This window comes from Paenibacillus sp. FSL H8-0034, assembly GCF_038000305.1.
In the GTDB taxonomy this organism is placed as follows: Bacteria; Bacillota; Bacilli; order Paenibacillales; family NBRC-103111; genus Paenibacillus_S.
In genome coordinates, this window is record NZ_JBBOBS010000001.1 from 555,857 (window position 1) to 613,527 (window position 57,671).

The window sequence follows — 57,671 nt, forward strand, 5'->3', positions numbered from 1 at the left end:
ATCAAGGAGCGATTACTGTAGAGAGCAAGCTGGGGACAGGAACGACCCTTACTGTTAGATTGCCGGAGACTGCAGAACAACCACAATCCCCGGAATAAGGGAGGTCAAGAACAGGCCTTAAGTGAAGCTTCTGACCTGATTCCGCCCCTCCTGCTTAGCCTGATACAGAGCCTTATCCGCCTTGCTGATCAACGCTTCCTTGTCCATCTGCGGATAAGGAATCATCGTGGCTACTCCAACACTAATCGTCACGACGCTCTTTACCGACGAGCCTTTATGCTGAATGGCTTCCGCTTCAACCGCTTCTCTAATTCTCTCTGCGATCAGAAAGGCATCCTGTCCATTCGTATGAGGTAAAATAATTCCGAATTCTTCACCGCCATAACGCGCGACCAAATCAGGCTTCCGGTAAAGTGATTGTTGGGCTATGGAAGCTACCCGTTTCAAGCATAAGTCACCGCCCAGATGTCCATAGGTATCGTTATACAGCTTGAAACAATCAATATCAAACATAATTAAGGATAACGCCTCCGAGCTGCGCTCCGCTCTTTTCCACTCACGTTCCAAGTTTTCCTCAAAGGATCTTCGATTGGCTATTTCCGTTAACCCGTCAATCATGGAAAGCTGGTGCAAAATACGGTTGGCCTCCAGCAGTTTTTCCTCCGCCTGCTTCTTCTCCGTAATATCCGTACCTATGCCCAGATAACCGGTAATTTGCTGATCCTGATCTTTAATGGAGCTGACAATCATATTGACATGCAGGTGGCTCCCGTCTTTCCGTACGTAGGTCCATTCTTTTTGTTGAGAGTCCGAATGCTTGGAGAAGTCGACCAGGACCTCAAATCCTTCAATGGGACGCTTGTGCAGACGGCTTAATTGTTCACTGTACTCCTGTATTTCGGAAGGCAGGTGCAGCACATATGGTGTATGCTTGCCAATCAACTCCTCCGCCGGATATCCGAAAAGTCGTTGTGCTCCTGTGTTGTAGAGATGAATAATACCTTTGGTATCCGTTGCAATAATGGCGACATCTTGTGCAGCATGAAGGATGGTGTCATATAACGTGAACAGGCTGCGGTAGCGTTGTTCGTTCTGTTCAACCGTAACGAGCAATTGATCGGACTTTTCAAGAAAGCGGATCAAATAAGCCGCCAGCAGGCCGCTGGCTAACACCATTGGCAAATAATAGGGTAATATTTCAGCACTTTGTGCGGGCAACAGGATAGTGACAGATGATATCGCAAGCAGCATATTTAAGGAAATGGTGCCCAGCCATGCTTTCCAATAATGGGTTACTTTTTGAAAAATAAAGACAGCTACAAAGGAAACCACCAAGGCGTTGAATGTTCCCATTAGGGAGGAAGGGTTGACGCCCCCAAACAGCAGTAAGCGTCCAATCGATATGATCAGCGTCGTTATCAGGGAAGAATAAATGCCGCCAAAATAGGCAGAAACGACGATCGTATTATTCCTGAAATCAAAAAATGTCTGGGGCGAAACGCTCACACTAAAAAACATAAGTACAATACCGAACAGTCCATGAAGAATACCCACCTTAATTTTATTGGACAACGAGGAGGATCGGGCTGTTGGTTGGAGTTTGAATAAGCGGCTGGAGAAAAAAAGAAATGTTGTCAGGAGCGCCAAATTGGATAACAATGTCTGGATCATAGCTGCAGCCACCTATCGTTGATGTAAGTAAATTTCACAGATATTGGAACTTATTCGACATATTTCGCTCATATCCTCTGTTATTTTTCTGTTTTCACAAATAAATTAATAACGGCAGAAAGTGCTGCAAAGCGGTTGATTATGTAATATAAAAAAGAGACGATGCCGGATACGGCATCGTCTCGGATGAAAGTGAAAGCCAGCTTTCTGTGACTTGTGTTTAAATGGTATTGACGGCCGAGCTGTGTGGTTGAGTAGGACGTTCAGGTGAAAGCAGAGCAAGCATAGGGTGATCCAGCCCTAAGACGAGGTTGCGCAGCATCTCTGCAGCGATCATGCTGTAGACCGTGCTGTTGCCTCCGCTGGACAAGGCATGAAATATTCCGGGCTGCTCGGAATTTTCTCCGAGAAAGGGAAGATCATCCGGCGATTCGCCAAAGGTTCCACACCAAGCGTATTCCGCCTCCCATTGTTTATCAGGGAATAGTCTCCTAAGCTCTTCAAGCAGCAGCCTGGTGCGATTAAGCAAATAGTCTGCATCGGCTGCCGGATCGGCTTGATCCTCATCCATACCCCCTGCAATAATTCTCCGATCGGGTGTGGTCCGGAAGTAAAAGTAGGGCCGTGCTGTTTCCCACATCATACAATCGTAAGGCCACGAAGCGGGTAATGAATTTGCAGGGGTGACCAGAGCATAGGAGCGTTTGAGGATCGGCTTGATGCGTGAGGAGCTTTCAACTCCCGGAATATCGCTGACGGCGCGTACAACCCGATTGGCGACAATTTCGCCAAAATCTGTCGTAATCACGAACTTGTCACCCATTCGTTGAACGCCCTCCACTACGGTGTTTTCATAGATATGTGCGCCTTTATGTGCAGCCTCGGCAATTAAACCGTGAGCAAATCGGATCGGATTGATTTCTGCATCCCCGTGTGTCACGAGTGCGGCAGGCTTGCGGATCGGCAGATGGTGGCCTGTATTGTGCGGAGAGCCCCACTCGACAGGAAAGCCGTGCTTTCGCAGCATCGAATATTCCTTGAACAATCGCGGAACATCGCTGGGTGTACTCGCACAGTACAAGCTGCTGCGTACATGAAATCCTGTATCGTAGGGGATTTCATCCGTGAGCTTGTACAGACGGGTTAAAGCTTTGCGGCATTCTCCATAAAACTGGACAGCGTCCGTTTCGCCAATTTTATCGGCAAGCTCACTTAACATTTTATCATTCGAAAACTGCAGCAGTCCTGTATTCACGACTGTACTTCCTGAAGCTATACGCTGACTCTCAACCAATACGGCCGGAATGCCGGCTCTCGCCAGAACGGCTGCACATAAGGCACCTGTGATGCCACCCCCAATAATAGCTACCTCGGTTGTGATATGTCCTTGTAAAGCCGGATAGTTGGGTACATGCGACAAAGTTGTCGGCCAGTACAGGCTGCCGCTGTGTAATTTGTGGGAATTGTTGATTTGCATCGTAAGTCCCCCCTCTTCATTAATGGTAATCATCTATAATAGCTGCCAAGTGGTAGGAAATGTAATGGTTACATACAACTTTTAACCATTTCTCTTACTTACTGAAACTATTTCCGTAAAAAATACTTGACAAAATCGACTTTCATATGCTTACGCCCTCATGAGGGTTGTACAAGAAGTCATGGCAACCGAAATGCGAATATCGTAATATAGAGGAAGGGAAATTGGAAATAGCGGGTGAACAGCCCTTCCCGCAGGTGAGGAGAGATAACGTAGATGAAGCTTGAGAGAAAAGCCGTACACAAGCGTGCCGCCGGGAAGCCTTCGATCCGATATCGGATAGGTTTAGGGGTATTGAGTGTATTGGTATGTGCGGCTGTCATAGTATGGTTTCGGTCTCCGGTAATGGCACCAGATGCGAGCGGCTCCGTTACGGCGGTCAACCCCAAAGTCGAGGTGAAGAAACGGGAATTGCTCGATTTTCACATGGATAACTTGACTCAGGGCTGGGCCCGTTATACCGATGGAATGATGACTACCAAGGATGGTGGTGTCCAATGGCTGGCGGCTGCGTCCGATTCCACTAATGCTGTGCTGTCTTCAGAGTCCGTTGGTGTCAGTGATGATACGGTAAGCTGGATGAGCGGCAAGGGGCAGAATCCGTCTGTCATACATGTACAGGACACAGATTATAAGGTGTACAAATCGCAGTTCCTGACCCGAAATGTAGGCTGGGTGCAGCTGGAGAATGGGTCGAATGCAGAGGCGCCTCTGTGGGTAACGATTGATGGAGGTGTGACCTGGCATCCCAAAGTGACTGCGGATATAGCCAAGGAAATGGATGCGGAGCGTGTGCGCATACAAGCAGCCGTGAAAGAGGCGGCATTCTATAATGAGCAGGAAACCGCACAAAAGGCCATGGAGGCCGAGTGGGCAGTGCTGCCGGAAACCGCCTCTCCAGGGGATGTGGTACTCGTACGGCATGGACAGCCGGGAGAAATCACATGGGAAGGGAAGACCTATAAGCTGGAGCCCTTCGGGGCGGGCTATTTCACTTATTTGCCGATGTCGCTTGCGATCAAGCCGGGCAGCTATCCGATTGGTGACAGCCTGCTAACCATCAAGGCCAAAAAATTCCAAACCCAATACCTGCAGGTCACCAAGCAAATGGAAACCATGAAGCAGGAAACCAAACGTATTGATGAGGATCAGAAGAAAATCGATAAAGCACGGAGTGAGTCTCAGAGCGAGTTCTTGTTCAGCACGAACTTTATTAAGCCGATTGAGGGGATTTTAACAACGCCCTACGGTTATACCCGCTATGTGAATGGGAAATTCGATAGCAGTCATCGCGCGCTTGATCTCGCAGCCAAGGAGGGTACACCGATCAAGGCGACGAATGATGGTATAGTGGCCTTGTCGGAGCTGCTCTATTTGACAGGAAACTCGATTTATATCGATCATGGCATGGGCTTGTTTTCGCAATATGCGCATTTGTCCGAGCTCCGCGTGAAGGCTGGGGATCATGTGAAGCAAGGGGATATCATCGGACTTGTGGGTACGACGGGGTTCTCCACCGGACCGCATCTGCATTTTACATTTTGGGCTCATAATGTGCCGGTCAATCCGGATCTATTTTTCGATACAACTCCATTTCACTGGCTGCCAGCACCGGGTGCTAACTTCCCGCAGTGAAACGGATAGAGGATGAATTGTAGCTGCTATTGCGTTAAACTTTGCTTGGTTGTGGCCGACTTTGGAACCAATCTGGCCGAACCGATCAGAATGCTGGCGATGAGGCTGACAACGATCAGAATGGCACCAACAAGAAATACGAGGTTCAAGGCATCACTAAATATTTGTTGAAGTATGTGCAGGATTTCAGCAGGTAAGGCAGTTCGTGAGTTGGAGTCAAGAAGCACCTGCGGATCAGTAAAATGCTGAAGCTGTTCCGCAGTAAGGCCAGTCATGGATGGGCTTAATGTGCTCAATCCTCCAGCCATTTGCTGAGTAAGCAGCGCTCCGAGCACGCTGACACCGATGGTTCCTCCAATAGATCTGAAAAATTGCGAGGATGATGTTGCTACCCCGCGCAGTGCGGGTACAACGGCATTTTGTGCAGCTGTTCCAAGCACCGGATATATAGCTCCCATACCAAGCCCTGTGACAATCATATACAGGATGATTTCCAATCGGGTCGTTTCCAGATGCATATGACTTAGCAGAAGGAACCCGATGGCCATCAGGATCAGACTGGGAACGAGAATCGCTCGATAAGAAGCCTTGCTCATTAACCGTCCGCTTAACGTGGAGGTGACGGCTGCTGACAGCATAAGCGGTGTTAAAATATAACCGGCTATGGATGGGCTTACGCCTATGACTCCTTGTACAAATAATGGAATATAGGCAATCGCTCCGAACATCCCCGCACTCATGCAAAATCCGGCAATATGACTAAAGCTGATGGCGCGAATTTGGAATAAATGGAGTGGAATGATAGGCTCTTTTACCCGGCTTTCGATCCATATGAATAGCGCGAGGAGAACAGTGCCGACTCCGAATAAACCGATCATGGTGGAGGACAATCCTGTAGAAATAGAACCTTGGCTCTGGTGATCGCCACTAAGCACGGGGATTAGTAATAAGGATATGACCGCACCACTTAGCGTAAGCGCCCCCAGCCAGTCAATAGACCGTTTCTCTGTACTTATCGTCTCCTTCATGGAAAATAGCATAATAAGCATAGCAGCGGCGCCGAATGGCAGATTCAGATAAAAGATCCAGCCCCAGTGGAAGAAGTCCACGATCAATCCACCAACAATAGGACCGACAATACTGGATATAGCGAATACGGTGCCAAACAATCCCATAAATTTTCCGCGTCGTTCAGGCGGATATATATCTGCGATAATGGTAAAGGCGATAGGCATCAATGCGCCTGCCCCGAGTCCCTGAATGCCTCTGAATAGGATCAATTCGGTCATCGTGCCTGCAAGTCCGCATAAGGCTGAACCGATGAGGAAGAGCGTCAGGCCGCTTAAGTATATCTTTTTACGTCCCAATAAATCAGCCAGCTTTCCGTATATGGGCATCGTTGTGGTAGAAGCTAGCATGTAGACAGCAAACACCCAGCTGTATAAGGAAAGACCTCCTAATTGCTGGACAATCGTGGGCATCGCCGTGGATACAATCGTCTGGTCCAGAGAGGATAAAATCAATCCTATTAATAAGCTGGTCGTGATTAGAGCCGTAGTACGCTTGTCGGTTTGCATAATGAATTCACTCCTTGTTCGGTGGTGTTCAGACTTCAAAAATATACGTGAAAATGGGAGAAAAGAATAGACTTATTCTTTCCTTTGAGTTATTGTATAGGTATAGTACGCCCCTAAACATATTTTACAAATATTCCCATATTGAACTTACTTTCAGCTATATTTTTATAATTGCTGATTTGAAAAAATCCTCTGCTATCCACCCGCCGTTATACTACGCCTTTCCAATACCCCTCACACCCGATATGTAATTGCCCAAGTGCATGATGTAGTCAATTCATAGTTACCCATGCGTAACTTGCAATATTATCCATACCAACTGATCATTATTTCAGCTCTTCCTTCCATCGGTTATATTAGGTATGATTCGAGGTAATAGATCATAGCTTTACCGAAAGGAGACCGCATGACTTCGGCAGCTGCCCCACGTTCTTACCGTATTCCCTTGTTTTGTGCCGTGACGTTATTATTCTGGTTTTCGATGTACACCTGTGTGCCGATATTGACAGCCTATGTGGAGGAGCTAGGTGCTTCGCATAAAATGGCCGGCCTGATTGTTGGTATGTATGGCTTCAGCCAAATGCTGCTGCGTATCCCAGTAGGGATCATGTCCGACCGATTTCACAAAAGAAAGCTGTTTATTACATTTGGGCTCTTGTTCTCAGTGCTCGCAGGGGCAGGCATACTGGTGACTAACAGTGTGACCTGGATTTTGATTCTGCGTGCATTGGCGGGCGCAGCGGCTGCGACCTGGGTCGATTTTACGATCCTGTTTACCAGCTATTACAAAAAGGATGAAACGACCAAGGCAATTGGTACGATCAGCGTCTACAACACATTGGGGCAGATGCTCGGCATCTTGTGCGGTGGCTGGTTTGCCGATATGTACGGCTGGGAATCGTCATTCCTGATCGGTGCTGTGGTCGGAATGATCGGGATGGCCGGATCCTTCTTCCTCATTGAGAAGTTTGATGATAACGCGCAGAAGATTACCGCCCGCGGCGTCATGGAGGTCGCCAGTGACCGCACACTGCTGGTCGTTTCGTCGCTCGCCATTTTATTTCAAATCCTGACCTTTGCAACCGTTTTCGGCTTTACACCGGTGTACGCCCAGTCGCTTCATGCAACGAAGCTTGATATGGGGCTGCTGACGTTCTTTTCTACGTTTCCAACGGCTGTTGCTGCATGGGTAGGAGGACGGCATCTGGCGCAAAAGTTTGGGGATCGATCGATTATTATTTTTGGCTTCGTGCTTAACGGGGTATTCAGCATGATGATTCCGTTTACGTCGGATTTGGGATGGCTGATTTTCACACAAGCCATTGCCGGGTTTGGCAGAGGCTTGGCAACACCCATTTTGATGTCACTCAGCATCAAGCATATGCATCCGGACAAGCGCGCGACAGCTATGGGATTTTATCAGGCGATTTATGGATTCGGGATGTTCGTCGGGCCGTTTTTTATGGGGGCTGCAGGTGATTGGCTGACGTTAAAGGAAGGCTTCGTTATCATAGGAGCGCTTGGTTGTGCATCTGCGGTGTTGACTCATTATTTATTAAGGCAAAAGCCAGTACCAAAAAGCACCGACAGCAAATCAATATCTAACTAATCTGGAATGGGAGAGATGACTTCTATGGAAAAAAGAAGATTCGGCAAAACAGATATGTTTGTCAGTGTGTTGGGCTTTGGCGGTGCAGAAATCGGCTATCAGCAGGCGTCCTTATCCACGGTGGAGCGGCTGCTCGGCAGCGCGTTGGACGCCGGATTGAACGTAATCGACACCGCAGAATGCTATAAATCCAGTGAGGAGCTTATCGGCCAAGCGGTCAAGCATCGCAGAAATGACTACTATTTGTTCACCAAATGCGGGCATGCCTCAGGCCTCGACGCCAAGGATTGGGACCCCAGGATGCTGGCAGACAGCATCGACCGCAGCTTACAGCGGCTGCAAACGGATTATGTGGATCTGATTCATTTGCACAGCTGCTCCGAGGCGATATTGCGCGATGGTGAAGTCATCGCCGTCTTGCAGCGTGCACAGGAAGCAGGTAAAACCCGTTATATCGGCTACAGTGGTGATGGACAGGCGGCATTGTATGCGCTCCAGTGCGGGGCCTTCGACAGTCTGCAAACCTCAGTCAATATCGCGGACCAGCAGGCTATTGAGCTAACGCTGTCAGAAGCAGTGGTCAGACAGGTTGGTGTTGTAGCCAAGCGGCCGATAGCGAATGCGGCATGGATGTCCGGCAGCGAGAAGCCTAAGGAAGCCTATCACCATACGTATTGGGAGCGGCTGCAGCAGCTGAATTACGATTTCTTGAAGCAGGACGCAGCAGAGGGGATCGAGCAAGCACTGCGGTTCACATTAAGCCAGCCAGCAGTCGCTACTGCGATTGTTGGGACGACCAAGCCTGACCGTTGGCTGCAAAATGCCGCTCTCGCTGATAAAGGAGTTCTCACGAATGCACAATTGCTAGCGATACGAGCGCGTTGGAACGAGGTAGCGGCTGGTAAAGAATGGGTAGGCCAGGGTTAATAAAGCTTAAAGCAATGAAATCGTGCGCTGGACATAGATACACCTAAAGACCATCCTTCTACATTGTAGAAAACATGGTCTTTTTTGCGCTCCTACGCTCCCAGGCTATTGAATGGAGGCCTTCATTCAGCTCGTCGTCTACAAAGTAATGAGAACCACAGTCCCGAGGTTCTCCTCGGATTGTAAAGTCAAGGTACCGCCATGCTTTTCCACAATATTTAGACAAACCACCAACCCAAGTCCCGTGCCCTTCTCCTTAGTCGTATAAAAGGGTTCAAATAACTGGGCCATCTTGGCTTCCGGAATGCCACAGCCCGTATCCGAGATTTGTAAAGCAACCTTGCCCTCATTCTCCCTGGTGACGATGGTGAGGGTTCCACTTGCATCCATCGCTTCCATTCCATTACGTATGATATTCAGAAGCAGCTGCTTAATCTCCTTATCGTCCAGAAGCAGGTCGCTTATCGATTCGTCCAGGTCGAGCACCATTGTATGTCCTTGCAGGTTGGCCTCTGCCGATAGGATCGGATAGAGTGTATGGATAATATCGTTAAGATTGCACATTTTTTTCTCAATCGTGCGGTTTTTGGACAGGGCCAGGAAGTCGCTGATGATCTCATTAGCCCTATCCAGCTCATCCAGAATGATAGGGTAATAGCCTTGCGGATCGGATGTGTGTTTTTCACCGAGCAGCTGAATAAATCCGCGAATGGTCGTTAGCGGATTTCTGATTTCATGGGCAATACTTGCTGCGAATTGACCAATGGTGGACAACTTGTCCGTTCTGTCCAGCAATTCACTCTGCTGCTCTTTGAGTTGTTCTAATTTCTTTTTGTCCATAATGTCTTCAATTTGCGCAATAAAATATAACGGATTTCCCGCATCATCACTTACCAGAGATACGCCAAGTAATGCCCAGATGAGCGATCCGTGCTTATGTATGTATTTTTTTTCCAAAAAATAATGACTGGTGGATCGTTTCAAAAGCCTATCTAAATCTTGCATATGCTTGTCCAGATCGTCCGGACTTGTAATATCCTTGTAACCTAATTGCAGCAGCTCCTGCTCGGAATAACCAATGAGGCTGCACAGGGCTCGATTGACTTTAATAAACTGTCCATTTAAATTGACCAGTGCCATCCCTATAAGTGCATGATCGAAGGCCCCTCGAAAGCGCTGCTCGCTTTGTCGGAGGCATTCTTCAGCCTGCTTACGATCTGTAATATCCCTCGCGATGCTTAGGATATACTGCAGCTCGCCTTCCTCATTTTTAATATGTTTAAAAGTAGCTTCAAACCACACATAATGGCCGCGCTTATGACGAAACCTGAAGTTTACGACGCCACTTTCTTTATTCGCATCATAGGCTTGCAGCACTTTCCTGTCCTCAGGGTGAATATAATCAAATGATGTTGTTCCTATCATCTCCGAATTCTCATAGCCAAGCAACGTCTGAACCATAGGGGACACATATCGGCATAATCCATCCGGTGTGCTATAGGAGATGATATCCAAGGTATTCTCGGTGATCAGTCTAAATAATTCTTCAATTTCTTGCTGTCTTGATTCAGTGCTCGTATGCCTAATGCCGTCTATAGGATTTGGTTCCATGTCTACTATTCCTCCACGTCTGGTTGAAAGCCAATTCGATATTGATGGTGGTTGCGAATACGCTTACAGGATTATTTGGTATATACGAACAAAGCCATACTGGAGAGTCTACCTCTCTTAATATTTGCTTGATCATTCAACGATATTAGCGGCTATTCCTAAGATTTATGTTTTAAACTCGCGTTTATTATTCGTTATGCTCCTCGTTTTAGGACTATTTTACCATTTAAAAAACATCTTGTCATGGTTAGTAAACAAATAGCTGATCCTGTGATGCAGGGAAGTGCGAGAAAAATGATGTGTACAAGTTGTGGATAATTTTGTGGATAACTGTGTAAAAAGTCTGACAATTAACGGTTTTATGTGTGCATAATATTCGATTTACATAATTAGGAAGGTTTATCGATGACGAATTGGGGTAACTGTAGTCTAGTAAGTCTGATTTTTATGATTTACTATTTTCTTTGCCTAAGGAGGAACCTTTCATATGTATCAAAGGCATATAAAATCGTTGTATGTTCTCATATTTTTTTTCATACTGGGATGGAAATCAGATTTCCATTCACAAGCAAGCGGCATATGGGAGTTCAACGCTGCCTCTATGGCGGAGGCTGATTCCAAAAGTAATCAAGTGGTTCAAGGTCCCGTTTGGGAACCAAGCCCAGATTACGAGTCGAACGGGGGTATGCAGCCCATAGCACCGAAACGAATCATGTATCAGGTCAATAAGGGAGATACCCTTGAGCATATTGCGCAGCAGTTTGACAACTCGGTGGAAACGCTGGCAATGGAAAATCAGCTGGAACCCTCACAGCTTCTTATTGTGGGTCAACAACTGCATATCCCATCCGCTGAAGCTGTAATTCCATTGCCGGATGATCAGCCCAAGGTGATTAGTCAGGTGATGAATTCAACCTTAACGGCTTATACGGCAGGTGTGGAGTCTACAGGCAAATCCGAGGGCCATCCTGAATACGGGATTACCTTTAGCGGAAGTAAAGCGGAGGAAGGGCGAACTATCGCTGTAGACCCGGCTGTGATCCCGATTGGCACGGAGGTGTTCATTGATGGAGTTGGTATTCGAACGGCTGAAGACACGGGATCTGCGGTGCGCGGCGCCCGAATTGATGTGTATATGAATGATTTAGGTGAAGCCGTTGATTTTGGCGTGAAACGGAATGTGAAGGTGTATGTGCTGTCCACAAGCCATTAAGCATAAGCTGAAGCGGAGGAGAAGTGGCGAAATCACCCATCTGATTTAAACAGCAGCTTGATTTGTGCAGTGTCTATTGGCTTTCCTGACAATAGGGGTATAATGTAATTTAGTGTTCCAAAAACAATTATATTCTTAAACGAATCAGGTGGAGAGATGAGAATAGCTTTTTTTGATTCGGGATTAGGCGGTATCACGGTTCTGCATGAAGGCATGAGACGCTTTCCCCAAGAGAATTTTTACTATTACGCAGATACGCTTCATGTTCCATACGGAACGAAGCCGAAGCATGAGGTTAAACAGTATATTTTTGAAGCGGTCGACAGGATGATGCAGCTGGACATTAAAGCGCTGGTGATCGCCTGTAACACAGCGACCAGTATTGCGATAACAGAGCTTAGAAGCGCCTACACCTCGATACCCATTATTGGTATGGAGCCAGCCGTAAAGCCAGCTGTGCAGCTGAGCCGCGTAAACGGCCGGCGTGTGCTGGTGCTGGCGACGCCGCTGACGCTGCGGGAGTCCAAATATATCGAGCTGGTGAACCGTATAGACGACCTCAGCGTTGTGGATTCATTGCCGCTGCCTGAACTGGTCCAATATTGTGAGTCGCTGCAGTTTGATGAAGCCTTGATGACTGACTATTTCTCTGCCAAGTTTGCACCCTACGATCTGAATAACTATGGAACGCTAGTATTGGGCTGTACGCATTATCCCTTTTATAGACAGATATTGCGGAAGCTGCTTCCCAAGCATATTCAAATTATCGACGGAAGCAGTGGAACAGTGAACCACCTGGCTGAGCTGTTAGTCAGCCATTCCCTGCTTGAGAACACGGGCTGTGCCGATGTGCAATTTATTTGTTCCGATGATAGCCCTTCCTACTTGCTAAGAATGGAGCAGGCGCTCAACATTTATAAGACCCATCATGACTGAAATAAAGCCGAGGCCACCCAGACGTAAAGTACGGGTGGCTTTTTCAATGGTGGTACCCAAGCTTGCATCCGTCCGTTCATTAAGTCCATTGGTCAGTTTATGAGTATCAGTTATTCAATTCAGGCAGGCCGAGTCTTAACTCTTCACCTGCTTAAATTCCGATGGGGATACGCCAGTATATTTCTTAAAGCAGACGCTAAAATATTGCGGGTTGCGGTAACCAACCTTTTCGGCGACCTCATACGACTTGAGATCGGTTATCCGCAGCAGCTCCATAGCTTTATTCATCCGCAGCTGGTACAGGAAATCGCTGAAATTAATGTTCTTTTCCTTTTTGAAAATGATGCTTAAATAGGTAGGGCTGATGTGTACCACACTGGATACATCCTGCAGAGACAGCCCCTCTTGATCATAATGAAGCTCCATATAGGCAACGGCCCGATGGATAACCTTTTTCATCTGGTGGTCGCGTTGATCGTTGACGATGGTGATGAGCTGAATAACAAGCTGGCGTATAGAGGCAAAGATTTCAGAGACTGTTTGCATCTGCTGCTGCTTGGTGTAGACAGCATAGAAATCATCCAATTGCTTGGCCTGTTCCTCTAATTCTTTATACAGCAGAACAGTAATCTCGACACCAATCAGCCGCATGCGGGATAAGGAAACTGTGTGGCTTTCAATAATGGCCTGCTCCATGCTGCGCAATAAGTCAAGCGCATCTCTCTCCAAGCCAAGCTTAACCTTCACGGCCAATTCCTTTTCCAGAACGTTCAATTCCACGGATTCCTTACGAGGAGCATCACCGGTGTCGGCTACGGTCAGGACGCGGTTGGTTCCTACTATATGGCGAAATTCCAATGCAGAGCGTGCGCCTTGATAAGAAAACGCTATTTCTGCAGCCTGCTCATAAGCGGACCCTATACCTGCGGTTACGGTAGTCTTCAAAAACTTCTCGACATTGCCGCGAATGGTCTCGGCAATCTCATAGGCATGCTGCTCGGCCTCTTCCAGTCCACCTTCGGCGCAAACAATGAGTACGACTTCATCCTCAAAGGAATTAAACACAAGCCCCCTGCCCAAGCTGGTCAGCGTTTCCTCGGATACATTGAGTACACAATATTTAAGTACCTCTTTGCCGAACCGGTTCTGGTATTCAGGATAGCTGTAGTCATCAGCCTTCAGCAGAATCACTGCGTAGTATGAGGCTGCAAGCTGAAGATCGAGAAAATCGCTTCCAGAACCGATTTCCGTGGGCGTGAGCTTACCGTCGATCAGCTTTTCGAGAAAGCGCTGCTTCAGAAGCGGCATGCCCTCGACAACCTTTTTCTTCATGGTGCACTCATATTCACGCTCCTTCATGGCCCGCTTGGCGGTCTCCAGCAATTTATCACTGTCAACGGGCTTCAACAAATAGTCGAATACCTTCAGCTGCAGCGCGCGCTTGGCAAATTCAAAATCGTCATAGCTTGTCAGCATAATAATTTTGGTATCGGGATAAGTCTTGACTACCTGCTCGGTCAGCTCGAAGCCGTCAACGAAGGGCATGCGGATATCGGTAATAATGAGCTGAGGACGCTGCTCTGCGATCAGCTTCAAGCCTTCCTCACCATCGGAAGCGGAACCGACTAGCTCGAAGCCGTTCCCCTGCCAATCGATATTTTTGCTTAACCCGCGAATAATGATGACTTCATCATCGATGATGGCTACTTTGTACATGTGGGGTTCACCTCTTAAAAGTTTTCGTTAGAAAACTGCTTCGTAAGCGTTACCGGGCTTTCCGTAGGAAAGCTGGCATCGTAAGCATAAACCGGAAGTTCGGTGAATCATGAACGGAGTGGCCAAATAATCCTGTAGAAGCGTCAGCGTTCGCCTTTGTTTCCGTACTTTTACCGCTAAATATCTTATAAAATCAAAAAATACGGAAACAACAGTGATCGTAAGGATATTTGGCCGCGCAGTGGGACTTATTCACCGGACTTCCAGGATTAGGTGTTCGCGAGCTTTTCGTAGAAAAGCTACTGCTTTCTAAATGTGACGATAGCTACGGTCCCCGTCTCGGGGCTGCTCTCGTAGCTGAGCCCACAGGACGCGCCGTAATTCAGCTGCAGCCGCTTATGCACGTTGCACACGCCAAAGCCGACCGCTTCTTCGCCCTTCATCATGACCTCCTGCAGCGCACGCTTGATGTGTGCCAGCTGCTCAGCCGACATTCCCGGTCCGTTGTCCTCTACTCGAATGACACCATTTTCACCAAGGATCGTACCGACAATACGAATGTGGCCTTTCTTGCGGATCTGCTTCATACCGTGATAGATCGCGTTTTCAACGAGCGGCTGCAGGGTCAGCTTGACCATTTTAAAATCCAGCAGCTCGGGGTCGATCTCAATGCTGTACGTAAAGCTGTCGCCATAACGCATTTGCTGTATTGTGAAATAATGATTGATATGCTCGATTTCCTGAGAAACGGGAATAATTTCACTGCCTTTACTGATCGAGATACGGAAAAAATCAGCGAGTGCAGACACCATTTGACTGGCTTCCTTTTTTTCGTCCATTTCGACCAGATGCTTGATGGAATAAAGCGTATTGTATAAAAAATGCGGCCGAATCTGAAATTGCAGCGCCGCCAGCTCAGCTGAGCGTTTCTTTTCCTGCTCTTCCTCAACCTGGACAAGCAGCTGCTGGATCCGCTTCAGCATATCGCGCATGCCACGGTTGAGCACGCCAATTTCATTGTTCGGATATTCCTTGAACTCGATATCGAGGTGACCTTCTTCGATTGTATTGATTTTGCGGGTCAATTGAATGATCGGCTTCGTTATATAGTTGGCCATGACGTTGGAAAAGAGGACCACGATCACGAACAAAATGGACATGACCGCCAAACTGAGGTATTTGATATAGCTGACCTTGTCCAGCAGCTCTTCCTTTGGAATGACGGCGGCTATTTTCCATCTGTTGATTCGGAGGGTATCATAGACGACCAGCATTTCTTTGCCGTATTCGTTGGTTATGGTCATTTGTCCAGACGGCTGCTTCGTTTGCAGGATTTGAGGCTGCAGATCGGCATCCTTGATATCGTATTTGTCGGCAATTTTTTTGTACGAGATCAAACCGTCCTCGCTCACGAGACAGAGATAGCCATTATTACTGATAGTTGGCGTAGTCAGGATCGTTTTGAAAAAGGAGTCCTTGATATTAAAAAGAATAATGCCTTTGCTGTGATCTACGTCTTTACCGAGCAGCTTATACAGGCTGACGACCTTGCCGTTGTAATTTTTATTTAACGATGCCGCAACCGGATCGGTATGCAGGGTCAGCCAATGGATCACGGAGGTGGGATCGGTTGCCTGCCGAAGCTTGTAAGGCTCAAGAGAAATTCCGACCTGTACGGTCAGATCATCCTTTCGGTAAAACGCAGGGCGGTCATAATTGTAATAAAGCAAAGTCGAGTCGATCAAGGCCCGGTCGGGAAAAGCCCGGTTCAGTGCTTTGTTCAACAATAAATAATCATCAGAGTGCAGCTGGTATTCGGGGTTCTGCGTACGTATCGTAATATCGGACAAATCGGAATCGCTGTCAAGAATAGTCAGACTGGTGACCACATCCGTTAATTTATCGTTCAAAAAGCTTTGGGTTTGCGATACGGTATCGGAAATACTCGTGAATGCATTTTGCTGCAGCTGGTCGGAAGCGAGCAGGTACGAGAACAAGCCGGTAATAAAAACAAATAATGTCATAATCGGGATAAATAATCGCAAAATGGATGATTTCAGTGAACGGTTGCGAATGAACGACAAGGCTATTCCCCCCATGGTTTCATGATAGCATAAGGCCTGATTAAATAGAGGGTTTAAAATGGAAAAACAACCAAGCCATGGAACAACATCGACATCTACCCGGGAGAAGGGAGTTGCAGCGCTGTTCCAAAAGGCTGGCTTGGCAGCATTCAGCAGATTTTTTTGACACGTATCCCATTAACCACGGAGCATGGCATGGCTGGAAAAGAAGCAGGCTATTTTTTAATACTCTTATCGTACTCCGCTTTGGCCTTCTCCATCGCGCTGGCCCATCCATCAAGGAAGGCTTCCGCCGTCATGGATCCGGACATCACCTTCTGGAAGTTAGGCTCCAGTGTTTGAGCCAGAATGCTGCTGTAATCCGGTAAATAGATCGGTACGTCCAGCACGACTGTATCTTTATCGGCCATGACCTTGGCACCGTCCTGGATATGCTGTGATTTCTTCACATAATCACTTTGCAGCGCATCTGAGTTGATCGGCATTTGTCCGATTTTTTCATTCCAATACGCTTGCGATTCACTGGAAAGGATGAATTTGAAGAACTCCCACGTTTCTTCCGGATGCTTGCTGTTTTTGAAAATTCCGTAGCCGTTAGCGCTTGGGGCCACAATAGTTTTGCCGGTGCTGGATTTGGGCAGGATCGTCGCTGCGAATTTGCCTTCACCGATCGATTGCACATGGTTGTTATAGGAACCAAAATTGTGCTGAACAATGGCAGCTGTTCCGGTATCGAACGTAGCGACCATCTCCTTGTAGGCGTTTGTAATATCGCTCGTTGGCGTATATTTCTTATACATGCCCACATATTTTTTGAGGAACTCCAGGTTCTTCGGATCGTTGACGGTTGCTTTACCCTTGTCGTTAAAATAACGCTCCACACCGGAATAGGCGTACATCGCGGTTGTCAGCTGGTTAATACTGCCCACACCGCCGCGAATCGTATAACCGAACCGGTTCTTGCTGGCATCGGTCAGCTTCTCGACATCCTTGAAATAGTCATCCCAGGTCGTAGGCGGATTCAGTCCGGCTTCTTTAATCCAGTCACTTCGGTACCAGAACACATCCATATACATCGTGCCGGGAATTTGATACAGCTTTTTATCGGGCACCAGTGTACGGTTGTATTCGATCAAGCTCTTGGTGATTTTGTCCTTGTCGCTCCATTTATCGAAGTAAGGGTCGAGGGCAAGCAGTACGCCCTTGGCGGCAAAGTCAGAAATCCAGATATTATTGACGCCAGCGATATCCGGTGTATCGTTGGAGGCGATAGCGACATCATATTTCTGTTTGGCTGAAGTACTGGGAATCCCGACGTATTCGACCGTGATATTCGGATTTTTAGCTTGAAAGCGCTTAATTATTTCCTGCAAATAAGGCGTTCGGTCCGGCCCGGCGTTCTCATCCCAGAAGGTGATCTTCACATTTTCCGCGGGCTTGGCCGGATCGGCTGGTTTGGCGGTGTCCGCAGGCTTGCTGCTGGCTGGAGTGTTGGCAGTACCACTATTCGCCGCAGTATCGCCACTCCCGCAGCCTGTCAAAACGGAGAAACCAATTGCCCCTAAAGTAAGCATCGAAGTCATTTTTTTTAACATGCGATCCACATCTCCCTTTCAATCTCCTACATGTATGCTAATCCCCGAGGGAAATTAGTTCAAGCTTAACCTTTGACGGCACCAGAGCCCATGCCCTGAACGAGATATTTTTGTACAAAAGCGAACAAAATGACGGCAGGCAGTAAAGAAATCAAGCTTCCGGCTGCAAGTGCGCCGTAGTGGATATCGAATTCGCCCTGCATATACCGTAAACCAACAGGCAATGTGAACAAGGCAGGCTTGCTGATAAACATCAGAGCGAACAGAAACTCGTTCCAGGCACTGATGAAGGTGAACACGGTTGTGGCCACAATACCCGGCAGCAGGATGGGGAAGATCACGAGGAAGATCGCTTTCAACCGGCTGCAGCCATCGACCATTGCCGCTTCCTCCAACGCTTCTGGAATATTACTGATAAACCCGCTCATGAGCAGCGAATTGAACGGAAGCTGGAACGTGCTGTACGTAATAATGAGAGCGAACAGGCTGCTTGTCAGCCCCAGCTGTTTGAAAATCATGAATAATGGAATGAGCAGCATTGCGCCAGGCACAAATTGTGTACAGAGCAGCATGATCATAAAGGCACCCTTGCCCTTGAACGTAAACCGGCTGATCGCGTAGCCTACCAGTACTGAGCAGATCAGCACGATGATGACGGTCATGGCTGAGACGAACACGCTGTTTTTGAAAAAAACCGAGAAGCCGACGTTGTTCCAGGCGACGAAATAATTTTCAAAGGTAACATGCTCTGGCCAATAACGGATCGGCAAACGGGTGATTTCGCCTTCCTGCTTCAGGGAGGTGACTACAGCCCAATAGAGGGGGAATAGGGTGAATGCCATCGCTGCGAGCAGTGGCAGTCTTAATACGAATAAACGGTCCAAGCTTTTTAGCATCTGTCTAGCCCTCCTTGCCAAAACGACTTAATTTCAGATAACCCATCGCAAACACAAGCAGAATAAGAAAGCTGATGACGGTCAGTGCAGAGCCGTATCCGAAGTTTTGCGCAACAATCGCCTGATTGGCCACGTACATGGTCAGTGTTGTTGTTGCATTAGCCGGACCGCCGCCGGTCATCGTGAAGATCAAATCGACATTGTTAAATTCCCAGACCGCACGCAGAAGCGTGGAGAGGATAATTGAATTTTTGAGAAAAGGAATCGTAATGTGGATGAACGACTTCCATCTCCCTGCACCATCGACAGTTGCCGACTCGTACAAATCCTGAGGAATTGTCTGCAGTGCGGCCAGCATCGTGATCGTGAAGAAGGGGATTCCCCGCCACAGCTCGGTAATAATAATCGCCGGGAACACGGTATTGATATCGGCCAGCCAGGCAAAGTTCTTATCAATGAACCCAAGCTTGATAAACAGGCTGTTAATCAGTCCCATATGCTCGTTGAACAGCAGCGACCACATGGTGGAGGTAATGACACCGGAGACTGCCCAAGGCATGATTGCGATGGAACGGAACAGTCCGCGCATGGCAAAGGTTTGTGTCAGCAGCAGGGCAATCAGCAATCCGAACAGGAGTTGAAATACGACCTCGATGGTCACCCATTTAAAAGATATGAGCAGGCTCGAAGCGAACAGCTCATCGGTGGTGAAGATGGCCTTGAAATTGTCCAAGCCGATAAAGCCATTATAGTAAGGCTTGGCTGGGTTGAAATTCTGAAAGCTGTAATAGAATACATTCGCCATCGGATAAAACAGAAAGCCCATAATGAGCAGTACAGCGGGGGCAATCAGCAGATAGGGCATCCAATAGGTGCGAGGCCGTTTCTTTCGATGCCGCAAGCGCTGGTTTGCCGCGGTGGTCGGCAGCTTGTCAGTGTAGGTGGAATCGGTACTCATCAGGTTCCTCTCTTTCAGTAAGCTTTGATGTGTGATGAACAGTTTGGGTATGTAGTAACTATAGAGGTAATTCCCTTTATCTGGAATCCAAAATCTTTTTCGCTTTGTTAAATATCTTTTCATCTTTATAATAAATAGTAATCAAAAGCACTTATTTCAGCTGAGGTTGAGTACGAGAGGAGACCCCCTTATGAATACGACGATTTATTGGGTGCGGCACGCCAAGTCACCCTTTTCCCTCGAGAATGAGCGGCTGCGTGAATTGTCACCCGATGGCAAGGCGGCTGCGGAGTGTGTAACTGAAATTTTGGTGCAGGAGCAGCTGGAGGCTGTAGTGTCCAGTCCGTACACACGCGCCGTTCAAACAGTGGAGGGTGCCGCGGCGAAGCTTGGCTTACCCATTGAGCTGGAAGAAAATTTGCGTGAACGACCACTGGCGAGTCTGGATCACGTTATTGAGGATCACGATTTTATGGCTGTCATAGAGCGTGCCTTTACCGATCCTGATTATGCGCTGCCTGGCGGGGAATCGAATCATGAGGCACAGCGGCGGGGAATGGAAGCCTTACAGCGCGTGCTTGATCGTCATCAAGGGAAGCGAATTGCCATCGGTACCCACGGGAACATTATGACGATCCTGATGAGTCATTGGGATAAAGAAGCTTATGGCTTGGCGTTTTGGAAGCAGACCTCGATGCCTGATATTTATAAAATGACCTTGGATGAACAGCAGCAGCTGGTGGCCGTAAGTCGCTTATGGCCTGTCAATCAACAGATTTCCCCAATAAATTCATAGATTCATAGATTCAAGCATTATATTTCTCAGCGTTTTTGTGTATGATAGGGTATAAAACTAAACTACTGCATGAGAAAGGTTGATTGTATTGGAGAATCCGTCTGTTTCATCCCATTTTATTAAAAACATTGTCATTGACGACTTACAATCCGGTAAAGTCAACCATGTCGTGACACGTTTTCCGCCGGAGCCGAACGGTTATTTGCACATTGGACATGCCAAATCGATCTGCCTTAATTTTGAGCTGGCTGACGATTTCAAGGGTCGCACGAACCTTCGTTTTGACGATACGAATCCTCTTAAAGAGGATACTGAATATGTGGAAGCGATCAAGGAGGATGTCCGCTGGCTCGGCTTTGAGTGGGACGGGTTGTTTTTTGCTTCCGATTATTTTGAAGAGATGTATGAGCGGGCCGTGCTGCTGATCCGTAAAGGAAAGGCATATATCGACGACCAATCGGCGGAGGAAATCCGTTTAACCCGCGGAAGCTTGACACAGCCGGGCCAAAACAGTCCGCATCGTGACCGCAGCGTGGATGAGAACCTTGATCTGTTTGCCCGTATGCGGAGCGGTGAGTTCAAGGACGGCGATAAAATTTTGCGTGCCAAAATCGACATGAGCTCGCCTAACATCAATTTGCGGGATCCTGCGCTGTACCGGATTTCCCACACAACCCATCACAATACGGGGGATGCCTGGTGCATTTACCCGATGTATGCTTTTGCTCATCCACTCGAGGATGCGATTGAGGGTGTGACCCATTCGATCTGTACGCTGGAATTTGAGGATCAACGTCCGTTCTACGATTGGGTCATTGCGGAATGCGAAATGGAGCATCAACCGAAGCAGTATGAATTCGCGCGGCTTAATATTACAAATACCGTTATGAGCAAAAGATTCCTGAAGCAACTGGTCGATGAAAAGATTGTGGACGGCTGGGACGATCCGCGGATGCCTACCATTAGCGGTCTGCGCCGCAAGGGCTATACACCGGAGGCGATTCGCAGCTTTGTGCGCGAGGCGGGCGTAGCCAAAAGCAACAGTACGGTAGATGAGCGGATGCTGGAGCATTTTATACGTGAGGATTTGAAGCTCAAATCACCAAGAACGATGGCTGTGCTGCGTCCTCTGAAGGTGATCATCACGAACTACCCGGAAGGCCAGGTCGAGATGCTGGAGGCGGAAAACAACTCGGAGAATCCGGAGATGGGCAATCGCGAGATACCGTTCTCACGGGAAATCTATATCGAGCAGGACGACTTTATGGAGACACCGCCCAACAAATATTTCCGGCTGTTTCCCGGCAATGAAGTGCGCCTGAAAAACGCTTATTTTATCAAATGCCACGATTTTGTTAAGGATGAGCAGGGCAATGTGACGGAAATTCACTGCACCTATGATGTTGAGACGAAGAGCGGCAGCGGGTTTACCGGACGCAAGGTCAAGGGGACGATTCATTGGGTCGAAGCCAGTCAGGCGTTGCCTGCTGAATTCCGTCTGTATGAGCCGCTTATTTTGGATGAGGAAAAAGGCGACAGTGACTCGTTCATGGAGCATATTAATCCGAATTCTCTGGAAGTGCTCCAAGGTTTTGTAGAGTCCAATATGAGCTCAGCGCAGCCGCAGGACAAATTCCAATTTTTCCGCCATGGCTACTTTAACGTCGATACGAAACGCTCGGAACCGGGCAAGCCTGTGTTTAACAGGATTGTATCGCTTAAAAGCTCGTTTGTCGTGTAGGATGAGTGAAGCCAGAATAGCTGGCGCATAGGTATGAATATGAACCGACGGTCCCTTTAACGGGTGATCGTCGGTTTTTGTTGTAGTGGTCAGCCGCGGATTAACAAAGGTTGTATGGCGCTCTGCGTCGTAATGGAACACAATGATTGTCGTTCATACAAACAAGTCATTCCATTATTTTCTTTGTATCATAGATCCATATCGCCATCTGGAGCGCCGTGGCGTCCTGAAAGTTCTGTGGGTCGTATCCGGTCAGCTCTTTGATTCGTTTGAGCCGATAGATCAAGGTGTTTCGGTGCACGAATAAGGCCTGTGCGGCTTCCTGGATGTTCAGATTGCAATCAAAAAAAACCTGGAGCGTTCGTACCGATTGCTCGGATATATCGGGGAAAATCCGGTTCACGAACCTTTGTTTTACGTCAGCATCAGAAGTGTGAACAATGGTTTGCGGCTCCATTCCCGCATAGTGATTCCATGGAGCCGCAGGACTGCCATGCCGCAGCGCAGCCTCTGCTTCCTGATAAGCGATGTGAACAGCCGCGAGCTCAGATACTTGCAAAGAACAGCCAATTTGAATCTGCTGTCTGGACGGCTTCAATTCGGTAGAGAGCCTTTCCAGCATGGCATTCATACGGGTTTCATTCATCGTAGAGAGCAGAACAAACAGCCGATGCGTGTCCAATACGCCAACCAGTGTTTGTGTGCCACCAAGCCGATCCTCGATGGCTGCGGCAAGGGGGTCATTATAGGACAAGGTAAGCTCCGTTCGCACAATAATCACAGTAAACGGTGGTTGCAGCTGCAGGCGCAGCAGCTGTAAGCGCTCGTCCACTTTATGGGCATCAAAATCCGCCTGGATTAACGCCTCAATGACAATTTCCTTCGTGCGGTTGCGCCATTCCTTCTCGGACAGCAGGAAGGCTTGATTCAGCATCAGCTCTGTCGTCATCTTGACCAATGCACCAAGCTCGGAAACCTCATCCGCTTGTCCTGTAATGCCGATAACTCCAACGATATGCTGGTGAAACCAAACCGGTATATTAATCCCGCATTGGCTGCCCTTCCATAGCGCTTTATTCGCTTCATTAATCAATAACGGTTTGCCGGAACGAATGGCCTCAATAGCTCCCATATGCCGTTCTCCCAGCCTTGACAGGTCGCCAGAGGCGATAATTCGTCCATCCGTATCCATAATATTGATGTTACGATGCAGCCGCTCCATTGTCTCCCGGACAATATGCTCAGCCATTTCACGAGTTAGCAACGTCCAACCTCCTATGCACAAAAAAAAGCCTGGATATGAAACTTTTTTTATCGTTTGTAACTGAATATTTCTAGTTTCCCATCCTTTATAATGAGAAAGAAAGCAGGCAGCTGAAATCAGAATTGTTGTACTCCATATATGTATTATAGACGAATAAACCTGTAGGAAGGTGGATCATCCGATGAAAATTATTATTGCCCCAGATTCGTTCAAAGGCAGCATTAGTGCGAGGAACGCGGCCCAGGCGATAGAACGTGGCATCAAACGATATATGCCGCATGCACAAACCATCCTCGTACCTGTAGCTGATGGTGGGGAGGGTACGCTGGATTGCCTTATTGCCGCAGCCGGAGGAATCAAAATGTCGGCCACGGTAACAGGACCGCTCGGAGCTCCTGTGACTGCCGAGTATGGATTATTGGAGCCGGATCAAACGGCCGTCATCGAAATGGCGACAGCCTCCGGGCTTTATCTGATCCCATCAGAGGAGCGCAACCCGCTTCTGGCGACAACTTATGGTACCGGTGAGCTGATTCGCCATGCCCTAGATGCCGGATGCCGCAGCTTTCTGCTGGCGCTTGGAGGCAGCGCTACAAATGATGGTGGTGCCGGAATGCTGCAGGCTCTTGGCATGCGGCTGTTGGACTCAGACGGCAATTCTGTAGGCTATGGTGGCGGTACTCTGGACCGGGTTGCCTCGATCGATGATAGCAATTGGGACCCCAGAATTGCTGAGTCTCGTTTTCTGATCGCATCGGATGTGCAAAATCCGTTTATCGGGCCGGACGGTGCCTCGCGTGTATTCGGACCACAAAAAGGCGCCAGCCCTGAAATGGTTGAGCAGCTGGAGCTGAATCTGACGGCATGGGCGGATATCATCGCAATCAAAACGGGCAAGCGTGTGCATCAGCTGCCTGGAGCCGGAGCGGCTGGCGGCATTAGCGGCGCATTCCTTGCGTTTTTTCCTGCCTCGATCAAACGGGGCATCGATATTGTCATCGAATACTCGCATCTGCGAGACCATTTACAAGCCGCTGATTTGGTTATTACCGGCGAGGGACAAATTGATTTTCAGACAGCTTCCGGTAAAACACCCATGGGTATCGCGCAGGAAGCGCACAAATTAGGTGTTCCGACTATTTGCCTGGCGGGCTCGGTAGGCCGGGGGATCGAGGCTTTGTATGAGGTCGGTATTACGAGCGTTCACAGTATCGTGACCGGACCGATGACCCTGCAGGAAGCCATGAGCCGTGCCTCTGAGTTGCTGGAGCTAACTGCAGAGCAGGTGGTTCGTACTTTCCATGCATCGACACAAAGGGAATAGAGGCCCTATGTATCATACCTCATCTATACAAAGAGGTCAGGGTTTTCATAATAAGTAAAAATAACCTCCAAAACCACTATGATAGTGGGATTTGGAGGTTATTTTGTATCTCAATATTACGATGTGCATAGTGGGGACTTAATTACTGACTATTTGCCAGTTAAATCAAGCAGACGCTTGATAACAACTGCGGCTTCGGCACGACTGGCTGTGTCTGAAGGTTTAAACGTGCCATCTGGAAATCCACTCAAAAGGCCGATCCCACTAGCAAGTTGAACACTGCTCCGCGCCCAGCTGCCAGTTTGGTTGTCGTCGGTGAACTTGATCTCCTGTGTAGCAGTGATCTCGCTCACTGGTTTACCCGTCCCCCTGCTGTAGGCTCTGATGATCATTACCGCCATCTGCTCGCGGGAAATGAGCTGGTTAGGTGCAAAGGTCGTGGCATCCAAGCCTTCAATGATTCCGGCGTCATAAGCCTGATAAACCATATCGTTGAACCAGTCCCCAGACTTCACATCCTGAAACGTCCCCGTGCTCTTTGACGTTTGGAGGCCAAGCGTTCTGACGAGCAGTGCTGCGAATTCGGCACGGGTCAGCTTTTGTTCCGGGCCAAATGTTTGGTCGGTAATTCCCGTTACAATAGTTTTGGAAGCTAGCAGCTCAACCTCGCTTTTTGCCCAATGTGTGGTCATGTCCGTAAATGTTTTATTGTTTTCCAATATCACATATTGTGAAAAGTGATTCGTAGAGAAAGTAAAGCTGCCATCAGCTGCAGCCTTCCCGCCTACATAATCCCAGCTTTGCTTGGCTTCATTAAAAGTGAACACCCCAAGCTTGGGCAGCTGTGCGTCCTGAGGAAGATCAACCTTCCATTGGATGGAAAGTGGTTTGACAAAGACATGGACCGGCAGAGCACCGAGGGTCAGGTTGAAATCATAGACCGAAGAAATGTCTCTCGCCTGATTCGGTTTCTTACTTAATGCAGTCGTCCCCGTGGTTGGGAGTACACTGAATGTAACGACAGCACTGCCGTCAGTCGCGGGAACAGCTCCTGGCGGGAGTTGGAATAACTGACGTCCAGTATCGATAACGACCGATTTATTTTTTTCGGCGGCGAGCATCAGGATAGAGGCATCGAATTCAATTTGCAGCCCAGTACCCGTATTGGCCGTTTTGCCATCGATTGTGACTTGAGTTGACGCTGAAGACTCCAGCTCCATTTTTAATTGCTCATTGGGAGCCTTCACTACAACGACAGTAGATGCACTCGTGTCGGTAGTAGTAGTTCCACCCATTGTGGGGATTATGCCAAATCCACCACCACCTCCTCCACCACCACCAGTGACACCTGTGCTTGTTGATACAGGACGAATCAAGGAGAACGTATAGGTTTTGGTTTCGCCAGTCACCGCAGATACGGTAGCCGTGAATGACGTATCGCCGGAATTCAATTGGACAACCCCTGAATTACCCGCAGCTATTACCGTATCATTCAATTTCACCGCAGCTGTGGAGACCATCGGCTCCAGTTTGACGGTAATTTGGGTTGCGATTGAACTGACTGCAGCTCGGTAGCTGGTCTGCTCTGGATTAAACGAAGGACTGATCGAAATCCCGCCGTCTAGCACGACACTTTTCAGCGTACTGCCTAAAGATCCACTCAATCGGATAATATTAAATGTATAGACACGTATCGTACTGTCAGGAGCTATCACTTTAACTTGACGTGAATTGCTTCCTACCTGGAACGGTACGGTATTCCTCACTATAAGGCCACTGGCAACAGGTGTGCTGTCGATGAGCATGGTAGAAGCTTTATTTTCCAATAGCGCTCCAAATCCGATGCTTGTAATCGAGTTATCGACATAAAGCGTGTAATTAAGGGTATCTCTGCTGAACTGCGGAGTGATAGACCCGGAATCATAATAGATGGAGCTGATATAGTTATTTGAAGGCAAGTATTTCCGGTAAATGGACACCGTGTAGATTTGGGTGGTGAGATTTTCCGCTGTCACCGTAATCGTAATCGAGTTGTAGCCCTCCTTAAGAGTTACGGTGCTTGAACCTTCTGCTGCACCTAATGCTTGACCGTTGATGCTGATTTTGGCGGCAGTTGAGTTTGCGGCTGCACTGATCTGTACGGACGTTACTGCATTTTCCTGATCCGGTATTTCATAATAGCCGCGTTCTGCCTGAAATGCAGGGGATAAAGCCATTTGCCCCTGATTCAAGCTGAGCGCTTTAAGGCTGCTATCGCCGGAAGGCAGCATGGCTTTAGAATAAAGCGGACTTGACGGTACATACAACTGATTGTCTGCTGCTGATTGCTGCACGGCGCTCACGCTGTACAATTGATTATTCAATGGTAGCTCCAGCCCGACGAAGGCGGTGCCTCCGGATAGCGAAACCTCGCGGTCAAGCGAAGGTATAGCTGGAGTCCATTGCCCGGTACTTGAGTCATACTGGTTTACTTTCAATACTACGTTGCCTGCCGAGGCAGATTGAATCGTGGCATTCACTTGACCATTGTAATCATTTGCATGGATGGTAACAGGCATATACATATACGTATTGGTAGCCACAGTAGGCTGTGATGGCTGCAGGTAATTCAGTTCAAGTCGTGGTGTGGTGAACGCACGCCCACCATCAATCAATCCATTTCCATAAATATCATCCCTGCCGGGCACACCCAAATCGGTTGCGGTGTTTGTAATAATGGTTTGAATTTGATCTGCATTCAGCTTTGGATTGGCCGCCTTCAGCATAGCTGCTAAGCCGGTGACATAGGGAGTTGCCATGGAGGTGCCGCTTTTGATAGCGTAGGCTCCACCGGGCACTGTGCTGTATATGTTTACGCCTGGTGCGACAACCTTAAGCTCGGGGCCTGTATTGGTGAAGTATGCATACCTATAGGCTCCTGTGTTGTTATTCGTAATATCGTCAGGGTCAGGTTCATCAATCGCACCGACACTGATTACACCGGGATAAGCAGCCGGATAAGCGACTGGAGCATGAACACCAGTTGCATGATTGCTTTCATTACCGGAGGCTGCTACGACAATCGCACCTTTTTTCTGTGCGTACTGAACGGCATCCTGCAAATAAGGATCGATGCTGTCGCCGCCCAGACTTAAATTAATAACACTGGCTCCGCGATCAGCAGCTTCAATAATGCCGAGCCCAATCGATCGGGAGTTGCCTGTACCTTTGGCGTTGGTTACTTTAATCGGAAGGATGCGGACACCACCTGCAACGCCTGCAATTCCAAGGCCGTTGTTCGTAATGGCAGCAGCAATTCCTGCTACATGAGTGCCATGTCCATTATCATCATTCGCGTTCGCTGTCGGGAGAGATGGGTTAACGAAGTTAGCTCCCGGCTCAAGGCTGTTTTTAAGATCGGGGTGGTTCAGATCAACCCCGGAATCGACAATGGCAATTACGATGTCCTTGCGCTTATCTGCGGATACCTTTTCCCAGAGCGGGTCTAGATGGGCAGCCTGGATGCCCCACTGCTGGGGTTGCAGGTCATTGGCATATACAACGGCAGAAACGCTGGGTGCTGATAAGCTGTACACATATACGGGCTGCGCATATTCCACATCAGGATTGCCATGCAGCTCTTTGATCGTCTGCCATACATCAGAGCCCACAGGCAATTCCAGTCTGACCGCACCGATACTGGCATCGGTTTCCATGGATTGAGTCGAAATCTGCGATGATGCCTGGGAAGGAGCATGGGCAGATGGGCTTCCTTTTTTATACTTCACGAGTACTTGGTCGGGCAGCATTGCTGCTTTATCGGTGACGGCAGTATACATGGAGTTGGCATTCAAATCGCTTGATGATCTTAGTGATGATTGTGCTGTCGTGCTGTCTGCGGCCCATGCCAAGCTCGGAGTCGTCTCTGTATCATACGATTGAGCATGAACAGGTGGGATACTCCAAATACCCAACAACAGTAGTGCCGATAACGCGACATTTACGATCTTCTTCAAAATAACGCCTCCTAGGCTAAACTGTAAGGTTTACCTTACAAATAAAGGTATATATAGGTAATTTCTATAGATGACAATGGAATCCTGCATCAGTGCCCAAATAAGCTGAAAATAGTCGAATCGTGGCAGCTCATTGCAGTTCGAAGGAGGTTGCTATACATGCTTAAAATTATTGTGCGTCGCACCAGATCGTCAGCTTTCGTTTTCCCACATCAGGTATGGTATCTTTAGAAGTATATAGTTAGATAAGAAGACCAATGTTGGGGGTGCGGTGGTTGCCATTTATAGACGATTGGGTCGTTCCTGTATGGAAATTTATTAATAACTGGATTCCTGTCATTAACCTGTTATTTGCTGCGGTCATTATTTTTCTGGAAAGACGCAACGTGGGCGTTACCTGGGCGTGGCTCATGCTGCTGCTGCTGCTGCCGTTGATTGGCTGTATTATTTATATTTTTATTGGACAAAACCTTGCGCGACAAAAGGTGTACAGGTTGAAACCGAGGATGGAGCGCTGGGTTCGGGAGGAATTGGAGGACCAGAGGGTAGCCATTGAAAATGAAACGTATGTGTACCATGATCCTGTGGTGTCGAATTTCCGTCATTTAATTTATATGAATCTGCTCAGTAGTGTTTCGCCATTGACCCAGAACAATGAGGTCACGCTGCTGACCGATGGCAAACGCAAGTTTGAGATGCTGCTGGACAAAATTGATCAGGCACAGCAGCATATCCATCTGCTCTATTATAAAGTGGGCAATGACGATACCGGACGACGGTTGATTGAAGCATTAACACGCAAGGCGAAGGAAGGTGTGGAGGTACGGCTGCTGTATGACGATATCGGATCGCTTGACATCAGTCGCAAGCTGCTGTTGCCGCTGAGGGAAGCAGGCGGGAGTGTATATTCCTTTTTTCCTTCCAAAATTCCGTACCTGAACTTTCGATTCAACTACCGAAACCATCGTAAAATTGCGATTATGGATGGGAAGATCGGTTTTATCGGCGGTTTTAATATCGGAGATGAATATTTGGGCTTGAACAAAAAGATAGGTTACTGGCGGGACACCCATTTGATGATATACGGGGATGCGGTGCATCGTTTGCAAATTCAATTCATGCGTGACTGGGATGTCGCTTCCAATCAGACGCTCTCCTTTGAGCCGGTGCTGTTCCCGGAGATGAGGGACGTGGCACGTACTGCGGTTCAGGTTGTGTCCAGCGGTCCCAACTCCGATAAGCAGCAGATCAAGAACGGCTATATCAAGATGATCTTTCAGGCGAAAAAACGAATCTATGTGCAAACACCTTATTTTGTTCCTGATGAGGGTGTGCTGAATGCACTGCGAATTGCGGCCTTATCGGGTATTGATGTGCGGATTATGATTCCCAAAAAAGGAGACCATCGATTGGTCCAGTGGGCATCCTATGCGCATATTGGTGACTTGCTGAGAGCGGGCGCCAAATGCTATATGTATGAAAAGGGTTTTTTGCATGCCAAAACGATCGTTGTGGATGGAGAAGCGGCCGCAGTAGGCACAGCCAATATGGATAACCGCAGCTTTGAGCTCAATTTCGAAATAACGGCTTTCCTGTACGGAACGGATGTGGCCTCAAAGCTTGAGGTAACGTTTGAACGGGATATGCAGGACTGTAGCTTGATGACCTGTGAAAGCTATGATTGTCGCAATAAGCTGCTGCGTGCTGCAGAATCGGTTGCCAGATTGCTGTCGCCGATATTATGAAATTTTGATATGCTAATGAAAAGGAATAATAAGGGAATGGATGAAACGTTGTTGGTCAGGATCACAAAGAGGGAGGAATCGCCGCCCATGTTGGAGGAATTGATTGAGCAGGTAGAGCGGGGATTAGTGCCGCACATACGTATTGAAAGTGTGGATCCGTTAAATCCTATCGTTGTCCGTCAGGTTCCGCCTCCGTGGGTGCTGCTGGGTGCGGGCAATTATGCAGCCGTTGTGAGACATCCTGATTTTGAAGAATGGGTAGTCAAGGTATATGCACCTGGTCGTCCGGGGATTGAGGAAGAGGCAGAGGTATACCGCAGGCTCGGATCGCATCCTGCATACTCGGAGTGCCTTCACGTGGGGGAGCGTTATTTGGTATTGAAGCGTCTGAGAGGCTTCACCTTTTATAACTGTCTGCTGCGCGGTATCCATATTCCGAAGCAGGCGATCAGGGATATCGATTCAGCGCTGGATTATGCCCGCGAACGTGGCTTACATCCACATGATGTTCATGGTAAAAACGTGATGCTGGACCACGGTCGCGGTAAAGTCGTCGATGTATCGGATTTTCTGAAGGAGGACCCCTGCACGATGTGGGATGATGTCAAGACCGCCTATAACCGGTTTTATTTCCCCGTCTTTCATAAGCTTCCTATCCCTGAGCATCTTCTCAATATGATCAGAAAAAGCTATCGTTGGCTGGGCAAGGGCAGCCGCTTTCGAACGGGATCGGGAAAAGGCACATAGCGACGGGAAAATAGGAGATACTAGCATAAGCGTTTCAGATGTGATATTAAAGGTTATATAAGAAGAGAGAGTTCAGTTCAGAAAAGTACATAAATTATTTGAGGAGAGTGGCAATTATGGCTAATGCAGTAAAAGCTCCAGCAAGTCAATTGGAAAAAGTATTGAATCATCAGGTGGCGAACTTTGGTGTGCTGTATATCAAATTGCACAATTTCCATTGGTACGTTAAAGGACCTAACTTTTTCACTCTGCATATTAAACTGGAAGAGCTATATAATGAAACGACGCTGCATTTTGATGCGATTGCAGAGCGTTTGCTAACCTTACACGGTCAGCCGCTGGCCACAATGGCGGGATTCTTGAAGGAATCCGATATCAAAGAGGCACAGGGCAACGAGAAGGCTGAAGATATGGTCCGCGCAGTTGTAGCTGACTTCAATTTGATCAACGATCAGTTGAAGGAAGGGATGGAAATCGCAGAGAAGGCCGGTGACGAAACGACCGGAGATTTACTGCTCTCGATTCATGCCAGTCTGGAGAAACATACGTGGATGCTGGAGGCTTTTCTGGGCAATTCCTAACAACAACACGATTAACGGTAAAATAATAGAAGGAGCACTGCTGCGGCAGTGCTCTTTTTTGCTTGTTCTTGCGCTAACTAACGATAAGTAAGTGAACTGTTTGCGATTGATCGGAGCAGCGTTTACAATGGAACTAAATCATAGATAAAACAGGGAGTGGAAGCAAGATGACAGCATCGGAGCACCAGCAGCCGGATTGGGTAAAGGAAGCTTGGAACCAAACAGTTAATAAGGTGAAGCGAACGAGCAGCCGGATTGGAGACGGATTCCCGCATGCAAGTGTGGATGGTGTGTATAAGCTGGAGCCTGCTTCCTGGTGGACGGCTGGATTCTGGCCGGGGCTGCTGTGGCTTGTTTACCGCGATACGAAGGATGAGGCTTTAAAACAGCTGGCCGAGTCCTGCGAGCGGCAGTTGGATCAAGTGGTGACTGATTATTACAAGCTTGATCATGATATTGGCTTCATGTGGACACTTACAAGTCTGGCCCGCTACAAGCTGCTTGGTGCAGAGGATTCCAAGCGCCGTGCCCTGCTTGCAGCCAATCTGCTCGCAGCCCGTTTTAACGTACAAGGCAATTATATACGTGCCTGGAATCCATGGCGTGAAGGTGAGCAGAATGCCGGATGGGCGATCATCGACTGCATGATGAACCTGCCGCTGCTGCATTGGGCAGCAGCGGTTACAGGTGACCCCCGCTACAAGCATGTGGCGGTGCGTCACGCCAATATGGCGCTCGAGCATTTCATTCGCCCGGATGGATCGGTGAATCATATCGTCATATTTGATCCGGAAACCGGAGAGAAGCTGGAAGTAAAAGGTGGCCAAGGCTATGCACCTGATTCAGGGTGGTCGCGCGGTACGGCTTGGGCGATCTACGGCATGAGCTTGAGCTATCAGCATACGGCTGACGAAAATTACTTGAATGCGGCCAAACGCGCGGCGCATTTCTTCCTGGCCAACTTGCCGGAAGATCATGTACCTCATTGGGATTTCCGCTTGCCGGAGGGTGTGCCTGCTTACCGCGATACGTCTGCCGGTGCTTGCGCAGCCTGCGGTCTGCTGCTGCTTAGCGATCAGGTAAGCGGTCAGGAATCGGCACTTTACCGTAAGGCTGGGGAGCGCATCCTTCACTCCTTGTATGTGAATTACGGAGCATGGGATTCGGAAACGGAGGAAGGACTTATTGTTCAAGGGACCTCACATTTCCCGGAAGGGAAAAATGTCAACGTGCCACTTATTTATGGCGACTATTATTTTGCCGAGGGCGTAGCGCGGCTGGCTGGGCACCGTGACTTGTTCTGGTAAATGGAGACGGAGGTCGGTATGGACATTGCTGCCTCCAACGTTTTTATTCCTGACATATAGGAGGAATGACGAATCATGAGTGGACTCAATAGCTTGAACGAATGGATGATCACCGCTGCGATGTCTATGGTGATTGCGTTAATAACGGGCTGCAGTGGAGCCTCCATCGATACGCAATCCCAACCGCCTGCCGTGACGGCTCCACCGACGTCGGTGCCTGCAGCAGGAACGGGTGGTAGTACAGGTTCCACTACTTCGCAGCCCAAAGATGGGTCGCAACCGCAAGCTGGGGCTGTGAATACGGCAATTCCCTATACACAGGAGGTATTCGCTTCGAAGCTGAATGTGCCTTGGGATATGGATATCGCACCGGATGGGCGGATTTTCTTTACGGAACGCGGAGGCGTTATCCGAGTCATCGATAAGGGCAAACTCGTGGGACAGCCTGTTTATCGGTTCGAGAAGCCTTTTCTTCAGGAAGGCGAGTCGGGACTACTCGGACTGGTGCTGGACAAGGACTTCGCGACTAATCATGCTATGTATGTCTATCACACCTACGAAGAAGGCGGAGAAACCCGCAATCAGGTGCTGCGCATGATCGAAAGCAACAATCAATTGCAGCTCGATAAAGTCATTATCGACAAGCTGCCTGGTGCCAGAACGCACGATGGTGGGCGAGTCAAAATAGGCCCGGACGGCATGCTATACATCACCAGCGGAGACGCCGGTCAATCCTCGATTGCTCAGGATCAGAGTCAACTGGGCGGGAAAATATTGCGCATCCACCCAGACGGCACTATCCCCCGGGATAATCCGTTTCCCGCTTCTCCCGTGTATTCATTGGGACACAGGAACCCGCAAGGCTTGGCCTGGCATCCGGTGACAGGCAAGCTGTTCAGCACAGAGCATGGGCAGTCAGCTCATGACGAGTTTAACTTGATTGAGCCCGGAGCGAATTACGGCTGGCCGCTTATCGAGGGTGACGAGTCTGAGATTGCGGCCAAGGACAAGAGCAATCTCGGTCCGGGAACACTTAAGCAGCCGCTTGTGCATAGCGGGAATGAAACCTGGGCTCCATCGGGTATTACTTTTGTTACCCAAGGACCCTGGAAAGGGAATCTGCTCGCAGCCAACCTGCGAGGGGCTCAACTACTGCGGGTCGTACTGGGCAGTGACCAGCAATCGATTCAACAGCTGGAGCCACTGCTCAAGAATGAGCTGGGCCGTATTCGCAATGTGATGGAGGGGCCTGATGGCTCGATCTATATTATGACGAACAATCGTGACGGTCGCGGTAGCCCAGGTGCTGAGGATGACCAAATTATCCGGTTGAAGCCCAACTTCCAGTAGGATTCAATAACGGTTAAGTCTGAATAGACGCTCGGATACAGCGAGTGAATTTTGAAGCACCGAAAGTATGAAAGAACAGAATGAACGGAGAAATGATCTATATGTTATCCATGGAAACACTTGTTGACGAGGTCATAACCAAGCAATCGCTGATTCAAGGTACCTTTAGTCAGCCTCGTCCGAATAATCTCTCCGATTGCAGCAAGGTGATGGTGAAGCCGCTCATCTTAAAAGGAGAGCTGCATTATCAGTTCAGCTCCTATTGTGGTAATAAAGTGCTGCATGACAACATGCGGCCCGATGCTGCCGCCGCTCAGATTCAACGGTTGCTGTCAGAAGCATTTCGGCAGGGGCTGCTTCAGACTAAGGATGCCGATTATCAGGTGCTGATCAGCAAGAAGGGCAAGCTGGGTATCTTGACCAAGCCGCCCACGAAGAAGCAAGCTGCCGAGCTTACCCACAATCGCAAGAAAAATTATTTACTGGAGGAAGGCACGCCTGTACCATTTCTAGTTGAGCTTGGGATCATGAATGCCTCAGGCAAGGTGCTTGCACCCAAGTACGATAAATTTCGGCAAATTAATCGATTTGTCGAGCTGATCGCTGATATTGTACCGCATCTGCCAACAGACCGAACATTGAACATCATTGATTTTGGCTGCGGAAAATCCTATTTGACCTTTGCGCTGTACCACTACTTGAAGGAGATACAGGGCTTCGATCTTCGCGTTATCGGATTGGATCTCAAAGAGGATGTAATCCGTCATTGCAGCGATTTAGCTGAACGCTTTGGCTATGAAGGCCTCCAGTTTCTCGTTGGAGATATCGCTCAGTATGACGGGTTGGAGCAAGTGGATATGGTCGTCACCCTGCATGCCTGCGATACGGCTACTGATGCTGCGCTGGAGAAAGCCATCCGCTGGCAGGCTGGTGTTATTATGTCGGTGCCTTGCTGTCAGCATGAATTGTTTCGACAGGTGGAGGCTCCAGTATTAGCTCCGCTTCTGCAGCATGGCATCCTGAAGGAACGATTCTCAGCGCTCGCAACCGACGCGATACGTGCCAGCCTGCTTGATCTATTGGGTTATAAAACACAACTGCTTGAGTTTATCGATATGGAGCATACGCCCAAAAATATATTGATCCGCGCAGTCAAGGCAGCCGCACCGAAGGCTGATGAACTGGCTGCAGCAGCTCGAAGCTATATGGAATTCCGCAGCCTGCTAAGCGCGGAACCTTATCTGGAAAAAGCGATGAGCAAGGAACTGCAGCCATTGTTAGCCGTTGCAGGTAAAATGGCGGAGTAACTTGTAACCAATCATTAGGAATGCGCATGTGAAAATTTACGACAAAGAGGCTCTGGTTATGTAAGGAGTCTCTTTTTGCAATGTTTGAAGTTAGACTATGTTCACAAAAAAATATATTTTGTCGAATGTTCATCTAAAAAACACATAGTTATCCCTTGTATTAGGTCTTTTAGCTTATATCATTGTATAATATTAAATATTATAGCATATTGTGGAGGTGTTACTGTGCTCAAGTGGACTCATTCATTAACTGCACGATTTATGTTATTTACAGGTGTGATTTTGCTAATATTGATCGGGGCTATTTATGCTTACGAGTGGAACAAGATTCGTGTCGATTCAGAAGCACAGCTTTTTGAAAAAGGGAGCGCCATGGTCATTTCTCTCTCCAAAACATTGCAAAGTATTGCTGAGGATGATATCAGGGACGGGACGATTTTGAAGAGTGGAAAGAAGCTCACTGGCGAGGAATTGAAGAGGAACTTGTTCAATGACAAGCTGCAGGTCGTACCGGAAAGCCAAAAGGAAGCCGAGAAGCGCTCCAAAGATCCCGCCTACGGCGACGTAAAGCAAGAGCTTTTTGACGGACGGATGATTCCGCTCGCACAATATGAGCTTAAGTATACAAGTGCATACGATGAGTATACGGATGATCACTGGAAGCGGGTTATCGATGGCTTTTTGGTCGATGAAAATGTGGTTTTTGTGGTGCCGATTGCGTATTCAGCAAATCCCGACTTTAATGGTTATGTAGCGACACATAATACGAAGCTGAGTCTTACAGGTGAGGATTCTAAGGATGCTTGGGGAGCGACAGGACTCGCAAGTCAAAAATATCGGGGCAATCGTGTATTCAACGATATTGTCGGTTACTCGGCGGCTTCCTATCAAGACACAACCAAGCCGCTGCTGCAAAAATATTCGCAGGTCGTCGAGCAGAAGGTGTATGAACGGTGGGACCTGGCTTATCCGTTGACCATTGACGGCAAGCACTGGGGAGCGGTTCGTGTTGATTTATCCAAAGAAGGCTCTGATGCGTTTATTAACAAGCAGCGTTTAAAATCGGGGCTCGAGCTGGCAGCATTATACATAGGTGTATTGATCCTATTATTCATATTATCGGGAGCCATCGTATCCCGGAAGTTAAAGTTTATGCTGAAGGCTGCGATTAATCTGAACTCTCAGGAAGCAGATTTGACCTACCGCATCCCGGTTCGTGGCAAAGACGAAATGGACAGGCTGGCTGAGGAAATTAACCGCTTTATTTTTCATTTACAGATGATGATGAGAACGATAGGCAGGATGTCTAACCAAGTCGGCACGATCTCCAGTGATTTGACGAGCAGTGCCGAACGTTCGAACACGAACGCACAGCTCATGTCCCAAACGGTCCAGGAACTCACAATGGGTGCTGGACATCAAGCGACCAGCGCGGAAGACAGCGCTCGAGCGATGGAAGAGATGGCTACCGGAATCCAGCGTATTGCCGAGGCTTCGGCCGATGTGACGGAAGCGACGCAGGAATTGGTACGAGAAGCGGAGCAGGGCAGCCGGGCAGCCGGGCAGGCCGTCAACCAGATGATGACTTTGAGCCAATCCGCGCAGGAAGTCGGTTTTTCAATTGAAAAGCTCGAGCAGGACATGCAGGCGGTGGGCGGCATGGCACAGGTCATCTCAGGGATCGCTTCACAGACCGGTTTGCTGGCGCTGAATGCGGCTATCGAAGCGGCGAGGGCAGGCGAGCAAGGCAAGGGCTTTGCAGTTGTAGCCAGTGAGGTTAGAAAGCTGGCGGATCAATCGGAAGCATCTGCTCAGCAAATTAACGAACGTATCACGGATATTCAGGCCTCGATGACAGCAGCCGTACAAGCCATGCAGCGGGGTGGTACGGACGTTGAGGACGGTGTTAACGAGGTTAGGCAGCTGCAGCAGGTATTATCGCGTATGCTGAATTCGGTGCACTTGGTATCTACACAGATGGAAGAAGTATCAGCGGCGGCTGAGCAGATGTCGGCAGGTACAGAGGAAGTTACGGCTGGGATTGAAGAAATAGCGCGTATTGCAGGATCTGCAGCCGATCAGGCGCAGCATCTTGCGGATGCGTCCTTGCATCAGCTGAAGGATTCTGAAGAAACAAGTGATCGGTCGGTAACACTTATGGAGGCTGCTGGCCAGCTGAAGGGAACGGCGGATCGATTCAAAGTGTAAGTTGGAGTATTATAACAGTTAGCATTGGGTAAAAGCGTAAATGAAGGGATAGTTTGCTCCAACAAAGAGGACGTAATGATGCCAAACATCGTTATATCCTCTTTTTTTCATGGCTAATCAAGTTGGAAAAAGCCGCTTGTTTAAGCGAATTCCGAAATGGTTAAGGAGAAGGTAATAGCATAGATACAAGCTAATGGGAAGACGGGGAGATGGTTAGATGCTACTTGAAGGCTTTTACCACATTGCCCAAAATAACTGGGCCTACGCGTACGACAAGGATACGATTCACGTTCGGGTTCGAACGAAACGGGATGATGTGGAGGAAGTGACCGCGGAGACGGGCGACAAGTATAACTGGGATCGGTTTTATCGGGAATATCCCCTTAAGAAAACCGGTGCAGACAAAATGTTTGATTATTGGGAGGCCAGTATCAAGCCTTATAACAAGCGCGTTTCCTATTGTTTTCGCATCCGGGCGGGGTCTGAGACGGTGTGGCTGACGGAAAATGGTGTATTGAGCTACAGACCCATGCCTACCGGAGGCTATTATGATATCCCCTATATCCATGAAATCGACCTACATACCGTTCCGGAATGGGCGAAGAGAGCTGTATTCTATCAGATTTTTCCGGAGCGGTTTGCAAACGGAGACCCATCGATTAATCCGTCCCACGCCGAGCGATGGGGTGGTAAACCGACTAATGATAACTCATTTGGCGGCGATCTTCAGGGAATTATTGACCATCTCGATTATTTGCAGGATCTGGGCATTACAGCATTGTATTTGACGCCTGTATTTGAAGCCCCCTCTAATCATAAATATGATATCGTAGACTACAAAAAGGTAGACCCCCATTTTGGAACCAATGCGCTGCTCCATGAGCTGGTTCAAGCCTGCCACCTTAAAGGCATCAAGGTTATGCTCGACGCCGTGTTCAATCACTGCAGTGAACAGTTTCCTCCTTTTCAGGACGTATTGAAAAAAGGACGGAAATCGCAATACGCAGGCTGGTTTCACATAAACAGCTATCCGCTTGCTACAAACGATGGCATTCCGAGCTATGATACGTTCGGCTTTTATGGACATATGCCTAAGCTGAATACGTCCAATCCTGCTGTAAAAAAGTATTTGCTGGAGGTCGCTGAATATTGGGTCAAGGAGGTCGGTATCGACGGATGGCGTCTGGATGTGGCGAATGAAATCGACCATTACTTTTGGCGGGAGTTTCGTGATGTCGTGAAAGCCGCTAATCCGAACGCCTACATTGTTGGCGAAGTGTGGAACGATTCTCTGAAATGGCTGCTCGGCGACCAATTTGATTCGGTGATGAATTATCCATTCTCGAATAAGCTGCTGGAATTTTTCTCTGATTCCCGAATGGATGGTTTTGACTTTGCAACCAGTATCAGCGGACTGTTGATTCGTTATCCGCAGCAGACAAACGAAGTGATTTTCAATTTATTGTGCAGCCACGATACCCCTCGGGTGATGAACCGGGTCGGATACAATAAGCGGAGATTAAAGCTGTGCGTCGTATTTTTGCTGACATTTATGGGGACACCGTGCATTTTCTATGGAGATGAGATTGGGCTAACTGGTGGAGAGGATCCGGATTGCCGCAAATGTATGGAATGGGATGAGGACAAGCAGGATCGCGAGCTGTTCGATTTTTATAAGCTGCTGATTGCGCTGCGGCGTAAGCATGAGGTGCTCGTATCGGGAAGCTTTCGGTTTCTGAGAGCGGAGCATGGTGATCGTCGTATTATTTATGAACGGTTAAACCATCGGGTGCATTTTACGGTGTGGATGAACAATACAGGAGACAAGACGATATTGAGTCACCCGATGGAAACGAACGATTGGGTTGATGCGCTGACGGGCGAGCCTGTGCGGACGAAGGATGGGCGGATGTTTATTCAGCTTGAGGAATTCGGCTACCGGATTTTATATCGCTCCCTGCAGTAACGCTGACAGTAGGATCGGTTACTTTTTTTAACAACTGCACGGGAGTGGTTATCATGCTGCAAAATAAATTTTTTCGGTTGTGTATCGGTATTATTCTGGTTTTAATCATCTTTAATTTGATGGATCGGGTCGGTTATCTGTTTAGTCCGCTGCTGATGATGTTCCAAACTTTGTTTGTGCCGATTTTGATCTCGGGATTTTTATATTATATGATCCGGCCGCTTGTTAACTTTTTGGAGAAAAAAGGCATTAAACGCGCTGTAGGCACCTTGTTGATTTATTTTGTCATTACGAGCCTGACTGTGCTGTTTGTCGTAGCATTCGGCCCGATGCTGCAAGCCCAGATCCAAAATTTTATTACGAATGTACCTGAATTGGTCGAGAGCACCAAGGTGCAGATTGAAAAGCTGCAGCAAAATCGGCTGCTTGCCGCTTATTTCACGAAAGATCATGGGGATCTCTCTACCAAAATTGCTGAATATGTCAACAATGCGATTACGTATGCAACTAATTATTTAAGCAATATGATCAGCTTTATGACCAGCATTTTACTGCTGATAACGACGATTCCGATCATTTTGTATTATTTGTTGATTGGTGGACACAAAGCGATGGAGAACGTGGTAGGGATGCTTCCCAAGGGGTATACACATGTAGCTCGAGAAACGCTGGAGGAAATCGACGGTGTGCTGAGCGGTTATATTATTGGTCGTATCATTATCAGCGTCTGTCTGGGTGCTTTGATTTATGTTGGCTTTTTGGTCATAGGACTGCCATACCCGCTGCTCCTCGCAATCATCGTTGCTGTCACCAACCTGATTCCGTTCATTGGCCCGATTATTGGTGCGGTACCGGCATTGATCGTGGCCTTTACGCAATCGTACCCGATGATGATGTGGGTAGCCCTGCTCATTATTGTCGCCCAACAACTGGACGATACATTGCTGGCACCACATGTATTTGGGAAACGGATGGATGTGCATCCGCTGACGATTGTATTATTACTGCTGGTCGGTGAAAATTTGGCAGGTATTCTGGGTATGCTACTAGCAATTCCCGTTTACATGGTGGTGAAAATTGTCCTGCTGAGGATCAATCGTCTATTCGTATTTCGCTATGAATAACAAGTGGGTTTAAGGCTGTCGGCGGTTTCAATTAGGCGCAGGAGCGTTTAATAGAACATACAACCTATGACAGGGAGGGATTATTGATGTCTAAAAAAGATTGCATTGCCATGCTTCTTGCAGGAGGTGAAGGACGCAGACTTTCTCCGTTGACGAATAATTTGGCTAAGCCTGCCGTTCCCTTCGGGGGTGAATACCGCATTATCGATTTCCCTTTAAGCAACTGTGCGAATTCAGGCATTCATACCGTAGGGGTTCTAACGCAATATGCGTCCGAATCGCTGCATACGCATATAGGCGGTGGCGAGCCTTGGGGCTTGTACGGCTCTGATGCGGATGGTGTTTCTTTGCTGGCGGCGTCTCCCGAGGATCCGTGCGGTTATCTGGGAACAGCCGATGCTATTTACAAAAACCTGAGCTTTATCGACGAGCATAACCCGGAAGATGTGTTGATCTTATCCGGTGACCATATTTATTCGATGGATTATCGCAAGCTAAGAGACGTTCATACCACTAGCGGAGCCGATGCAACGGTGTCGGTCATGGAGGTGCCGCTCGCTGAAGCGCATCGTTTTGGTATCGTCGGAGTAGATGAGAGTATGCGTATCGTGAACTTTGTTGAGAAGCCGACCAAGCCTCAGAGCACTCTCGCTTCGATGGGTATTTATATATTCAAATGGTCGTATTTGCGAAAGATGCTGATTGAGGATTCGGAAAATCCGAAGTCGAGCCATGATTTTGGCAAAGATATTATTCCGCGCATGCTGCGTCTCGATGGCAAATTGTATGCATATCCATTTGAGGGCTACTGGCGTGATGTGGGTACAGTTGATAGTTTGTGGGAAGCCCATATGGATCTATTGGAGCAGGATATGGAGCCTCATCTTGAGCCAGATCCTCATGCATGGCAGACCTACAGCCGCGACCAATATATGGGAAGCGGACGTTCTCCCATCTCACGGACAGACGAGCACGATTCCTCGCTTTCCCATTGGAATAATGCGGTGCTTGGCGACGTACAGCGCACAGTCGTGTTCTATGGCGTTCAGGTGGCTGAAGGCAGTGTGGTAGTGAATAGCGTGCTTATGCCTAATGTGAAAATAGGCCGTGATGTTCATATAGCCTATGCTATTATTGGAGAAGGAGCCATTATTAAGGATGGGACTCGAATCGAAGGCAGTATAGGTAAAATCGAGGTTATTGCACCGCATGCCGTTATCGAAGGGAGTGCATTCGCCCCTTCAACGGCCCTTAACATTCAACAAACCTAATAGTGGAGGGATTTGTGCATGATGAATGCAAACGACGCACTAGAGCAAAGCATACAGCAGAGGCTGCAGGGCAAGGTAGCTGTAATAACGGGAGGCGGATCCGGGATCGGTAAAGGCAGTGCCTTATTGATGGCGCGTCATGGCGCCAAAATATGCCTGTTCGATCGCACGCTGGACAACGCCAATATAGTCCGTGATGAGATCATAGCGGCAGGTGGTGAAGCTGTCGTTATACATACGGATGTGTCCCAAGCCAACAATGTTGAGGAGTCCTATAAAGAGGCTTTGCATACGTACGGTCGTTTGGATATTGTGTTTGCTAATGCCGGGATTAACGGCGCGATGACTTCGATTGAGCATATGGAGGTCGAGGATTGGCAGAAAACCATCGATATCAACCTGAGAGGTACATTTCTGACTGTCAAATATGCGATTCCTTATTTGAAAGAAAGCGGCGGCAGTATTCTGATCAACAGTTCGATCAATGGCAATCGTGTTTTTTCGAATATTGGATTTAGTGCTTATGCTTCCAGTAAGGCGGGGCAGGTAGCTTTTATGAAAATGGCTGCCTTGGAGCTGGCGCGTTATAAAATCCGTGTCAACGCCATATGCCCGGGTGCCATTGAGACTTCGATTGACGATAATACATTTAAAAAGCCGGAATTAAAGGAAGTCCAAATTCCTGTGCAATATCCCGAAGGCGACCAGCCGTTAGCCCATAAATCGGGGTCGGCCGAGCAAGTAGCGCAGCTGGCGTTATTCCTGGCCTCTCATGACTCCTCACATATTACCGGTACCGAGATTTATATTGATGGAGCGGAATCATTGATCCACGGATAAGCAGCGGCGAGTCGAATAAACAGGAATCCCCCTAATGATCAGGTATATGGCACACCAAGTGCGCTGCCAGGTCGTCAGGGGGATTTTTTTCTATATCCTTGTCTTCGATGGTCGTAGTTTATTCCATACGGTTTAGAAGCTCGTCTGTGACATCCACCATCAAGTCCTCTGTTTGCGACAATGGCTGGTTTTTTCCAAAGAAGGAACGGACCCTCAGCCCTTTAAAGGTTGCGCTCATTTCAAATAGCTTGGTGATGGCATCGTCCTTACTCAAAGGCCCAGCCAAAATTTTTTTGCGATACACAATGTAATATTTATTCATCTAAACCCCCCGTTGGTCGCGCTGCTCATGTTGGCTTTGATTGGTATTCGTATAAAGTCGGGATTTGGATCACTCTATTTTTGAATTTTTTGAAATTTTTTTGAAAACCAAAGCTGACAAGCCCGTTTATCCTCGCATACAGCTATGCTACAATATATAGGCCTCATGGGATGGGGCTTGTAGTTAAATATTAAAGGATCGGATGTCATCATGGGGTATTTTCTGCTTATATTGGCTACACTGTCATGGAGTTTTGTAGGGATTTTGGTAAAAACAGCAGCTTCGATGGTAGACAGCACGACGATTACGTTTGCCCGCTTCGGGATCGGGATTGTCTTTTTGGGGATATGGCTGCTGCTGAGACATCGCAGGCTTAGCCTGGATATTGGAATGAAATGGATTTGGATTGGTGTGATCGGCAAATGCTGCAATTATTTTTTTGAAAATATGGCGTTATCGATCGGCTCCTCGTACGGTAATATATTAGTTGGTCCGCTGCAAACCGTGCTGCTGCTGATCATATCGGCGTTTGTGTTCAAGGAATACGTGTCAGGTCGCGGTTGGATGGCTGCTGGCCTGTGTGTAGCCGGGGTGGTGACGATTAGCTGGAATGGCTTGCCGATTGGCGAGGTGCTGACAAGTAACGGGCTGGTCACGGTATTGTATATGCTATCAGCCGTCGGAAGCGCGCTGCATGTGCTCAGTCAAAAGATGCTGATCCAGTCCATGGATACAGGGAAAATGAATTTCTCGGTCTTTTTCTGGTGCTCTGTGCTGATGGCGTTACCGCTGCCTTTTCAAGCGCATATGACGGGACCGGTTAACGGTTGGGGGATCTTGGCATTGATTGGTTTAGGCTTAATCACAGGCTTAAGCTTTAACTGGTTTGCACAGGCGATGAAACGGGTGAGCTTCACCGTCGCCATCCTTGTCAGCAACAGCAGTATACTATTTACGATTGTATGGTCCTATTTATTTTTCCACGATCGAATTACGTTGTATATTTTGAGCGGAGCCGGAATGTTTATTGGCGGAATTCTGCTGCTTAATTGGCCGATGAAGCGGGCGCGGATCAAAGAGCTGGGAGCTTAAATGAACCAGGTGCAACAGGCGCCTGTCGGAGCCGCACAGCTCATAGAGAGCAAAGTAAGGAGGTCATAACATGGAAGCTGAAGGTCATGCGGAGTATCGGCTGCAGGGGCTGCCGCCAGTAATCCATGCATCGAGTCGAACGCTGATCCTGGGCTCAATGCCAGGGGCGGTGTCCTTAAGCAAGCAGGAGTATTATGGGCATCCTCGCAATCACTTTTGGCCGCTGCTCTATGCCATTTGGGGTGAGGGCAGACCGCCAGCAGCTGCGTACAGGGATCGGTTGGATTTTGCACTGAAGCAGGGTGTAGGACTGTGGGATGTTCTGGCGGGCTGTGAGCGGGAGGGCAGTCTTGATGCGGATATACGGAAGCCGGAGGCCAATGATTTTGTCCTGCTGCTGAACGAATACCCGACTATAGAGAGGGTGTTCTTTAATGGTAAGACGGCTGAGCAGCTCTATCGCAAGCAGGTGCTTCCACAGCTGTTGAGGCAAGAGAACGGCATCAACATAACGTACGATACATTACCCTCGTCAAGTCCGGCCAGAGCCATGTCTTTACAGGATAAGCTGGTGGATTGGCGTAAATTGGGGGATGCTTAAGATATAAGCTTCATTACACGGGGTTATTTTCTTGGACGAATGCTTATGAATCAATCGTTCCTTAAAGGGAACACGCTCAGGAGGAGTCATGATGGTCAAACAGCCAAGTATTGTGCCATTTGGATATGAGCCGGAGAAGGAGCGGCAAGGTCCACGTGGGACCATGTGGGTATACGATAGCTTTGCGGATTGCGGCGCTCAACAGCTTGTGCGAATTGTAAGCTTGGCGTCACGAATAGAAATGAAAAAGCTCGTGTTCTATCCGCTGCATGAAGAAACCTTGCGACGTATGGGCGAGCCGGGAGCTGCACCCTTTTACCGCAGAGCGGATGAGCTGGAGGAGCTGCTGGATAACATGGAGCTGCCCGTTGATACGGCGATTGATCGCTGGGAGGGGCGCCGCAAAAAATACACTCCGATGGACACGGCCTTCCGATTTTTGGAAGAGAAGTATGCAGGCCCTTACTTTGTATATATGACGGTGGATATGGCGAATACGGCAGCGAGCTTTGATAGCTTTGAATTCTGGATTAAACGGCTGCGGCTCTGCATCGATTTCAAACTAGCTTCATCGGAGTCCCTACACCCCAGACTGCAAGCTTTTGCTCACCGCTGGGAAGTTGTAGATTAAGGATCAGCTGTTGAACAACCGAGCATTAGATAACAATAAGTGATCATACAATGCCTTCAATCCTGCGCAGTTTCTGCGATGTGCGATTGAAGGCTTTTCATATGGAACAATGCGATTTTATTAATTTTATGCAATTTCAGGAAACCCACAGTTTTCGCTCAGTGTGAATTCAGGTAGGCGCGGTAAGATGATCTTGTAAACAACAAATACAAACTTATGGAGGAATATACGATGAAACTTAACAAAAAATTGGTTGCAACAACACTTGGAGCTATGCTGGCATTAAGCGCAATGGGATCGGCTTTTGCCGCTGACCTCACTACAACGAATACGAATCCGAAAACGGGAGTAGCCAAGCCCTATACAGTAAACAAAGATGATGTCAGTAAAGGCGGGTTCCGAGGCGGCGCAAGCTTGGAAAAGCAGGCTGCAGAGAAAGGGATCACGGTTGATGCTTTGAAGGCACAATTGGAGCAGGAGCATCAGGCGAAGCTGGAAAAGCAAGCGGCTGAAAAAGGCATCACCGTCGATGAACTGAAAGCACAGCTGGAGCAGGAACGTGGAACCAGAGGCGGTAATAAGGACGGAGGCAAAGGCGGATTCCCTGGTGGCTTTGGTGGCGGACAGGATCTGGAAAAGCTAGCCGCTGAAAAAGGGATTACGGTTGAAGCTCTGAAGGCACAATTCGAGCAGGAGCGCCAGACGAAGCTGGAAAAGCAAGCGGCTGACAAAGGCATCACCGTCGATGAACTGAAAGCACAGCAGGAGCAGGAGCGTGCTGCCAGAGGTGATAATAAAGGCGGATTCCCTGGCGGCTTTGGAGGCGGACAGGATCTGGAAAAGCTAGCCGCTGAAAAAGGGATTACGGTTGAAGCTCTGAAGGCACAATTTGAGCAGGAGCGCCAGACGAAGCTGGAAAAGCTGGCGGCTGAAAAGGGCATCACGGTAGATGAATTGAAAGCGCAGCTGGAGCAGGAGCGTGGAACCAGAGGCGGTAATAAGAACGGAGGCAAAGGCGGATTTGGAGCCGGTCAAAACTTAGAGAAGCTTGCGGCTGAGAAAGGTATTACTGTAGACGAGCTGAAAGCAAAATTTGAGCAGGAACGTCAGGCGCAGCTGGAAAAACTGGCAGCAGAAAAAGGTATTACTGTAGATGAGCTGAAAGCGCAAATGGAGAAAGGACACGGAAGCCGTACTCCCGTTGAATCGAAAACTCAAGAGTAACATGACAAGGACGAGGGCGGACTTACGCCCTTTTTCTTGCATTTATAAGTGCATAATTGCTGGACAACATGCTATACAACTGCTGTTCAAGAATATATACAATGGGACAAGTATCGGCCTTTGGTCAGTTATTTTTTCTGTCAACGGTTTGAGATCGTCAGTGAATTATGGTACACTAATAGTAATTGGAATTGTAACAGTATATCAACAAGGGGGGATATGATGATCAATGTTTACGGAGCAGCAAGATTATTGAGATATATCGTATTGGCTATTGCATTGATGCTGTCCCCTCCAACAAGTCTGCATGAAGAGTATACAACGTATGAGTCCATTCCCGAAACAGCGGCATCTACTCAAGGAAACAAAACCAAGTTGGCCACCCGAAAGCATTCTTCGCTTTTGCATAAGCTTATGGTTACATCGAAATCCCTCCCGATTTTATTTGTAATTCTTCACCTTATTTTGAATCGTATTCCTCTACCCCGTTTGAACTTTAAACCCTACATTTTTATATTACTGAAACGTTTGTTTATGACCCCCATTAGGTTCACCTCCACTTTAGTGTCAGTAAATACCTCACCTGCCGTCTAAAAATTTCACCTTTTTGCAGAGTCTATTTATCATGCTCAAATAAGAACGTACGTTCTATATTTCCGAGCTCTATTTGCTATTGCTAAAAATGAATGAAGTTCAGGTATTCCGAAAAAAAGAAAGGTTTCTCGGAGGTTATTTGGGTTGTTTATCAACAGGTATGAAAAAACAGGAGGTTATCCAAGCATGAACGTTAAAGAATCCAATTTACCAGGAATAGGTAGAAAATTTGAAATTCATACACGTGGTGGGGAAAAGCTGGTCGTTATTATTCATGATGATGGAAGGCGGGAAATGTATCATTTTGAACACGACGATCACGACGAAACGATCTCCACAATCACTTTAGATGATGACGAAGCCAGGCAAGTAGCCGCTATTGTAGGAGGTATGACGTATACCCCAAAAATGCTGGAGACGGTTGAAATGGCGTTTGACGAGCTGATTATTGAATGGTACAAAATCGAACCTCATTACAAAAGTATTGGCCAATCTATTGGAGGCCTGGATGTGCGCCAAAAATCAGGTGCAATGATTATTGCAGTCATAGAGAAAAATCATGCGAAACACGTAAGCCCGGGTCCAGAGCTCGTTATTCAGAACGAAGCTACGCTCGTCGTGGTCGGAGAAAGACAGCAGCAAAGATTGATCAAACAAATTTTATTGAATGGAAGTGGTTGATATATGGATCATATGATACTCGAAGTAGGTCTTGCGATTGCACTCATAGCGATGGCGGGTCTGTTATCAGCCCGGTTGCGCTTTTCGGTTATTCCCTTTTATATTCTGATCGGGATGGCGGTTGGGCCCCATGCGCTGGAGCTGTGGCATTTTGACTTCCGCTTTATTCAAAGCGCGCCGTTAATTGAATTCATGGGCCGGATTGGCGTGCTGTTTCTGCTCTTTTATCTGGGCCTTGAATTTTCAGTGGGGCGTCTGATCAAATCAGGGAAAGCAATTGTAAAGGGCGGATCGATTTATATCGGGATCAATTTTATGTTAGGCCTGATGCTCGGTTGGATTGCCGGATACCCGTGGGCTGAGGTGCTTGTCATAGCCGGAATTACGACGATTTCGTCGAGTGCGATTGTGGCCAAGGTACTGGTTGATCTGAAGCGGACGGCTAATCCCGAGACGGAAATGGTACTGGGCATTACGATGTTCGAGGATGTATTCCTCGCTGTCTATATTTCGATTCTGTCAGGCCTGGTGCTGAGCAATTCCTCCAGCTTCGGAGGGGTGCTGCTGACAGCTGCGATTGCACTGGGTTTCATGCTCCTTGTCTTGTTTGTCGGACGCAAGGCGGTTCCGCTTTTGAATCGTGTGCTGAATATTAGGTCCAATGAGCTGTTTGGCTTAGTGATCTTTTCCATGCTGTTTCTGGTCGCGGGCTTCTCTGAGACGATTCACGTCGCTGAAGCCATCGGTGCATTATTAATTGGCCTTGTTATGGCAGAGACCGCCCATGCCAAACGGATTGAACACCTGATCATGCCCTTCAGGGATTTCTTCGGTGCCATTTTCTTCTTCAGCTTCGGATTAACGATCGATCCAATGGCATTAGGCGGTGCCATCTGGCTATCGCTTGCCGCGGTGCTCATCACCCTGATTGGTAATTTCACTGCGGGGATGCTGGCCGGGATGAATGCGGGATTATCCGTTAAATCCTCGCTGAATATTGGATTCACGATTATGGGACGTGGGGAGTTCTCGATCATCATGGCTAATTTGGCCAAAGCAGGCGGGTTAATGCCGGTTCTCCAATCCTTCGCCGCGTTATACGTACTCATTATGGCGATTTTAGGGCCGTTATTGTCCAAAGAGAGCAAGCATATCTATACGTTTCTCGACAAAATATTTAAATTCAAGGAGAGGTCCAAAAAGAAAATTAGCACGGTAGTCCAGGATTAAGCTATGTAAATTGATGTTCTGAAACGCTAGCTCGGAACCGGCTGTCAAGGCTTGGATTTCAAAGTGAAAGAGGAGGAACTAAACATGCTACGTGCTGCGATCAACCATGTACAGTTTGCTGCTAGGGGCAAGTCTGCGAGATCTCGCCAACGGGGGACTCATATCCTGATTGTGATTCTGGGAGGTATTCTGGCCTCTATTGGGTTGGAGCTTTTCCTGATACCGAATAAAATTGTCGTTGGAGGCATGACAGGGATTTCAGCGCTTTTGTCCCATATGACGGAAATGCGGATTGGGTTACTGCTGTTCTTATTTAATTTGCCATTCATTGTTATTGCTTACCGTCATATACGTTTGGAGTTTACGATCATGACTCTGCTTGGGATCATCGTACTTTCGCTAAGCTCGATCGTTCTCTATCCTGTACCGGCATTATTGGACAACAGCTTGTCGGCTGCGGTATGTGGTGGTTTGTGCTTGGGTTTGGGGATCGGCATGGTTGTCCGCTACGGGGGCACCTTGGATACCCTGGAAATGAACGAAAGATATTTGGCCAGACATCGCGGGTTGTTGTCTCCAGAGAACGTGATCATGATGATGAACTGCGGCATCTTAACAGTGGCGGGATTCATATTCGGTTGGCAGCAGGCGATGTACTCCATTATTGCCTATATACTGGCGTTTGAAATGCTGCATGTTTCGATTCGTGGCATTCATGGGCTGCTTCCTTACCGAACGTTATGCATCATGAGCAGACGCGGTGAAGAAATTGAACGGGCAATCCAACTCCGGTTCCGTAAGATTGATGATCCTGTAGAGCTGAAAGTAAGCAGTGTAAGCCCGGCTCAAGGGACTGGCGCACAACCTATGTGGGAGCCAGCCACACGACCTCCCCAATTTCTGATGTATACCGTGCATTTCCTGGATGTGATGAGGTTGAAGGCGATTATCAAAAATATCGATCCAGCTGCCAGTATCGCGGTTGGTGCTGGCCGAGTTAACCAAGCGGGTAACGTCATGAAGAAAGTGGACAATAAACAGTAAATAAAGCACATACTCATCAGGATAGCTTGGATAGATAACCAGGTAAACCGAGCGGGAGCACTTTTTCTGGACACAGACAATTGGCTGAAGCCAGAAAAGGTCTTCCTGCGTTCACTGTATTCATTGCAGCCAACCACACCTATTTGTTTACAGTTGCATAAAATAATTGACTCCGCTATAATCAATCTCAATACGTTGAAGGAGAGAATACCTATGTCTATGTATACATGTTGGATCTCACAACTTCATCATCACAAGCGGCGTTAGCACACCTGTTACAATAACAGGGAGGGCTAGCGCTAATCGCGTTGGCCTCCCTGCGACATACAAGGCGCGCGGGACCAGAGGTCCTGCGCGTTTTTTTGTTTTCTTTTCCATAAACGAATGAAGGAGATGTGATTCCTGTATGCAAAATGTAAAAGGAACGTTTGATTATGTAGGTGCAGAGCAGGCACTTCGCAAAAAGGTGCAGTCGGTTATTGAAACCAACTTTGAGCTGTATGACTTTGATTCCATGGAAACCCCCGTTTTAAACGAGCAGGAGCTGCTGGCATCCAAATATGCCGGAGGCGATGAAATCCTCAAAGAAATGTATCAATTGAGTGATCAGGGGAATCGGCAGCTGGGACTCCGCTATGATCTCACGATTCCCTTTGCCAAGGTAGTCGCTTTGAACCCGGGACTTGAAATCCCTTTTAAAAGGTATGAGATCGGCAAAGTATTCCGGGATGGTCCCGTCAAACGGGGACGGCTGCGTGAATTTATTCAGTGTGATGCAGACGTAGTTGGTATTCAGGGACCGGAGGCAGAGGCGGAGCTGATGCAGCTTGCGGCAACGGTTTTTCGGCAATTGGGCATGGAGGTGGTGATTACCTGGAACAATCGGCAGTTTCTGAGTGAGCTGCTGGCTCGTTTGGGGGTGACTTCTGGGGATGAACGATTATCAGTGATGCTGACATTGGATAAAATCGCCAAGATGGGTCGAGAAGGCGTTCAGGCAGAGTTGAGCACCAAGGGCTTGGATGACGGTGTCACACGTAACATCATCGGATTGATCAGTATGGATAACTCAACCTTGGGGCAGCTTACCGCACAATTTGACCTCGGGTCCAGCCGCGGTGCGGAGGAGGCTGCTGCGCTTCAAGCTCTTATTGATGAGACCGGATTGGGTAGCAGCTGCAGATTTGACCCTTTTTTATCACGGGGTTTATCGTTTTATACAGGTACAGTGTATGAGATTTTTGATAAAACCGGTTTGTATGGGTCCAGCCTCGGTAGTGGTGGACGTTATGATGATATTATCGGGCACCTTGTCGGCAGGGAGGATCTTCGTTATCCGGCTGTAGGTCTCTCCTTTGGCATGGAATCGATTATGGAACTGCTGCTGGAAAAGGAAATGCCTATCGCACCCAGTTATGTGCTCGTCTTGCCTTTAGGAAAGGAGCAAACATCTCTTGCCCTGCAAGCAGCCACGAAGCTGCGGTCCGCAGAGATTCGTACTCGCGTGGATGCCAGCGGGCGTAAGCTGAAAAAGTCGCTCACCTCCGCAGCGTCCAAAGGAATCCGGTACGTCATTTTGATAGGTGAGGATGAGGCGGTCCAAGGTCAGGTTCGTTTAAAGGATATGAGGGAAATGACCGAGAGCACCATGCCGATTGAAACGGCTGTCCTGACGATTCGGGATGTATAGTTTATGGCTGACAGCTGAGTCTGCCAGTACTAAGTAATTCGCAGTAAGGACGCCTTTTCAGCACTATCCGGTACGTTGGGTATGCTCGATGCAGCTCGAAAATCGATAAGACTGGGGAGTTTATTGCTCGGAGAAGGGGACGTGGTATAATGGATGGAGTTTATTAACAAGTGGAGTGACATAGATGAGAATTAATAAATTTATTAGTGAAACAGGCTTTTGCTCGCGTCGTGCCGTTGACAAATTGGTTGAAGAGCAGCGTGTGACGATCAACGGCAAGCTGGCTGAGCTGGGTAGTCAGGTCCAAGATGGAGATCAGGTATGTGTGGACGGGCGTCCAGTGCTTGCCAAGAAGCCGCCTGTGTATATCGCCTTGAACAAGCCGGTTGGGATTACGTGTACGACAGAGCTGCATATCAAGGGCAATATCGTCGATTTTGTCGGGCATCCGGAACGTATTTTTCCAATCGGTCGGCTGGATAAGGATTCGGAAGGCCTGATACTGCTTACGAATGATGGGGACATCGTCAACAAAATTTTGCGTGCAGAAAACGATCACGAAAAAGAGTATATCGTGACAGTAGACAAGCCGATCAGCTCGATGTTCTTACAAGGAATGGCTGGTGGCGTAAGGATTCTTGGCACCATGACGAATCCTTGCACTATAGACCAACTGGAGACAAGAACCTTCAGGATTATATTGAAGCAGGGCTTGAATCGACAAATTCGCCGGATGTGCTCGGCATTAGGCTATGAGGTTAGAAAATTAAAACGAGTTCGGATTATGAACATCCTGCTTGAAGGGATCGGGGTTGGGCAGTGGCGTGACCTAACGAATCAGGAAATGGATGAGCTGCTGCAGCGTATCGCCTACGACCGAAAATAAATGTTTATTTAGCAATAGGCAGTTCGGTGCATACAGCTAGTCGTTTATAACCGCATCATTTACAAATTGCTGTTGAATTTATAGCCGACACCGCGCACTGTTTGTACGTAAGTAGGCTCAGCCGGATTGGGTTCAATTTTCTTGCGGAGGTTGCTAATATGTACAAGCAGTGTTCGGGTATCGCCGTTGCTGTCCATACCCCATGTTTTTTTATAAAGATGCTCAATCGGGATGACTTTATTCGGCTTTTTGGCTAGCAGCGCCAGCAAATCGAATTCCTTGGATGATATGGGTGCGAGCGTCCCGCTTGTCCATACATTGCGGGTCAGCAGATCAATTTCGAGACCGGGAAAGCATAGCTGTTGTGAATCCTCCTGTTGCTGATCGGATAGCTGCTTGCGCCGCAGATGAGCCTTGACACGGGCTACCAGTTGGCTGGGACTGAAGGGCTTGGTCATATAATCGTCACCACCGGTGCCGAGACCGAGGATAATGTCGGCATCTTCTTTTTTACAGGAGATGAATAAAATCGGGACGTTGCTCGTCTGGCGAAGCTGTCGACAAATTTCGATACCATCCATACCCGGCAGCAAAATATCCAATATAATCAGGTCCGGAGCGAACTGCTCCATATACTCAAATACGCTTGGGCCATTGTGCGTGCTTTGTACTTTATAGCCTTCTTTGATCAAGTACATTTGTATTAACTCAACGATTTCCGGCTCGTCATCGACGAGTAAAATTTTTTCTCCTGCCATAAGATCCTCCTTGTGTACGTCGAAGCTGCCCTTCTGTGATTTTCAAAATTTTACGGAAAGTAAGTGGTATGGATTCCCAGATATTATCTTTATTATATATGGACTCTTGTCCTTTGTGCCATCCTTTTATTAAGTACAAGCGGCTGTGAGGCTGACAAGTCTTCATCGTCTTCCAGGACTGTGAGTGGGTGGGAGGCTGTTCAAGGCGTACAAAATTTACGTGAGTGGAGTTTTGGCAATAATGGTATTGCTACGTTAAACGGGCAATGGGAATTTTATTGGGATCAGCTGCTGAATCCCAAGCAAATCGCCGCACTGCAAGATCAGGAACGGCTTAGACAGTGGATCAACCTGCCGCAGGCATGGAACGGACAGGAGGTGGATGGAAAGCGGATATCCGGAATGGGGGTTGCAACCTTCCATCTTGAGGTACAGCTGAATCCGTCCTCCCGTGTGCTTGCCGTGGAGCTGCCGATGATCCGTACCGCTTATCGAATGTGGATTAATGGGCAATTCGTCGCTTACGGTGGCAGGGTAGGTCTCGATCGTGACACTTCAACTCCGGTTAATTACCCGCAGCTTGTGCTTTTTCCCCAGGCAGGTGCGGATAAGCTGGATATCGTGATTCAGGTATCGAACTTTGACCATCGGTATGGCGGCATTGAGAGTGAACTGATGTTAGGTGAAGCCAGGCAAATGGTAGGCTTTCATGATCGGCTGATGGGCCTCGATATGCTGCTGGTCGGCAGCCTGCTCTTAATGGGATTTTATAATTTGGGTCTTTTTTTGATCCGCATGAAGGAAAAAAGCCCCTTATATTTGGGTTTGTTTTGTTTATTGGTTGGTATCCACACGATGTTGGTGGGCGAAGGAGCCATGTTTAAGCTGTTCCCCCGGCTGAATTGGGTGACAAGCATGCGTTTGGAATATGTGTGCTTTTATTTAAGCACGGCTGCCGCACTCGTATTTTGTTATTCATTATATCGCAAGGAAACCAGCAGGGCTATTGTGCAATTTACCCTTTATAGCTGTGCCCTGTTTACAGTCGCTACTTTGCTGGCGCCTCCATATGTGTTTACTTCTATGGTTATGGTTTATCAATGGTTAAACGCTGCCGTGTGTGTGTGTCTGATTATTACTTTAATTAGAGCTTTTGCGGCAAAAAGAGAAGGCGCCCGCCTCATTTTATCGGGTGTCATCATCTATATGATCATGGCGGTGATAGATGCGGCTGAGTACGATCAATGGATCGGTTTTGGGGGCATTTCACCGGTGGGCCTGTTCTGTGTTATTTTTATGGCTTCCTTTGTAATCAGTATGAAGTCGGTTCAGGCGTTTGCTTCCGTAGAAACCTTATCCCGTGAGCTTCGCGATCTGAACATGCGGCTGGAGTACCGGATCAAGGAGCGAACTGCCGAGCTGGAGCAGTCGAATTTGACCTTGGCCCGGACGAATGAAGATCTGGCACGGCTCGAAACGTCACGCCGTCATCTCTTAAGCAACATTTCACATGACCTGGGCACACCGATGACGCTGATTCAAGGCTATGTAGAGGCATTGATTGATCGTGTTGTGGTTGGAACGGAGCAGCAGGACAAATATTTGAAGCTGATTCTGAGTCGGATTCTGGGCTTGAATCGATTGATTACCGACTTGTTCCAGCTCTCCAAGCTGGAGGCGCGGCAAATTGACTTTTATATGCAGGAGCTGACTATAGCGCAGTTTGTCACTTATTTTAGTGAACGTTATGTCGTAGAGGTCCATAACGCGGGTTTGCAATTCGAGTTCCGGTCAACCGGCACGAACGGGCCAGAGCTGCCGTCGAGAGTGTTAATGATCGATGTGAATCGGATGGATCAGGTGTTTACGAATCTGGTGCATAACGCTATTAAGCACACATCGACCGGGGGTTTGATTCAAATGCTGCTGCAGGAGAATGAGCATGACCTTATGCTGAAGGTGCAGGATACCGGAAGCGGAATCGAGCAGGATGATTTGCCGTATGTGTTTGACCGTTTTTACAAAAAAGACAAGTCTCGCAATTCTGCAGCGGGCGGCAGCGGCTTGGGGCTTGCGATTGCCAAGGAAATCGTTGAATTTCATGGGGGCAGCATCTGGGCGGAGAGCCTGCCTGGACATGGCGCGCAAATTTGCCTGGTGCTGCCGCTGAGAGAAGTGGATCCCGCGAACGCGCGCTCTCCCGATGATACCTACTAGCTGAATAATGCTGGCTGGAGCAGGTTCAAATGCCTTTGCGGATTACAGCCGTTTCATGGCATCTCGGTAATCGGTTGGCGACATCCCGTACAGCCGCTTGAATTGCTTGGAGAAATAGAGTGGGTCCTGGAAGCCGACAGAGGATGCAATCTGCTCGACAGTGAGCTCCTTGCGTTCGCGCAGCAGCAGACGAGCCTTGTCAATTCGCAGCCGCAGCAAAAAGGTGACTGGTGTCAGGCCCGTATGCTTCTTGAACAATGTCGACAAATAAGCTCGATTGTAGCCAAGCGTCTCTGCCATCAGTTCGATCGTTATCGGCTCTGCATATTGGCTGGATAAGTAATGAAGTGCCTGCTGGGCGATCTGCTCGCCACTGCCGGTTAAATGAAGATCGTTTTGCTGCTTGGGCTGTAGTGCCTGTGCATATTCGGCCAGCAGCAGATGGAGATACCCGACTGCTTTCAGACCGGCGTGAGGCACTCTGGCTTGGAAGGCGGCCTGCACTTGATGATAAATGACTGAGATATGACGCTTGCCGCCGGTATGGACTATCGGCTGTTGTGAGGACAGCCCAATGCTCTCCAGCAATTGAGCAGCTTGACTCCCTTCAAAGGCCAGCCAGCGGTAATGCCAAGGTTCTGCTTCATCTGCCACGTAGCTGATCAGTTTACCGGGCTCAATCAGGAAGCTGTCGCCCTGTCCAAGCTGGTATGTATGGCCCTGACAGGTGTAGGTGCCGCAGCCTGATTGGATGTAGTGCAGCAGGTAATAGTCCACCACCTTCGGTCCCGGCTTATGTCCTGGCTTGGTTTGACTGCTGCCGGTGAACAGCACAGCCAAATTGTCCTGCTCCGATGGCTGTGGATTGGAGACAACATAGTAGCTTTCCGTGCGTTTGATTTCATTGGTCATGCGGATATCCCTCGTTTCATGGTGCTGCTGAATATGCCTGCGCTAGTTTTTATTTTACAATAGTTTGCTCATCCAATGCATTAACACGCACAAAAATCTAACATTTTTCCATGCCCTGCTAACATCCCTCCATAGTGAAAAAGAAAGCGCAGACGTATACTAAAGAGGAAGCAGACAGCAGTGAACCAACAATTACTCATTATGATACAGGCGGTGTAATGATGGCAGACCTACAAGCATTGAAACGTACATTTGTTG

At 48.2% G+C, this 57,671-nt stretch carries 45 protein-coding genes (2 of these 45 running past the window's edge); 31 read left to right on the forward strand and 14 right to left on the reverse strand.

What is annotated here, in order from left to right; translation table 11 throughout:
* Positions 1-98 carry the final stretch of a HAMP domain-containing sensor histidine kinase gene (locus NST47_RS02565; RefSeq protein ID WP_341153814.1) on the forward strand. Its footprint begins 982 nt before the window's first position, so only the last 98 of its 1,080 coding nucleotides appear in the window; its start codon lies beyond the left edge, outside the window; it ends in the stop codon at positions 96-98.
* A gap of 19 nt (positions 99-117) precedes the next feature.
* Here the strand turns inward: NST47_RS02565 and NST47_RS02570 are convergent, their stop codons facing one another.
* Together NST47_RS02570 and NST47_RS02575 are read right to left on the reverse strand one after the other, a co-directional pair.
* Positions 118-1,671: a diguanylate cyclase gene (locus NST47_RS02570; protein WP_341153815.1), complete on the reverse strand. Its 1,554-nt coding sequence runs from the start codon at positions 1,669-1,671 to the stop codon at positions 118-120.
* Positions 1,672-1,891: 220 nt separating this feature from the next.
* Positions 1,892-3,148, reverse strand: coding sequence for an NAD(P)/FAD-dependent oxidoreductase (locus NST47_RS02575; protein ID WP_341153816.1), 1,257 nt, complete (start codon positions 3,146-3,148; stop codon positions 1,892-1,894).
* Positions 3,149-3,424: 276 nt separating this feature from the next.
* Here NST47_RS02575 and NST47_RS02580 point away from each other — a divergent pair, with 276 nt between their 5' ends.
* Positions 3,425-4,843 carry a M23 family metallopeptidase gene (locus NST47_RS02580; RefSeq protein ID WP_341153817.1) on the forward strand — a complete coding sequence of 473 codons (1,419 nt, stop codon included), beginning with the start codon at positions 3,425-3,427 and terminating at the stop codon, positions 4,841-4,843.
* Positions 4,844-4,869: 26 nt separating this feature from the next.
* Here NST47_RS02580 and NST47_RS02585 read toward each other — a convergent pair whose 3' ends face one another.
* Positions 4,870-6,420, reverse strand: coding sequence for an MDR family MFS transporter (locus tag NST47_RS02585; RefSeq protein WP_341153818.1), 1,551 nt, complete (start codon positions 6,418-6,420; stop codon positions 4,870-4,872).
* Positions 6,421-6,826: 406 nt separating this feature from the next.
* On the opposite strand from NST47_RS02585, the gene NST47_RS02590 reads away from it, so the two are divergent.
* On the forward strand, positions 6,827-8,029 hold the full coding sequence (locus NST47_RS02590; RefSeq protein WP_341153819.1) for an MFS transporter: 1,203 nt from the start codon (positions 6,827-6,829) through the stop codon (positions 8,027-8,029).
* A gap of 24 nt (positions 8,030-8,053) precedes the next feature.
* Entirely contained in the window at positions 8,054-8,956 is a 903-nt protein-coding gene (locus NST47_RS02595; protein WP_341153820.1) for an aldo/keto reductase, read from the forward strand.
* A gap of 138 nt (positions 8,957-9,094) precedes the next feature.
* Here the strand turns inward: NST47_RS02595 and NST47_RS02600 are convergent, their stop codons facing one another.
* Complete coding sequence (locus NST47_RS02600) at positions 9,095-10,567, reverse strand: PAS domain S-box protein (protein WP_341153821.1); 1,473 nt, start codon at positions 10,565-10,567, stop codon at positions 9,095-9,097.
* Between the two features lie 487 nt (positions 10,568-11,054).
* Between NST47_RS02600 and NST47_RS02605 the strand changes: the two genes are divergently transcribed.
* Positions 11,055-11,780 (forward strand): 3D domain-containing protein, encoded by a 726-nt coding sequence (locus NST47_RS02605; RefSeq protein WP_341153822.1) that lies wholly within the window; start codon positions 11,055-11,057, stop codon positions 11,778-11,780.
* 156 nt (positions 11,781-11,936) lie between these two features.
* Positions 11,937-12,716, forward strand: coding sequence for a glutamate racemase (gene murI, locus NST47_RS02610; protein WP_341153823.1), 780 nt, complete (start codon positions 11,937-11,939; stop codon positions 12,714-12,716).
* Between the two features lie 135 nt (positions 12,717-12,851).
* On the opposite strand, the gene NST47_RS02615 is transcribed toward murI, so the two are convergent.
* The 5 genes from NST47_RS02615 to NST47_RS02635 all read right to left on the reverse strand — a co-directional run bounded on the left by NST47_RS02615 (position 12,852) and on the right by NST47_RS02635 (position 19,965).
* Positions 12,852-14,432: a response regulator gene (locus tag NST47_RS02615; RefSeq protein WP_341153824.1), complete on the reverse strand. Its 1,581-nt coding sequence runs from the start codon at positions 14,430-14,432 to the stop codon at positions 12,852-12,854.
* Positions 14,433-14,731: 299 nt separating this feature from the next.
* Positions 14,732-16,516 (reverse strand): cache domain-containing sensor histidine kinase, encoded by a 1,785-nt coding sequence (locus tag NST47_RS02620; RefSeq protein ID WP_341153825.1) that lies wholly within the window; start codon positions 16,514-16,516, stop codon positions 14,732-14,734.
* A gap of 215 nt (positions 16,517-16,731) precedes the next feature.
* Positions 16,732-18,111, reverse strand: a complete 1,380-nt coding sequence (locus NST47_RS02625; RefSeq protein WP_341153826.1) for an ABC transporter substrate-binding protein — start codon at positions 18,109-18,111, stop codon at positions 16,732-16,734.
* Positions 18,112-18,176: 65 nt separating this feature from the next.
* Positions 18,177-19,007, reverse strand: coding sequence for a carbohydrate ABC transporter permease (locus NST47_RS02630; protein ID WP_076235801.1), 831 nt, complete (start codon positions 19,005-19,007; stop codon positions 18,177-18,179).
* A 4-nt stretch (positions 19,008-19,011) separates the two neighbouring features.
* Positions 19,012-19,965, reverse strand: coding sequence for a carbohydrate ABC transporter permease (locus tag NST47_RS02635; RefSeq protein WP_240415545.1), 954 nt, complete (start codon positions 19,963-19,965; stop codon positions 19,012-19,014).
* A gap of 190 nt (positions 19,966-20,155) precedes the next feature.
* Here NST47_RS02635 and NST47_RS02640 point away from each other — a divergent pair, with 190 nt between their 5' ends.
* Positions 20,156-20,761, forward strand: a complete 606-nt coding sequence (locus NST47_RS02640) for a histidine phosphatase family protein (RefSeq protein WP_341153827.1) — start codon at positions 20,156-20,158, stop codon at positions 20,759-20,761.
* 88 nt (positions 20,762-20,849) lie between these two features.
* A complete protein-coding gene (locus tag NST47_RS02645; RefSeq protein WP_341153828.1) occupies positions 20,850-22,502 on the forward strand; it encodes a glutamine--tRNA ligase/YqeY domain fusion protein in 1,653 nt (550 codons plus the stop codon).
* Between the two features lie 166 nt (positions 22,503-22,668).
* On the opposite strand, the gene NST47_RS02650 is transcribed toward NST47_RS02645, so the two are convergent.
* Positions 22,669-23,766, reverse strand: coding sequence for a CdaR family transcriptional regulator (locus NST47_RS02650; protein ID WP_341153829.1), 1,098 nt, complete (start codon positions 23,764-23,766; stop codon positions 22,669-22,671).
* 181 nt (positions 23,767-23,947) lie between these two features.
* On the opposite strand from NST47_RS02650, the gene NST47_RS02655 reads away from it, so the two are divergent.
* Entirely contained in the window at positions 23,948-25,090 is a 1,143-nt protein-coding gene (locus NST47_RS02655; RefSeq protein WP_341153830.1) for a glycerate kinase family protein, read from the forward strand.
* 149 nt (positions 25,091-25,239) lie between these two features.
* Here the strand turns inward: NST47_RS02655 and NST47_RS02660 are convergent, their stop codons facing one another.
* Positions 25,240-29,085 (reverse strand): S8 family serine peptidase, encoded by a 3,846-nt coding sequence (locus tag NST47_RS02660; RefSeq protein ID WP_341153831.1) that lies wholly within the window; start codon positions 29,083-29,085, stop codon positions 25,240-25,242.
* A gap of 257 nt (positions 29,086-29,342) precedes the next feature.
* Here NST47_RS02660 and cls point away from each other — a divergent pair, with 257 nt between their 5' ends.
* The 11 genes from cls to NST47_RS02715 all read left to right on the forward strand — a co-directional run bounded on the left by cls (position 29,343) and on the right by NST47_RS02715 (position 43,531).
* A complete protein-coding gene (gene cls, locus NST47_RS02665; RefSeq protein ID WP_341153832.1) occupies positions 29,343-30,830 on the forward strand; it encodes a cardiolipin synthase in 1,488 nt (495 codons plus the stop codon).
* Between the two features lie 87 nt (positions 30,831-30,917).
* Positions 30,918-31,577 (forward strand): serine/threonine protein kinase, encoded by a 660-nt coding sequence (locus NST47_RS02670; RefSeq protein ID WP_341153833.1) that lies wholly within the window; start codon positions 30,918-30,920, stop codon positions 31,575-31,577.
* A gap of 116 nt (positions 31,578-31,693) precedes the next feature.
* Positions 31,694-32,158, forward strand: coding sequence for a Dps family protein (locus NST47_RS02675; protein WP_341153834.1), 465 nt, complete (start codon positions 31,694-31,696; stop codon positions 32,156-32,158).
* A 167-nt stretch (positions 32,159-32,325) separates the two neighbouring features.
* Positions 32,326-33,465, forward strand: coding sequence for a glycoside hydrolase family 88 protein (locus tag NST47_RS02680; RefSeq protein WP_341153835.1), 1,140 nt, complete (start codon positions 32,326-32,328; stop codon positions 33,463-33,465).
* A 75-nt stretch (positions 33,466-33,540) separates the two neighbouring features.
* Positions 33,541-34,815: a PQQ-dependent sugar dehydrogenase gene (locus tag NST47_RS02685; RefSeq protein ID WP_341153836.1), complete on the forward strand. Its 1,275-nt coding sequence runs from the start codon at positions 33,541-33,543 to the stop codon at positions 34,813-34,815.
* A 101-nt stretch (positions 34,816-34,916) separates the two neighbouring features.
* The gene (locus NST47_RS02690) at positions 34,917-36,122 is read left to right on the forward strand and encodes a class I SAM-dependent methyltransferase (protein ID WP_341153837.1); all 1,206 of its coding nucleotides are present in this window, start codon (positions 34,917-34,919) and stop codon (positions 36,120-36,122) included.
* 225 nt (positions 36,123-36,347) lie between these two features.
* The gene (locus tag NST47_RS02695) at positions 36,348-38,330 is read left to right on the forward strand and encodes a methyl-accepting chemotaxis protein (RefSeq protein ID WP_341153838.1); all 1,983 of its coding nucleotides are present in this window, start codon (positions 36,348-36,350) and stop codon (positions 38,328-38,330) included.
* Between the two features lie 217 nt (positions 38,331-38,547).
* Entirely contained in the window at positions 38,548-40,296 is a 1,749-nt protein-coding gene (locus NST47_RS02700) for an alpha-glycosidase (RefSeq protein WP_341153839.1), read from the forward strand.
* Between the two features lie 53 nt (positions 40,297-40,349).
* Positions 40,350-41,420: an AI-2E family transporter gene (locus NST47_RS02705; protein WP_076235789.1), complete on the forward strand. Its 1,071-nt coding sequence runs from the start codon at positions 40,350-40,352 to the stop codon at positions 41,418-41,420.
* Between the two features lie 86 nt (positions 41,421-41,506).
* Positions 41,507-42,691: a glucose-1-phosphate adenylyltransferase gene (locus tag NST47_RS02710; RefSeq protein WP_341153840.1), complete on the forward strand. Its 1,185-nt coding sequence runs from the start codon at positions 41,507-41,509 to the stop codon at positions 42,689-42,691.
* 21 nt (positions 42,692-42,712) lie between these two features.
* Positions 42,713-43,531, forward strand: coding sequence for an SDR family oxidoreductase (locus tag NST47_RS02715; RefSeq protein ID WP_341159591.1), 819 nt, complete (start codon positions 42,713-42,715; stop codon positions 43,529-43,531).
* 118 nt (positions 43,532-43,649) lie between these two features.
* Here NST47_RS02715 and NST47_RS02720 read toward each other — a convergent pair whose 3' ends face one another.
* Complete coding sequence (locus NST47_RS02720) at positions 43,650-43,853, reverse strand: hypothetical protein (RefSeq protein ID WP_341153841.1); 204 nt, start codon at positions 43,851-43,853, stop codon at positions 43,650-43,652.
* A 210-nt stretch (positions 43,854-44,063) separates the two neighbouring features.
* Here NST47_RS02720 and NST47_RS02725 point away from each other — a divergent pair, with 210 nt between their 5' ends.
* From NST47_RS02725 to rluF, 9 genes are all read left to right on the forward strand, one after another.
* The gene (locus NST47_RS02725; RefSeq protein WP_341153842.1) at positions 44,064-44,945 is read left to right on the forward strand and encodes a DMT family transporter; all 882 of its coding nucleotides are present in this window, start codon (positions 44,064-44,066) and stop codon (positions 44,943-44,945) included.
* Between the two features lie 70 nt (positions 44,946-45,015).
* Positions 45,016-45,546, forward strand: coding sequence for a DNA-deoxyinosine glycosylase (locus NST47_RS02730; protein WP_341153843.1), 531 nt, complete (start codon positions 45,016-45,018; stop codon positions 45,544-45,546).
* 91 nt (positions 45,547-45,637) lie between these two features.
* Entirely contained in the window at positions 45,638-46,177 is a 540-nt protein-coding gene (locus tag NST47_RS02735) for a hypothetical protein (protein ID WP_341153844.1), read from the forward strand.
* A 231-nt stretch (positions 46,178-46,408) separates the two neighbouring features.
* Entirely contained in the window at positions 46,409-47,401 is a 993-nt protein-coding gene (locus NST47_RS02740; RefSeq protein ID WP_341153845.1) for a hypothetical protein, read from the forward strand.
* 780 nt (positions 47,402-48,181) lie between these two features.
* Entirely contained in the window at positions 48,182-48,676 is a 495-nt protein-coding gene (locus NST47_RS02745) for a cation:proton antiporter regulatory subunit (protein WP_341153846.1), read from the forward strand.
* A 3-nt stretch (positions 48,677-48,679) separates the two neighbouring features.
* Complete coding sequence (locus tag NST47_RS02750; RefSeq protein ID WP_341153847.1) at positions 48,680-49,906, forward strand: cation:proton antiporter; 1,227 nt, start codon at positions 48,680-48,682, stop codon at positions 49,904-49,906.
* An 84-nt stretch (positions 49,907-49,990) separates the two neighbouring features.
* Positions 49,991-50,950, forward strand: coding sequence for a YitT family protein (locus tag NST47_RS02755; protein WP_341153848.1), 960 nt, complete (start codon positions 49,991-49,993; stop codon positions 50,948-50,950).
* Positions 50,951-51,356: 406 nt separating this feature from the next.
* On the forward strand, positions 51,357-52,640 hold the full coding sequence (locus NST47_RS02760) for a histidine--tRNA ligase (protein WP_341153849.1): 1,284 nt from the start codon (positions 51,357-51,359) through the stop codon (positions 52,638-52,640).
* A gap of 184 nt (positions 52,641-52,824) precedes the next feature.
* Positions 52,825-53,526, forward strand: coding sequence for a 23S rRNA pseudouridine(2604) synthase RluF (rluF, locus tag NST47_RS02765; protein ID WP_341153850.1), 702 nt, complete (start codon positions 52,825-52,827; stop codon positions 53,524-53,526).
* A 59-nt stretch (positions 53,527-53,585) separates the two neighbouring features.
* On the opposite strand, the gene NST47_RS02770 is transcribed toward rluF, so the two are convergent.
* Entirely contained in the window at positions 53,586-54,284 is a 699-nt protein-coding gene (locus NST47_RS02770; protein ID WP_341153851.1) for a response regulator transcription factor, read from the reverse strand.
* A 180-nt stretch (positions 54,285-54,464) separates the two neighbouring features.
* Here NST47_RS02770 and NST47_RS02775 point away from each other — a divergent pair, with 180 nt between their 5' ends.
* Positions 54,465-56,501, forward strand: coding sequence for a sensor histidine kinase (locus tag NST47_RS02775; protein ID WP_341153852.1), 2,037 nt, complete (start codon positions 54,465-54,467; stop codon positions 56,499-56,501).
* 42 nt (positions 56,502-56,543) lie between these two features.
* Here the strand turns inward: NST47_RS02775 and NST47_RS02780 are convergent, their stop codons facing one another.
* Positions 56,544-57,413 (reverse strand): AraC family transcriptional regulator, encoded by an 870-nt coding sequence (locus NST47_RS02780; RefSeq protein WP_341153853.1) that lies wholly within the window; start codon positions 57,411-57,413, stop codon positions 56,544-56,546.
* A gap of 221 nt (positions 57,414-57,634) precedes the next feature.
* Between NST47_RS02780 and NST47_RS02785 the strand changes: the two genes are divergently transcribed.
* A protein-coding gene (locus NST47_RS02785) for a galactokinase (RefSeq protein WP_341153854.1) crosses the window boundary here: on the forward strand, positions 57,635-57,671 show its 5' portion. 1,136 nt of this gene lie beyond the right edge of the window; 37 of the gene's 1,173 nt are visible here — the first part of the coding sequence; its start codon is at positions 57,635-57,637; its stop codon lies off the right edge, out of view.

Bases quoted from the DNA above. Each gene is read 5' to 3' on its own strand.
- NST47_RS02570 (WP_341153815.1), bottom strand. From the start codon at position 1,671: ATGATCCAGACATTGTTATCCAATTTGGCGCTCCTGACAACATTTCTT.
- NST47_RS02655 (WP_341153830.1), top strand. From the start codon at position 23,948: ATGAAAATTATTATTGCCCCAGATTCGTTCAAAGGCAGCATTAGTGCG.
- NST47_RS02635 (WP_240415545.1), bottom strand. From the start codon at position 19,965: ATGAGTACCGATTCCACCTACACTGACAAGCTGCCGACCACCGCGGCA.
- NST47_RS02700 (WP_341153839.1), top strand. From the start codon at position 38,548: ATGCTACTTGAAGGCTTTTACCACATTGCCCAAAATAACTGGGCCTAC.
- NST47_RS02625 (WP_341153826.1), bottom strand. From the start codon at position 18,111: ATGTTAAAAAAAATGACTTCGATGCTTACTTTAGGGGCAATTGGTTTC.
- NST47_RS02750 (WP_341153847.1), top strand. From the start codon at position 48,680: ATGGATCATATGATACTCGAAGTAGGTCTTGCGATTGCACTCATAGCG.
- NST47_RS02575 (WP_341153816.1), bottom strand. From the start codon at position 3,148: ATGCAAATCAACAATTCCCACAAATTACACAGCGGCAGCCTGTACTGG.
- NST47_RS02770 (WP_341153851.1), bottom strand. From the start codon at position 54,284: ATGGCAGGAGAAAAAATTTTACTCGTCGATGACGAGCCGGAAATCGTT.
- cls (WP_341153832.1), top strand. From the start codon at position 29,343: ATGTTGGGGGTGCGGTGGTTGCCATTTATAGACGATTGGGTCGTTCCT.
- NST47_RS02670 (WP_341153833.1), top strand. From the start codon at position 30,918: ATGTTGGAGGAATTGATTGAGCAGGTAGAGCGGGGATTAGTGCCGCAC.
- NST47_RS02730 (WP_341153843.1), top strand. From the start codon at position 45,016: ATGGAAGCTGAAGGTCATGCGGAGTATCGGCTGCAGGGGCTGCCGCCA.
- NST47_RS02630 (WP_076235801.1), bottom strand. From the start codon at position 19,007: ATGCTAAAAAGCTTGGACCGTTTATTCGTATTAAGACTGCCACTGCTC.
- NST47_RS02640 (WP_341153827.1), top strand. From the start codon at position 20,156: ATGAATACGACGATTTATTGGGTGCGGCACGCCAAGTCACCCTTTTCC.
- NST47_RS02590 (WP_341153819.1), top strand. From the start codon at position 6,827: ATGACTTCGGCAGCTGCCCCACGTTCTTACCGTATTCCCTTGTTTTGT.
- NST47_RS02595 (WP_341153820.1), top strand. From the start codon at position 8,054: ATGGAAAAAAGAAGATTCGGCAAAACAGATATGTTTGTCAGTGTGTTG.
- NST47_RS02745 (WP_341153846.1), top strand. From the start codon at position 48,182: ATGAACGTTAAAGAATCCAATTTACCAGGAATAGGTAGAAAATTTGAA.
- NST47_RS02580 (WP_341153817.1), top strand. From the start codon at position 3,425: ATGAAGCTTGAGAGAAAAGCCGTACACAAGCGTGCCGCCGGGAAGCCT.
- NST47_RS02755 (WP_341153848.1), top strand. From the start codon at position 49,991: ATGCTACGTGCTGCGATCAACCATGTACAGTTTGCTGCTAGGGGCAAG.
- NST47_RS02690 (WP_341153837.1), top strand. From the start codon at position 34,917: ATGTTATCCATGGAAACACTTGTTGACGAGGTCATAACCAAGCAATCG.
- murI (WP_341153823.1), top strand. From the start codon at position 11,937: ATGAGAATAGCTTTTTTTGATTCGGGATTAGGCGGTATCACGGTTCTG.
- NST47_RS02715 (WP_341159591.1), top strand. From the start codon at position 42,713: ATGAATGCAAACGACGCACTAGAGCAAAGCATACAGCAGAGGCTGCAG.
- NST47_RS02675 (WP_341153834.1), top strand. From the start codon at position 31,694: ATGGCTAATGCAGTAAAAGCTCCAGCAAGTCAATTGGAAAAAGTATTG.
- rluF (WP_341153850.1), top strand. From the start codon at position 52,825: ATGAGAATTAATAAATTTATTAGTGAAACAGGCTTTTGCTCGCGTCGT.
- NST47_RS02705 (WP_076235789.1), top strand. From the start codon at position 40,350: ATGCTGCAAAATAAATTTTTTCGGTTGTGTATCGGTATTATTCTGGTT.
- NST47_RS02585 (WP_341153818.1), bottom strand. From the start codon at position 6,420: ATGCAAACCGACAAGCGTACTACGGCTCTAATCACGACCAGCTTATTA.
- NST47_RS02780 (WP_341153853.1), bottom strand. From the start codon at position 57,413: ATGACCAATGAAATCAAACGCACGGAAAGCTACTATGTTGTCTCCAAT.
- NST47_RS02760 (WP_341153849.1), top strand. From the start codon at position 51,357: ATGCAAAATGTAAAAGGAACGTTTGATTATGTAGGTGCAGAGCAGGCA.
- NST47_RS02720 (WP_341153841.1), bottom strand. From the start codon at position 43,853: ATGAATAAATATTACATTGTGTATCGCAAAAAAATTTTGGCTGGGCCT.
- NST47_RS02740 (WP_341153845.1), top strand. From the start codon at position 46,409: ATGAAACTTAACAAAAAATTGGTTGCAACAACACTTGGAGCTATGCTG.
- NST47_RS02735 (WP_341153844.1), top strand. From the start codon at position 45,638: ATGGTCAAACAGCCAAGTATTGTGCCATTTGGATATGAGCCGGAGAAG.
- NST47_RS02605 (WP_341153822.1), top strand. From the start codon at position 11,055: ATGTATCAAAGGCATATAAAATCGTTGTATGTTCTCATATTTTTTTTC.
- NST47_RS02685 (WP_341153836.1), top strand. From the start codon at position 33,541: ATGAGTGGACTCAATAGCTTGAACGAATGGATGATCACCGCTGCGATG.
- NST47_RS02725 (WP_341153842.1), top strand. From the start codon at position 44,064: ATGGGGTATTTTCTGCTTATATTGGCTACACTGTCATGGAGTTTTGTA.
- NST47_RS02600 (WP_341153821.1), bottom strand. From the start codon at position 10,567: ATGGAACCAAATCCTATAGACGGCATTAGGCATACGAGCACTGAATCA.
- NST47_RS02615 (WP_341153824.1), bottom strand. From the start codon at position 14,432: ATGTACAAAGTAGCCATCATCGATGATGAAGTCATCATTATTCGCGGG.
- NST47_RS02680 (WP_341153835.1), top strand. From the start codon at position 32,326: ATGACAGCATCGGAGCACCAGCAGCCGGATTGGGTAAAGGAAGCTTGG.
- NST47_RS02710 (WP_341153840.1), top strand. From the start codon at position 41,507: ATGTCTAAAAAAGATTGCATTGCCATGCTTCTTGCAGGAGGTGAAGGA.